The organism is Thermoplasmatales archaeon (assembly GCA_014361245.1).
GTDB lineage: Archaea > Thermoplasmatota > E2 > UBA202 > JdFR-43 > JACIWB01.
Genome location: JACIWB010000009.1, coordinates 1 through 40,520, shown reverse-complemented (window position 1 = coordinate 40,520; position 40,520 = coordinate 1). Strand labels below are relative to the sequence as shown.

At 34.6% G+C, this 40,520-nt stretch carries 21 protein-coding genes and 3 tRNA genes; 4 read left to right on the top strand and 20 right to left on the bottom strand.

Features of this window, described 5'->3' with window-relative positions; genetic code table 11:
• From H5T45_02690 to H5T45_02640, 11 genes are all read right to left on the bottom strand, one after another.
• Window positions 1-6,005: hypothetical protein (locus H5T45_02690; protein ID MBC7128621.1), on the bottom strand; the 6,005-nt coding region annotated here is incomplete at its 3' end.
• A gap of 75 nt (window positions 6,006-6,080) precedes the next feature.
• Window positions 6,081-10,016, bottom strand: coding sequence for a tandem-95 repeat protein (locus H5T45_02685; protein ID MBC7128620.1), 3,936 nt, complete (start codon window positions 10,014-10,016; stop codon window positions 6,081-6,083).
• The gene (locus H5T45_02680) at window positions 10,007-10,672 is read right to left on the bottom strand and encodes a PKD domain-containing protein (protein ID MBC7128619.1); all 666 of its coding nucleotides are present in this window, start codon (window positions 10,670-10,672) and stop codon (window positions 10,007-10,009) included. The genes H5T45_02685 and H5T45_02680 overlap by 10 nt, the downstream gene beginning before the upstream one ends.
• Entirely contained in the window at window positions 10,633-15,828 is a 5,196-nt protein-coding gene (locus H5T45_02675; protein MBC7128618.1) for a right-handed parallel beta-helix repeat-containing protein, read from the bottom strand. Before H5T45_02675 ends, H5T45_02680 begins: the two co-directional genes overlap by 40 nt.
• Before the next feature lie 57 nt (window positions 15,829-15,885).
• On the bottom strand, window positions 15,886-16,245 hold the full coding sequence (locus tag H5T45_02670) for a nucleotidyltransferase domain-containing protein (protein ID MBC7128617.1): 360 nt from the start codon (window positions 16,243-16,245) through the stop codon (window positions 15,886-15,888).
• Window positions 16,188-16,592 carry a HEPN domain-containing protein gene (locus H5T45_02665; GenBank protein MBC7128616.1) on the bottom strand — a complete coding sequence of 135 codons (405 nt, stop codon included), beginning with the start codon at window positions 16,590-16,592 and terminating at the stop codon, window positions 16,188-16,190. The genes H5T45_02670 and H5T45_02665 overlap by 58 nt, the downstream gene beginning before the upstream one ends.
• A gap of 28 nt (window positions 16,593-16,620) precedes the next feature.
• Window positions 16,621-18,291 carry a phosphoenolpyruvate carboxykinase (ATP) gene (locus tag H5T45_02660; GenBank protein ID MBC7128615.1) on the bottom strand — a complete coding sequence of 557 codons (1,671 nt, stop codon included), beginning with the start codon at window positions 18,289-18,291 and terminating at the stop codon, window positions 16,621-16,623.
• 104 nt (window positions 18,292-18,395) lie between these two features.
• Window positions 18,396-18,470, bottom strand: a tRNA-Ile gene (locus H5T45_02655).
• A gap of 32 nt (window positions 18,471-18,502) precedes the next feature.
• Window positions 18,503-20,833, bottom strand: coding sequence for a PKD domain-containing protein (locus tag H5T45_02650; GenBank protein MBC7128614.1), 2,331 nt, complete (start codon window positions 20,831-20,833; stop codon window positions 18,503-18,505).
• A gap of 1 nt (window position 20,834) precedes the next feature.
• Window positions 20,835-24,551 carry a PQQ-binding-like beta-propeller repeat protein gene (locus H5T45_02645; GenBank protein ID MBC7128613.1) on the bottom strand — a complete coding sequence of 1,239 codons (3,717 nt, stop codon included), beginning with the start codon at window positions 24,549-24,551 and terminating at the stop codon, window positions 20,835-20,837.
• Between the two features lie 37 nt (window positions 24,552-24,588).
• Window positions 24,589-27,678: a DUF11 domain-containing protein gene (locus H5T45_02640; GenBank protein MBC7128612.1), complete on the bottom strand. Its 3,090-nt coding sequence runs from the start codon at window positions 27,676-27,678 to the stop codon at window positions 24,589-24,591.
• A gap of 372 nt (window positions 27,679-28,050) precedes the next feature.
• Here H5T45_02640 and H5T45_02635 point away from each other — a divergent pair, with 372 nt between their 5' ends.
• Window positions 28,051-29,550 carry a hypothetical protein gene (locus H5T45_02635; GenBank protein ID MBC7128611.1) on the top strand — a complete coding sequence of 500 codons (1,500 nt, stop codon included), beginning with the start codon at window positions 28,051-28,053 and terminating at the stop codon, window positions 29,548-29,550.
• Here H5T45_02635 and H5T45_02630 read toward each other — a convergent pair.
• The 3 genes from H5T45_02630 to H5T45_02620 form a co-directional block, all read right to left on the bottom strand.
• The gene (locus H5T45_02630; protein ID MBC7128610.1) at window positions 29,547-30,935 is read right to left on the bottom strand and encodes a hypothetical protein; all 1,389 of its coding nucleotides are present in this window, start codon (window positions 30,933-30,935) and stop codon (window positions 29,547-29,549) included. The two genes, H5T45_02635 and H5T45_02630, sit on opposite strands and share 4 nt — an antisense overlap.
• Window positions 30,936-31,161: 226 nt before the next feature.
• Window positions 31,162-31,234: transfer RNA gene (locus H5T45_02625), tRNA-Glu, on the bottom strand.
• A complete protein-coding gene (locus H5T45_02620) occupies window positions 31,234-31,431 on the bottom strand; it encodes a hypothetical protein (GenBank protein ID MBC7128609.1) in 198 nt (65 codons plus the stop codon). Before H5T45_02620 ends, H5T45_02625 begins: the two co-directional genes overlap by 1 nt.
• 36 nt (window positions 31,432-31,467) lie before the next feature.
• Here H5T45_02620 and H5T45_02615 point away from each other — a divergent pair.
• Window positions 31,468-31,549: transfer RNA gene (locus tag H5T45_02615), tRNA-Ser, on the top strand.
• Here the strand turns inward: H5T45_02615 and H5T45_02610 are convergent.
• The 3 genes from H5T45_02610 to H5T45_02600 are packed head-to-tail and all read right to left on the bottom strand — an operon-like array spanning window position 31,550 to window position 33,731.
• The gene (locus tag H5T45_02610) at window positions 31,550-32,314 is read right to left on the bottom strand and encodes an ABC transporter permease (protein MBC7128608.1); all 765 of its coding nucleotides are present in this window, start codon (window positions 32,312-32,314) and stop codon (window positions 31,550-31,552) included.
• The gene (locus tag H5T45_02605) at window positions 32,311-33,270 is read right to left on the bottom strand and encodes an ATP-binding cassette domain-containing protein (GenBank protein MBC7128607.1); all 960 of its coding nucleotides are present in this window, start codon (window positions 33,268-33,270) and stop codon (window positions 32,311-32,313) included. The genes H5T45_02610 and H5T45_02605 overlap by 4 nt, the downstream gene beginning before the upstream one ends.
• A gap of 2 nt (window positions 33,271-33,272) precedes the next feature.
• Window positions 33,273-33,731, bottom strand: a complete 459-nt coding sequence (locus H5T45_02600) for a PadR family transcriptional regulator (GenBank protein ID MBC7128606.1) — start codon at window positions 33,729-33,731, stop codon at window positions 33,273-33,275.
• A gap of 136 nt (window positions 33,732-33,867) precedes the next feature.
• Here H5T45_02600 and H5T45_02595 point away from each other — a divergent pair, with 136 nt between their 5' ends.
• Entirely contained in the window at window positions 33,868-35,151 is a 1,284-nt protein-coding gene (locus H5T45_02595; GenBank protein MBC7128605.1) for a hypothetical protein, read from the top strand.
• Window positions 35,152-35,220: 69 nt separating this feature from the next.
• Here the strand turns inward: H5T45_02595 and H5T45_02590 are convergent, their stop codons facing one another.
• Window positions 35,221-35,472 (bottom strand): SemiSWEET transporter, encoded by a 252-nt coding sequence (locus tag H5T45_02590; protein MBC7128604.1) that lies wholly within the window; start codon window positions 35,470-35,472, stop codon window positions 35,221-35,223.
• 75 nt (window positions 35,473-35,547) lie between these two features.
• Between H5T45_02590 and H5T45_02585 the strand changes: the two genes are divergently transcribed.
• Window positions 35,548-36,204 (top strand): hypothetical protein, encoded by a 657-nt coding sequence (locus H5T45_02585; GenBank protein ID MBC7128603.1) that lies wholly within the window; start codon window positions 35,548-35,550, stop codon window positions 36,202-36,204.
• A gap of 161 nt (window positions 36,205-36,365) precedes the next feature.
• On the opposite strand, the gene prf1 is transcribed toward H5T45_02585, so the two are convergent.
• Window positions 36,366-37,565: a peptide chain release factor 1 gene (gene prf1 / locus H5T45_02580; GenBank protein ID MBC7128602.1), complete on the bottom strand. Its 1,200-nt coding sequence runs from the start codon at window positions 37,563-37,565 to the stop codon at window positions 36,366-36,368.
• Between the two features lie 188 nt (window positions 37,566-37,753).
• Window positions 37,754-40,294, bottom strand: coding sequence for a pyruvate, phosphate dikinase (locus H5T45_02575; protein MBC7128601.1), 2,541 nt, complete (start codon window positions 40,292-40,294; stop codon window positions 37,754-37,756).
• Window positions 40,295-40,520: the final 226 nt, after the last annotated feature.

The window sequence follows — 40,520 nt, the reverse complement described above, 5'->3', positions numbered from 1 at the left end:
CCAGCTGATCCACCATAATAAACTTTATACCAGAATGTAAGATTTCCATCTTCTGGAATTGTTATCCTTGGAGTTATCAGCCATGCACATGGCGAGTTATATGTCCATGCCATCGCCGCATATCTTCCAGAATAAGCAACATCGCTATCCTGCCAGAGGAACAGTGGTTCTTCTGATTTTATGCTCCATGTGCTTCCAACACCATTTACAACCGCCCATCCATTTCCAAATGGTGCTTCAAAGCCCTCATACAATGAAGTTGTTGTATTTCCAATTGCTCCATGCTCTGGTAATGTTTCTTCTATTACTGGCTCGGAGGCATCTACATAATATGTCTGATGATGTAATGTGCTGTTATGGCATGCTCTATCTTTTGCAAAGTAATACAAATCATGCTCGCATTCTTCATTGAATACTATACCTTTGCTATCATCATAAACAAACCACCAGTAGTTTGCTATTTCTGGAACATCAGGCTGTAATTCGCTTCCATTTCTTGCAGCGGGATGTCCTTCCTGCGGATAAAAGCTTCCATTCCATTCATATCTGTAATATATGCCCTGTATGCCAGATTGATGTTCGCCAACATCATAAGCACTTAAATTAATTCTTGCTCCCGCCCTCAGATATTGAGTTACATTCTCTACTTCCGCCCACCATCTCCATACTCCCCATCTCATGAATTCAAGATTATCATAGACAGGCACAGTATAAACAAGAGATGAACCAGCGGGAACATTTATTGTATATATCTTATAATTCACATCACTTCCATTTTCAAGAGTTATTCCTTCGTCACCAACAATTTCTTCAATGTGCAGGCGTAGCAATAAATCATGGGTCATATCATTGTTGTATATTGTGAAGTTTATGTATTGTATCTTATCTACATATTGTCCTGGTCTCCATCCATCTGCATAATCCCAATACCATGCATCTCTTACATGGAATGTTCCTTCAAGCCAATTAGTTTCATTTTCAAATGTTTCATCAACTACTATTTCAACAGGCGTATAATATCCATGTTCTGGATGCTCTTTTATTACTACTGGTGTTTGATTATCTACTTCATAAACCTGCATATAAACTGGCGTGTGATGGCATACATTATCCTTTGCCCAGTAATAGAGCCAGTGCACACATTCTTCATAGAAATGTATTCCTACATTTTCATCATATTCATACCATAGCCAGTAGCCATTGAAGTATTCATCAATTTCTTCCCAATCATAATATTGAGTTATATTTACAATTTTTTCTCCATGCGGGGCATCTGTTTCATTCATTGGATGATGGTTGAAATAAGCTTCATCATCATCCCATCCAATTTCATATGCATAGTATATTCCCTCTATTCCACTTGCACATGGATTTGGCATGTATGCCATTATCTGGAATTTCCAGTCATATCCTTCTTTCTCTTCACCGCTAATCCATGCTTTTCCTCTTGTATATAAATCAAGCTGATTGAAATACCACGATGCGGCGCTCGCGGGCGAGCCGTGGGCTTCGATGTAATAGGTTGCATTTGGAGTTACACTTATTCCTGGCTCGAATTCAAATATTACCCAGTCCTCGCCTATGCCAGTTAAATGCGTTGTTGCATTCGCCAGAACATTGAAGCTCGAATCATGAATATAAACTGTTACATCAACATCCTCTATCCATTTGAGATATAAGGCGGTTGCATTTAAATAACTTGCATTTGGTTTGAATGTCTGTGCATCCCATGGCCATGGAGTTGCATCAAGAGCTTGCAAGGTATCGAGATTATTTCCTTCTGTCTGGAATTGATCTACAAATACAAGGTAGTCGGGCATATCCTTTGCGGTTAAATTGATTCTATCACATGCCCTTATATATGAAACTGGCTTGAGTTTAATATCTCCATCAGTATAATATTCAATATACCACTCTGATTCTTTTCCTGTCTTTGTATTATTTAATATTATCATGCCGGTTTCTGCATCATAATAAGTCAAAACATAATAGTTGCTGAATTCTGGATATAATTCATGCCATAATGAGCCCTCGCTGAATGGGTCTTCTCCTCCAACATATTCAATATACATGTATTCATCATTTGTTTCATTGTAGATATATGCGGTATATGCAGTATAATCATCAAAATCATTTTCCACACTCCATTCTGATTCTGCTCCTGTCTGGTTTTTCAATATTACTGTTGTATCGTAATAAACAAGTTCATAGATGTTGCAATAATTCGGATATACTTCATGCCATAATGAGCCCTCGCTGAATGGCTCTTCTCCTCCATAATATACCAGATACATGTAACCATTTGTCTCATTATACAGATACAATGTATATGCTATTGGCTCATATTGATATAAACGATACACATCATATTTCTCATCATACATCACTGCATACCACCAGTTTCCATCTTTCACGAACTCATTTATCCACTGATATTTTCTTCCATATTCTGGATAGAGTTCTTCATAATAATAAGAGTCTATTGGATGCAGATATATTGATTCCTCATCTTTATAGCACCATGGATGCTCCTTGCTTACTTCTGGCTCAAATTCATCTACATAAATTTCCTCTACTTTCACATCACTTACTATTGAATTATCAAGCCAGTCGCTCGCATTATAGAAATAATATATCTTGTGATAGCATTCCTCAAAGAAATGCAGAGCAATTGAAGAATTGTTTGGAATAATCTCCCACCATAGCTCACCACTTATATTCACAACCTCTCCATATTGATTATCGTTCATATTCACTGGATGCTTCTCTATATAAGGAGTTGTGAAGTTTGTATATTCATATCTGAAATAGAATACGAAATCACGCCATCTCACGCCACATTCTGGCTTATCAGTTAAGTTAAGATAAAATTCCTTGCATGCTCTTACAAACATCTTTCCAGTTTGCTCATCATAATAGAAGCCATGCTCATCTGGATATTCAACTTCAAGCTCTGGCGGGCTATTATCAACATAATGAGTTTGATTTACAATGCGAACATTTCCAACATAATCTTCCGCTCTCATCTGCAATATATGCTTGCATTCTTCATGGAAGCTTATATCTGTAAAGGTAACGGTGCTGTTCTTTGCAACATACCAGTATGCCCCATCCACATATGTAATATTATAATTTCCACAATATGTATCGTCATTGCTTATTGGATGCCATGTTTCTGTTTCATCTACATATATTCTATACATCAAGCTTTGTAATCCTACTCCACCCATGCATCCCTCATCCCATGAAGATAGGTCAAGAATTGCCTCACTTGTAAGATATGTGCAATTGAGATAATCATACGGATAAATTGGATAATATTCAATCCTGAATGTGAAGTCCCATGAATAGTTTGTCTCCCCATCTACTATTGCAAATCCATCTGGATATGGACCAGGCGATGGATAATTGTTTTGCGCCTCCCATTTCACGTCTGTGCCATTATAAATAAGTTTAATCCAGTAAGTAGCGTTATGCTCTACATACAATCTCTCCAGCAGGTGGAACTGGAGCCATCTGGACTGATTTCCACTTAAAGCTATGTATTCTGATTCCGCAAGTTTTGCTCCTGGCGTGCCATTATTATCATTATAAATTTCTATGTATGTGAGATTATATCCATCAAATGTTCCATTTACATAGACACTCACCGCATCTATATAGCTCCATGGGGCTTTGAAGCTCTGACAATCAGGTATATTTGTATATGAACTAGTATTCATCTGTGTTTGCTGTGCTTTAACAACTTTCTCCGCATTCTTTAATATTGATGGAGGTGTGCAATCAACCATATCCTTTTCTTTAAATGAATAATTGTTGCCAACATAGTCAATTGCCCATATCTCTGGCTCATGGAAGCATTCTGTATAGTTTTCCGGCAGGTCGCAGAATCTGAATAGATATGAAATCTTTCCATATTCTGGATTTAAGTCCTCTACAACAATTGTTATATTTTCAACATGCCATTTTAGCTGTGAAGCATCAAGATTTATATAATCGCAATAATCAAGAGTTCCATTTCCATTGTCATTCCATTCAATAAGAGTATATTCATTGCCATTGCTATACCATGTTGAATCCAATGGATTTGCCAGCAGTTCATCAAGCTCTGTTGTTGTAGTATTTAAAATGAGAGTTTCATTATCAGTTTCATTATAAAGTTGCATTGTTATTTCAGCAAGATTATCCTCAACAACAATCTGCTCAACAAGGGTGAATAGTTGCTGTTGCCCTTCTGGAACCCTTGTTTCATTCCAGTAAATGTTCATTCCAAATTTCCATACGCCGACGCCTCCTCCACATCCTCCATCGGTTATATTAAACCAGAAAGGAGTTGAGCAATTTACCCACAGCCATCCATTGGCATCTAAATATTTCGGCTCTCCAATTGTTTTATTTATTGTCGGTGGCGTAGCATCAACCGCTATATCAACTGAATACTGTTGAGATATATGGCCGAGATAATCAACCATCTGCCATTTTATTTCATGGAAGCATTCTTCATCGAAATGAATTTCAACTTTAATGAAGCCAACTCTCTTATCAGTATCATTCACATCATTATCATGCACACTTACTTGCTTAATCTGTGTATAGTTATTTGGCTCATTTTGATTCCACCATACTGAATAATTGAGCCATTCAACACCCGCCCTACATTCTTCCGGCAAATCATATGCTTCTATTATCATTGGTGTGCATATCTTAATTGCTGTGTAATTATGCCCAGCATAATTTAAAACTGAATTTGGCTCTCCAAAGTAGTAGTTGCTCACTGGAGCGCTGTTATCTACATAATGAGTTTGATTATGGACTGGCTCACTATTGCTTCCATTTTCCGCATAGAATTCAATGTAATGCATGCATTCTTCAGGAAGATTAAATGGCTCATCATATTCAATCCAATCTCCATTATTTATTCTATAATATATTGCATTGTAATCTCCTTCAGCCTCAAGAGTGAATAAAGTATTGCTTGTTACATAACTCTTTTCAATTCCATAATACCATGAATGGCTTGATGATTTGCTCCTGTGCTCACTTATATGCCAGTAGCCAGTATATGTCCAGTTTCCAACACCATTCTCAACATCATCGCTGAATGGAATATTTCCTCCAAATTCAGTTATCCTTATATCATCTATATACCATCCTTCCCAGTAGTTATAAAGCTCATTACCTGTATCAAATCCAAATATTATTACAATTTCATTTGGAACAAATTCGGATATATCAAATGTTTCATATACCCATGAAGGAGTTGTATTGAAGCCAGATGAACCATAATAATTAAATTCTGTTCCTCCAACTGGATCTTCTGCTGGATTTAAAGTAGCGGATGGATTTCCTCCTGGCTTTGTAAGCAAACTCCAGTTATATCCTCCATCAGTTGATATATATACATTCATTAAATCATATTCTGCTGGAGCTGCTCCTTCAATCTGCCACCATGTCCAGAAAGATAGCGAAGCGGTATCCGCGGTAACATTTATTTTCGGAGAAACAAGATAGCCATAATTCTGCAAGCCATCATCATAATCATATTTTATAAATTCTGGCTCACCAACTGTTTTTGTTGTAACAGGTATTCCAAGAGTTATGTTCAGCCACATATATCCCTGGCTATCAATTTCGCTTGCATCAATATATCTGAAAGCCTTTCCCTCCCTTCCATTATAAGTAGCGGTTGCAAGCAAGCCATCGCCATCAAACCATTCCATCCATGGCGGAGATGATGGTCCTCCTCCAAGAGTGATGCTATACATACCGCTCTCATCTGTTATATTTTCTCCCCATGCACCGGTATTTTCATCTCTTATCTTTACAGTAGCCCCCTGCAATGGTGTACCATCTTCAGCATATACATATCCAGTTATAACACATGGATCAGTCCTTGCTTTTGTTTCAAGTATCATCATACTGCCTATTCCAAGCAAAAGGATTGCTATTGCAGCCACTATACCCTTTCTCAACACCAAACTACCTATCACATTTTTTTCTTTCATTTTTATCCCCCTAATAGATTGCATCGTTAGGAGAAATATATTCGCTATTTATATAAATTTCTATTTTTTTAGCCCTCATCTCTTATGCCAGAATTCAAAAATAAGCCTTGTATCATTTAAATCAACAGTTGCATCACCATTTATATCAAATTTTGCTTCATTTCCATCAAAATTTTTTGCAATTATAACCAAATCCTGAACATTTACCAAACCATCATTGTTGAAATCCGGATTGAAAATTCTTACAGAAGCTTTTGTTTCACTCCCTTCAAAATTATCAACATTATCTATTCCAACAGTTGAAATATTATAAAATCCAATTTCACTGAAAATACAGGTATAGGGCATGCTGTAATCAATGCTTTCAAGCTTCCAATCGCTCCATGTAAAATTATCATAGCTATATTGATAATAAAATTCAACGCATTTTAAACCGCTTTCATTATCATATGCATTGCATTCAATAAGCAAAGGTGAAACAACAAAAAATTCCGATAAGATAAAAGTTTCTGGAGCTGAAACATCTACCTTAACTGTTGCATTTCTTACTGGCAAACCATCACCATAAAATTCTATATAGCTTGTTCCACTGAAATTAATGGTGAAATTTCCAGAATATAAATAAAAGCCCTCCTGCGGATGCCATCCTTCATGATATATTCTGTAATATATATTTCCTTCTCTCTTCATTGAAATATTAATCGGTGTAAAAGGTGAAATCCATTCACCATATTTTGGCATTCCAAATCTTATAAAAATTGAAGCATTGAAGAAGCACTCCGCATCATATGTGCCATGATAATATGGTGGCAATTCTTTATTTTCAAGGCAATCATATGCAATGCTTATGAAGCGATAAAATGCAACCCCTTCTGGAGCATCGAAGCTGATTGTTTGATTTGATACATTATATCTCTGCTCATAGGGTATAAAAAATGTTGTATATAATCGCCATTCACTCCATGTTATATTATTCTCGCTGTATGAATAATATGCCTCTACCCTGCATACTCCCGCTCCATCGTCTTCAATATCAACAATGCTGATATTGAATGGAATTTCTTCCTGCTCATATAGAATTATTTCATCTACACGCGAAGATGGTGGGCTGTCATCAACATAATATGTTTCATTTTCATATGCGGTATTTCCCAGATTATCAATTGCCCTTATTTCAAGATAATGAATTCCCTCTCCCTGCAATTTAAAATTTTCTTCTTGCTTCCATTCACTCCAATTTTCATAAAATATGCGATATTCTAAAAATGCTATTCCGCTTCCTTCATCAATTGCGGATAAATTGAATTGAGTTGTTGATCTGACATATTCATTATATTTTGGTTCTCCTATTTCAAGAATTATATCTGGCGGGGTATTATCTACTTTTACTGTTATGCTCTTTGTTGTTTCAGTATTTCCAAGATTATCAACGCTATAATAATAAATTGTATGCACTCCTGTTGTAGTAACTGTAAATGGAGCGGTATATTCAATTGCTGGCAAGGCATCAATGTAATAGTATATCTTATCTACTCCACATGCACAATCTGGAGCATCTGTTGCGGTTAATGTAATTTGTGTGGAAGTAGTAATCCAGTGATATGTTCCATCATAATAGTGTAGTGTTCCAAATGTCAATGTTGTTTCTGGTGGGGTATTATCTACATAAACAGTTTGATTATGCACATCTTCGATTGTTCCCGCTTTATCTTCAGAATAATACTCAATGTAATGCAAACACTCGTCTGCTAAAGTAAATGATTCTGTATATGTAGTCCAGTCACTCCATGAACCATCATACCATATCCTGTAATATGTTGCTTTTACCCCGCTTTCTCCATCTGTTGCGGTTAATGTAATTTGTGTTGCTGAAGTAATCCAGTGATATGTTCCATCATAATAGTGTGGTGTTCCAAATGTTAATGTTGTTAATGGAGGGATTAAATCACCTACCTGAATTACAATCTCTTTTACAATGCTTGAGGTGGCGCCATCGCCATCCCTGACAATCAGGGTAACATTGTAAATTCCTGCCCCGCTATAAACATGCGTGACATTTTCTTCATAAGCAAAATTTCCATCCCCTAAATTCCATGTCCAATTTACAATGTAGCCATCTATATCATATGAAGTGCTGTTGAAATAAATTAATTGCCCTATGATTGGATTCAATGGCTCATAGGTGAAATTTGCAAAAGGAGCATCATTTGTGCTGTTTATTGTTATTGTTACTGTTGCAATGTTGCTATCTGCTCCATCATTATCCTTTGCTTTATATTTGAATGAATCCGAACCATAATAATTCAATGAAGGTGTATATGTTACTGTTCCATTTGAATGAACATTTACGCTTCCATGAGATGGGGATTGAGTTATTGTTATACTGGTTAAATTTATATTTCCATCTATATCATAATCATTTGCGGATAAATTTATCAAAACTGGTGTATCTTCATCTGTGCTTGCATAATCATCATTTGCAACTGGAGCATCATTTACGCTGTTTATTGTAATATAAACAGTTGCGATATTTGAATAAGCGATTCCATCATATGCTTTATATGTAAATGAATCTGTTCCATGATAATTTGAATTTGGAGTATATGTGAATGAGCTATTTGAATTCAAAACAACAGTTCCATGATTTGGATTGCTTACAAGAATTGCAGTTAAATTATCTCCATCTATATCATTATCATTTTCTAATACTCCCGGAGTATTTACAGTTAAAGCGATATCTTCGTCTGTTGAATAGCTGTCATCATTTGCAACTGGTGGAGTATTTATAGCTTGTGTTGTAAATCTCCATATATCTGATGAATTTTCAGCAATGCTATCATTTGCAACTACATACCATTCATATGTTGTATTATATTGAAGATTATACCAGATTAATGAAGTATTGCTATCATTTGCAACATCTGTATTTATTCCTAAAAATTGCCATGTTGAATTTCCTAACTTGCGACCATAAAATTTAACGCTCATGCTATTGCTATCTATATCAATTAAATGAACTGCTAATGTTGCATTTATGTTTATATTAACTGAATTATTTTCAGGGCTGATTAAATATGCGGTTGGCTTATCATTTACTGGCGAGATATTTATATAAACATTTGCAGTATTGCTCCAGGTATTTCCATTATCCATAAATCTGTATTTAAAGGAATCATTTCCATAATAATTTTCTTCTGGAGTATATGTTACTGTTCCATTTGAATTTACTGTTATATTTCCATGTGAGGCATTTTGAATTATTCTTAAACTGCTTTCATTTATTGTTCCATCTATATCATAGTCATTTGAGAGAACTGAAATAATTATGGAATTATCTTCTTCCATGCTTGCATAATCATCATTTGCAACAGGTGCATCATTTATGCTGTTTATTGTAATATAAACTGTTGCAATGTTTGAATAACCAAATCCATCATATGCTTTATATGTAAATGAATCTGTTCCATAATAATTTGAATTTGGAGTATATAAAAATGAGCCATTTGAATTGAATGTTAAACTTCCATGAGTTGGATTGCTTACTGATACAGCGGTTAAAGTATCTCCATCTGCATCATAATCATTTCCAAGTATGCCAGGTGCATTTATAATTAAAACAATATCTTCATTTGTAGTGTAGCTGTCATTGTTTGCAACTGGCGGGGTATTATCTCTCAATGAAATATTTACAACAGAATAGCCTTCGTTGGTTAAAACTATTGTTGCGCTCACATAATATTCATCATAAAAAACTTCTATAAGAACATAGTCGCCTACACTCCATCCATGCTCGAAATTTCCTAAATTAATTCCGTAAAGCCCTTCTCCCTCCTGATCTGCGATTCCGCTTTCATTTGTTGCAAGTTCGGTTACAATAACTGTCGCATTGCTGACTGGCAAACCATATAAATAAACATAAATCAAAATAGTGTAAGGTGTGCTAGGTTGGGCAAAAATTAGGTTTGCTATGAGAATGAATGAAATAAAAAGAGCAATTTTTTTCATTTCCATTTTCTTATCACAATAAATATTGCAAAAATTAAGGCAATGAATTCAAATCCAGGGGTTCTTTCCTTTTTCTCTGAGACAATTATTTCTTTTGAAATGCTTTTGCTGAAGCCACCGCAGGAAACTGTTAGATTTACATTATATTTTCCTTCTTTTTCATATGCATGCTTTGGATTTTTTTCATAGCTTATGTTTCCATCTCCAAACTGCCATGTATAATTTAAAATTGTTCCAATTGAATTATCTATAAAGGAAATATTTTCTCCTGCTTTTGGCTGAGAAGGAGTATAAACAAAGTTTGGATTTAAATCAACATCAAGAGATAAATCCACCTGTAATGGAGCATCGGATGAAATTGTTATTTCTTTATACCCATATAGGCATGAATAATTTCCTTTTCCTCTCGCCTTTAAAATTATTTTATCACCTATTTTCCAGCTGTAGGGAGGATTTCCAAAAGTTAAAACATATGCACCATTCTCGCTGACAGCAAATAATTTTTCTCCACTTTCATTATTAACCGCTTCAATTTCTATGCCATTGATAAAATTTCCTTCATAATAAACATATCCATATATAACCAATGGATTGGATGCAAAAACAAAAGAAGGAAAGAGGGTTAGAGAGGCAATGATAAGAAGCTTCTTCCGCCATCCCATGCTATTACACCGCCTTTGTTTCTGAATACAAATACTCCATCACCAATGTAGATATTGAAATCTACCTCTCCTACCTCTCTGATATATCCAGTTTTCCATTCCTGGTTAGATGCATCCCATCTATCTACTTTTGTGCAGTTTGGTATATTATCTGCGAGAATGCCTGCATATGTATCTTCAATATTTGCCCATCCTATTAAATTATAGCCAATATACAGCGAGATGTTTATCTCTTTTTCTTCTATTAAGCAGCCTTCAATTGAAAATTCTTTTGACTCATCAAGTGTTGTAAATATCCAGTAGCCCTCTCCAGGGGTTATGGCAAAGTTTTCTCCTGAAATTCCTATAACCCTTGAAATGTATTTCTGCTCTTTTGCATCGAATTTAACAATAACTGTAACACCGCAATCCTGGCTATTTAAGAAATTGCCCAGCTCTTCCGCATTTGTTATGAATTCATTTTTAACTGGAATTGTTATCATGTTCCAATTTGGATATAATGTATAGGTATGGGTGTATTTCACGCATAGCATTGCTTCAGGTGCTGTATTTTCATCCGGCAATTCTTCATGATGCCCGAGGAAGTCATATGCAACAGTATAGAACTGATAGTAGCCCGCTCCCTCTGGAGCGTTAAATTCCCAGCTCCATGGCTCATTATATATTGTTTCATATTCTATCCATTCAGTCCATCTCGACATATTTGAGGAATTATATCTTGAAAATCTGTAGTAAAGAGTAATGTATGCTATTCCAACTCCACAATCACCATCCGGTAAATCATAAGCGGTTGCGGTTATTGTAACTGGATTTTCTTCATTCACGAGTTGACAGTATGGATCTATTTCATCAACATCTGCAAAAGGTGCGCTGTTATCAACATAAACAGTTTGATTATCATATGCAGTGTTGCCAAGGTCATCTATTGCGGTTATATTTATCCAGTGCTCGCATTCTTCTGGAATTGTAAAGCTAAGGGTTGCGGTTCCACTTTCAACCTCTGTTTCATAATATGTCCATTCCTCAGTTTCGAATGAATAAATTGATACATTTAAATAAACTGAACCAACTGGGCATAAGCCAGCATCTGTTGCATTTACATAAATTGTTGTTTGGGAGGTTATATGCTGATTGTATTTTGCTCCTTCAAATTCTTTTGTTATGGTTGGCGGGGTATTATCTACTTTTACTGTTATGCTCTTTGCTGTTTCAGTATTTCCAAGATAGTCAACTGCATAATATTCAATTGTATGAGTGCATTCACTTGGAATTGTAAATGGAGCGGTATATTCAATCCATGAGCCACCATTTATGCGATAATATATCTTATATACTCCACATGCACAATCTGGAGCATCTGTTGCAGTCAATGTAATTTGTGTTGCTGAAGTTATCCATTCATCTGTTCCATCAGTATAATATGGTGTTCCAAATGTTAATGTTGTTGTTGGTGGGGTATTATCAACATAGTGTGTCTGATTATGCGTGGTTTCAACATTTCCCGCATTGTCTATGCTGAAGAATTCAATAATATGCTCGCATTCTTCATGGAAATGAATTGGTCCAAAGTTAATTGAGCCATTAAGGAAATAGATGTAGAAGTATGTTCCATCAATTTCAGTTATATTGCTATTTCCACAATAAACATCATTGCCATTTAAAGGATGCCATTGCCCATTGAAATATATTCTATAATATGTGCCATTTACTCCACTTTCTTCATCTGTTGCATTCAGCCATATAGGTGTTGAATAATTTACCCATTCATCATATTCTGGTTCTCCTATTTCTTTCGTTGTTACTGGTGGAACTGTTTCAATTAATGGAGCAAATATGCTGAATGATGTTATATTTGCCCAGACATAATTTTCTGCGGTATTTACTCCCTTGCTCTCATACCATTCTCCCCTGAGCCAGCCTCCCGCCATACTGTATTTCCACATTTCATAACAGTTTTCATATGTTTCATCTTCATAATAAATTGATAGGTTTATCCAACTGTCACCATTTGCTTCAATATATTTGCCTATATTCCTCCAGTCATCAGGATCAGATGGCGGAGAATCAACTCCTTTAAGGCTGAAGCTTCCACTATAGCTGAGAACCGATGCATTTGTTGGATAAGATGAAAATTGACAGAAGAAAATTTCATTATCATTTCCAGAGACATATATATCAGCATCTCCATTTCCAGAGAAATTGCAATAAGAGATATTGTTGTTGTTTGATATCGATTCTAGATATACTCCATAATAGGTGTTGTTGTAAATATTACAATTATTCAAAATATTGTAATGGGAAGCATCGAGACAGGTCCCATTATTGTTTTCATAAGCATCGCAATCTGTTATATTGTTATAGTGGGATGAATGGATATAGATTCCATAATCATTGCTCGAAATGTTGCATTCCAAGATTTTGTTGGTATTGGAATCGTATCCTAAATAAATACCAGCATTAGCAGGATGCCCGGATATATTGCAGTTTGCTATGGTATTATTCTCTGAGCCATAAAGATATATTCCATCTTGATTATTTTCTTTTATTGTGCTATTGGTAATTTCATTTCTATGTGAGAAGTGAAGATATGTCCCATTGTAGTTGTTTCCACTTATTGTGCTATTGTTTATCTTATTATAATCAGACTCATACATCTCAATTCCATCTCCAGTATTTTCTGAAATATTATTTGTATCAAAAATATTATAATCTCCATCATACAGCACAACGCCCGCCACGCCCCCGCAATTGTTGATGATTTCATTTAAACTAAATGTATTGTTATGGCTTTGTTCTAAAATTACACCATACCATGGATTATTATGAATAATGTTGCCTATTGCGGTATTATTTTCAGATTTGAATAAATTCAAACCCGCATTACCTGATGAGTTTATTTGATTATTAAAGTGTATGGTATTTGAGGTAATGTTGTTCCAGTGAGAAGAAGTTATATAAATTCCATTGTAAGTATTGTTATGAACATTACAGCCAGTTATATTGTTATTTGAGGAAGAAGAAATTTTTATGCCATACCAAGTATTATTATAAGCATTACAGCCTGTTAAAGTGTTATGATTTGAAGAAGAGCCAATTTCAATGCCATAAGAATTGTTATAAACATTGCAATCTGTTATATTGTTAGAAATTGAGGAAATACGGAGGTAGATACCATTGGAATTGTTATAAACATAGTTTGAAATTATGTTATTATTTGAAGAATAATCCAGGTAGATACCGTTGGAATTGTTATAAACATAGTTTGAAGTTATGTTATTATGAGTTGAGTACGAATATAGACAGATGCCATCCCCAGAATTGTTATAAACATCGTTTGAAATTATGTTATTGTAAAATGAGATAGAACCAGTTATATTGATACCATTGGAATTGTTATAAACATCGTTTGAAATTATATGGTTTGAAGAAGATGCCACAAAGATTCCATCCCCAGAATTGTTATAAACATCGTTTGAAATTATGTTATTATTTGAAGAATAAAAGAGATGGATACCGTGGAAATTGTTATAAACATTGCAATCTGTTATGTTGTTATCTGAGGAATGATAGAGATAAATGCCGTATCCTTGTATACCAGTATTATTATAAACAGTGCAATTTGTTATATTGTTGGAGTTTGAATAATATAAATATATCCCCGCTACAGTGTTATTATAAGCGGTGCAATCTGTGACATTGATATATAGGGAATTATTGAGCACCATACCACAAAGTGTATCATTTACTTGTGTATTGTTTACCCAGCTATTGCTAACATTATGAAGATTAATCCCATAACTTTCGTTTGTTAGGCATTTATATGCTGTGCAATTGTTTATTGTAACATTTTGAATTATAAATGATTCATTATGTACATAAATTCCAATTGAGCCATTATATATTGTAAAATTTTCAACAAGTGTGTTATTTGCTTCAATGCTTATTCCAACTCCTCCATGAGCATCTATTACTGGGTCTCCAACTAAAATTATTTCTTTATTTATTACAATATTTTCATAATATGTTCCTTCATTAACTTTTATTGTATCTCCATTGCTTGCCGCATCTATTGCGGGCTGAATTGCCTCATAGTGGTCATGGCTTACATCCCAATCAATCAGATAATATACTATATCTGCATCCCCTATTGCATGATTATCTCCCTCTGTCTGGTAAATTAAATATAAGTTATTTCCTTCAACATATGTTATTGGCTGTAAATCCCACCATTGATTGCTTCCATAGCATGCACATGTAACAACTTTTTCATCACTCCATGAAGTAGTATTTATCGGATCTGTTGATGTTTTACCACCTAACCATTGTCTATTATTTCCTCCAGTCCAATCATAAGGGGCATAAAACATATAGAATGTGCCATCCAATTTTGCAATAGTTGGATCCCAAGCATCATATGCTCCTATTCCAGGATCTGCAATTGATCCAGCTGTTGTCCAGGTATTTCCATCAGATGAGGAAGAAATATTTATATGATGCTGGGCAGTCCAAACAACATAGAAGTTATTTCCATCATATATTGCTTCTGGTATATAAGCAGAAGTAGCTATTGTTGCATTATGATGCCAAGTGCCATCATAGCTTGCAACCTGCAATCCAGCTGCGTTAGGATAGAAAAGATATATCATATTATTTGCAATTATTGCATCTACCTCGCCAGCTGTGGATGCACCGCTTAACTCGCTTCCAAGAGCATTCGGACCGCTCCATGTTCCAGAAGAATATTTATAATAATATATTCCGCTTCCTGAACCACCATCTGCATGGAAAACCCATATTTCATCGTTATAATAGACCGCGGATACAATTCTTCCTCTCGGTAGGGGATTTGAATTTGGTATAGTTTGAGGAGTTGCTGTTAGCAAACCATCAATTGAAGATGCGGTTCTATACTTTATTGAATATTTGCAATATTCAGAGCCCACACCATCAGCATGATTTTTAACTGTATCATTGTGCGTATAGAAAAGCCAGTAATCAGAGCCTATTTTTAAAATATCCGCTGACCAGTCCGCTCCTTCATCATCAGTTAATGCCTTTGGCTGGCTCACATCTATTGTTGCTCCTTTTACAGCACAGCTCAAAGCTATCACTAACCCAAACAAAATCAGCCCGTATATCCAGTATTTTCCTTTCATTTTTATCCCCCTTTGGGTAAAAAATAAATCAATAAAAAATATATAAATTTAACCTTTTTAAATCTTGCTTGTTTTTTCATAAATTATTTTTCCTTCTTCAAGAATATTTAAAATAAAAGGATTTTTTTCTTCCTTCATTTTTTCAAATTCTTCTTTTGTATAGCCAATTGCTTCAACTGGTAGGCTATAATCATTTAAATCCATCAAAATTTTTATTCTATCAAGAAAATTTTCTTTCCATTCCGCAATAACAACTATATCAATATCTGAGCCTTCATTAAAATCACCTCTCGCAAAGGAACCAAACAAAATTATTTTTTCTGGCTTTAAAATTTTAATAATCTTTTCCTTATATTTTTCTATTCCTTCAAGTATTTCTTTACTTCTTTTAATATCGACTCTGCATAACTTATGCATTTTTCCGCCACCTCCTTGTTATAAAATTCAAATGGAGCTCCTGAAGGATAAAAATTTGGATAACGAGACGCTATATAGTGGCGATCCAGTTCCTTTCCAAAATCAAAAAATTTTTCGAAATTTTCTTCAATTTCTGATATTTCTTTAAGCAAATCAATAATTGAATGAGTTATTATTGCTCTATAACCCTTAGAATATAAAAAACCTTTCAATGCCTTCTCTGCGGATTGCTGGGAGAAAAATACGCTTGCATAATAATTTTCATCTTTTAAGCAATCCCTGCTTGTTTTTAAATCCATTTCCGCCTGCAGGAGCCACCTCATTCCTTCTTTTATATTTTTATCCATCATTTTTATATTCATTCATTTAATAAATCTATCGATAATTTTCTTCATAAAATTCCTTTATTTTTTCTTCATCAGGCTGAAAATTATTCCAAAAATTTATTACTCCTTTTAGCTCTTTTTCTTTTTCCTGTCCTTCAAAAATTTCTTTCAGAAAATTGCTCCTCTCCTCAATATCCCTCCTGTAAAAATCAGCAATTTCTTTTGAGCTATAAAAGCGAAGCAAATTGAACCTTTCAGAAAAATTATCAATATATTCATCAATTTCCCTCGGCTCAGGAAGCAGATACCCAAAAACTGGATTGCGAACCCATCTCCTTACCTTTCCTTCAACAACAAGAGATATCAGCCTTTTTGTCTCCTCTACTTTTATTTTCTCTCCCTCGCAAATCTTTTTTCCTTCAACATCGCACTGCCCAACATATCCAGTATTCACAACAAAAAATACAAGCCTATCAAGCCCGATATCAGAATAAGCTTTCAGCTTGAGCCATGCCTGGCTTGCCTGCTCGCCCGCCATGAAATCAGTTGCTGCATACCTTCTTACCCTCTTTCCCGCTCCTCCTTCAATTGCTGAAGTTATTACTGTTTCGCATGCACTGTCAAAAGCAACCGCCATTTCTGGTTCAATAACCCTCAGGATTGGTTCAAGAATATCATATCTCCTGAAGCTAAGCCCCTCCGCCCTGAGATATTTTTCTTTTTTCCAGTTCTTATTAAGAATACTGAATTTAAAAATAAATCTTCCATTTGTTGTCTTGCTCTTTTCATATGATTTGCACTTTAACTTCCCCGCCTTTCCTTTTGGAACAAGAGCTTCATGCTCCCCAACTTTTTCAAGAACAAATTCAACCCCTTCGCAATCAATATTCAAAGCAATAACAACTTCGCCATTTAGAGATGAAACAAGCCCCCGCCATTCCGGCGAGCTTTCATCTATTCCCTCAGATTTTGCAAAACTCGCCGCCTCAAGCCCCACAAGCTTTATTTTTTCAATCTTTCCATTTTTACAAATTGGCAATCCAACAAGAGCATCATCCTGCTCAATATCATTGCCAATTGTAAGGGTTGTTTTTCCTGTCCCGCTAAGCCCTTTTATAATTGTTCCATCATAACATCCCGCATGATATGAAATCATTCCCTGCATTTCCGCTCTATTCCATACCATTGTTAGATTTGGCTTCTTGAACGCTCCCCCAAAATAATCAATTCCAATATTAACAACTTTCCTTATATCCTTATTTGCTTCAGTTAAATCAAATAGAGAGATTGGCTCCTTATAATTCTTGCTTATTTCCTTTGCTTCTGGCAACCCTTCCGGTATAATAAAATTAAAGCAGTTTGCATTTCCTTCAAAAGGAAAGAGCATCTGTTTTCCCATCCAGGCAACATATCCAGAATGAGGATTTTCAATGCTAACAAAAACTTTTACACCGGTCTTCCATTCATCCCCATAACAACCATCAATTTCTATAACATCCGCATTTTTAATATATTTTTCAACAATCCTGAAAATTTCCTTTCCTTCCTCTTCATCAAACCTTTTCTGCCCCTTCCCGAGCCTTTCCGCCATGTAAAAAACTCTGTCTGGCAGGCGCCCCTTCTGGCGGGATGCAAAAAGATACTGCCCATCTGAAGTTAGGGCATAATATGGCTTGAGGAATTCTTTGAAGAAATCATCACTTGGATTTTTTATATGCATATTCGTAATTATTTTTTCATATACAATATTTTCCAGAATTTTTATTTTTCTTCAGGGCATCTCTCCCATTTTTACTTCTAAATCAAGCTGTGCAAGGGAAAAAGTGGGCCCGCGGAGATTTGAACTCCGGACCTCCCGGTTATCAGCCGGGCGCTCCAACCTGGCTAAGCTACGGGCCCTTATTTTGTATGCATTTCCCTTATATTAATTTTTAAAGTTTTTTACCGCAATTTATGCAATTTTTTACTCTTTTGGCACAGCTTTTATGATACAATGCTCCACAATCGCATCTTATAATATTAGCCTCCTCCTTAAATAAGCCAAGGCAAACAGAGCATTTTTCAATCCTTTCCTCCTCGATAACAACTTTTTTCTTTCTTAATAATAGATAGGAAAGGGCAACAATTGCAATAAATGGAATAATTGCTAAATAGATAAGATTAATGCCAGCATATTTTATTGAAAATTCAAGCTCGTTATTTCCTTCATTTTTTTCCTCTATTTCATTTTCTGGATCGACAAAAATCTTTATTTTGCTTATTCCTTGAGCATAAATCTCTTTTTCATATTTTTCAGATATATTGAAGCTAAAGAATTGCTCCTTTCCATCAAGAAAAACAGAGCATTTTACATTTTCAGAATATCCTCCATCATTATTTATATTCAAAAATATGGTTATTTTTTCCCCTTTTTTAGGCTTCTCCGGCAAATATCTCGCTTCAACATAAAAATCTGGAATAACCACATCCACCGTATAATTTTTCTCATAATAATAAAATCCATCAGAAACATTCAGCTTCACTCTATATTTTCCATCTCTTGCAAATGAATGGCTCACATTTTTCCCATAGGCAATGCTTCCGTCCCCAAATTGCCAGGTATAATTTATTGCTTCCACAAGCGAATAAAAATTCACCCTTACACCAGGCGCAGGTCTTATTGGAATAAATTCAAAATCAACCGAAATATTTGCTCTAACAAATATTGAAATATTTGATGTTGAAATCGCTCCTTTATCATCCCTAACAGTTAATTTTGCGGTATAATTTCCAGAAATAGCATAGATATGCGATTTTGTCGAAGGCAATGAATTGCCACTATATTCAGCTATTCCATCATTATCTACATCAAGCTCCCATGCTATTATGCTTCCATCGCTATCACTTCCATTCATTATGAAATTAACATAGAGAGGAGCATATCCATAACTGACATTTGCATTCAATGAGCAAGCAGGGGGTAAATTTGCTGGAGGTGGAGGAGTTGGAGGAGTATATGCCATGGTTGTAAATTGCCATATATCTGATGAATTCTCATATTCTCCATCTTTTGCTACTATTCGCCAGTAGTAAGTAGTTGAATAGCTTAATGTTCCTGGATTATAATTTGTATTTGAAACAGTTTCTTTATATGGAGGATTTGAAAAAGTTCCAAAATAAATATCATAAGTTAAAATATCTCCATCAACATCGCTACATTGCCAGGATAAAATTGTATTTATACCAACATTTGTTGTTCCATTAGATGGGCTAATCAAAGATGGTTTATCTGGTGGCGAGTTTATAGAAAAATTTCCATCTGAAGTATTTTTATTACCGCTTTTATCTATCGCAACTATTGTATAGTTATATATTCCAGATGGAAGAGATGAATTAAAAAAATAATTCTCATTTTTCTCCATTGAATAATTTATTCCATTTAAGATTAAAAAAACTTCCTGAATACCAAAGTCGTCTGATATATCACATGATATATTAACACTGCCATTTATTTTATAAATTTTTAAATTTTTTATCTCTGGTGGCGAGTTATCTCTAACACAAAAAGAGAAGTTTTCATATCTTAAATTTCCCGCTTCATCTTTTGCCTTTAACATGAAAGTATAATTTCCAGCATCAAGCTCAAAAAATGTTTCATTCGAATTATTCCATTCACTCCATTCTCCTCCATCAAGGGAGTATGAATAAAATATTTTTTCTTCCGGAGAATAATTATCTTTTGCCCCCCATATCAATGATATGTTTCTACTGAAAAATTCATTTGGAGAATAAAATGTTATATTCGGTGGAGTTGCATCAACAAAAATGCTTCCATTGATTACCTCTATAATTGTTTTATTTCCTTCCTCATCCGATATTACAGCATCCACTATATCAAGCCAGGAATTACCTTCGCCTTTAGCTAAAAATACAATTCTCGCAAATATTCCCTCGCTATTGGTTGAATTAGAAGAAAATGCAACAATGTTATAAATACTGCCATTCTGATTATCTATTCTTGTAAAATTTTCATATATATCATTTGCCCAGTATTCAAAAATTCCTCCGTTTATAATATCTTCAGCAATTAAAACATCTTTATTGAACGAAAAATTGCACTGCGCCCCCGCAATTGCTTCGCATGGCGTTATATTGATATAAACTTCAAATTCTTCATTTGGTTGAATGATTCGGGGAGCATCCACCTTTATCAGATTATAAGCGATGCATCCAGAAGATATTGTAATAGAGAAGATGATTGGAAGCGCAGTTAGAAATTTCATATTAACCAATCCAGTGCTTTATTATCTCTATAATATCATCAACATCAACGATACCATCCTTATTTACATCCGCTCTTTCATCCCATTGCGGATGGCTTGGCGTCTGCATCCAGTGAGTGAGGACAAAGAAAATATCTTCCGCATTTACCCTTCCATCTGAATTAACATCCCATGGTCTATATACCTTGCAATATGCTTTTGGAATTGTGCTTGCATTTGGCAATGGCTCATGCAATCCAAGTAAATCATAAGCAACTGAATAGAATTGATAATAGCCACTCTGATTTGCATTGAAAATCCATGTAAAGTTGCTCGTTTTTTCTCCATATAAAAGCCAGTTTGTCCAAGTTGAATTATCTACGCTATATCTATAATACAAAGCAACCTTTCCTATCCCAACACCTATATCACTTGCATTAACTCTTATTTCTATACTTGAAGAATATGTTAGATAAGGAATTGGCTCAATAATTGAATAAGGATTGAAGCAATCAACAAAAACATCATTCCATCTTATTTGTTCAACATTTCCAACATTATCAATGCTGTAAAATTCAATTTCATATTTTCCACATGGAGAATAGCCATACAAGATGCCGAGTTGCGAGAGATTTATCGGGCGATATGGATATGAGCCATTATATTCTCTCCAGTCAAAAAGCAATTTCCATCCATCCTCAAATTTAAATATTCTATAAAATGTTTTATTGACTCCAGAACCATTATCAATTGCTACTAAATCTATGGTTGTATTTGAAAGAATGTAATGCACAACATAGTTTCCATAACTTGAAACATTAAAAACAGTGCCATTAAATCTTTTGTAAGTATAGGGTGGCTCTGAAACAACAGGTGTGTATGCATAAGCCTCTCCATACGCATTTTCCGAGCATGTTACATTTACATAATTTACGATAATTGAACCACCGCTTACATTACTCGCAACCCTCACCTTCAACAAAATTTCATAGGATGCAGAGGGCACAAGAGTTGGTATAAACCATGTATCAAAGCCAGAGGAGGGCATAGGAAATGCATATACTAGCGTTACCCTGCTATCATATAATTCTCTTACAACTACATTTGTCGCACTCACCAGCCCGTTATTCTTTACTCTTATTCTATATGAAATATTTGCCCCCGCCTCAGCAAAATCAGTTAGGCTCTCTTTTGTTATAACAAGTGAGGGAGATGCAACTGTTGTATTTTCCCATGTTTGATTAAATGCTCCTTGCAAGCATGTTACATTTACATAGTTATGCAGTATTGTTCCATTTGGCAACGGGCTTTTAACCTGAACTCTTATGTTTATTATTTTGCTTTCTCCTACGCTTATTGTTCCCAAATTCCATACATTATTTCCAGAGCTTGCTGGAGGATTTGATGAAATGAAAATAACATTGCTATCATATGTTTCAGTAACAATTACATTGCTTGCGTTCTCACTTCCTGTATTTGTTACATTTATTGTGTAATTCAAATAGCTTCCTGGATTTACTGGATCAATGCTATCATGCTTTGTTATTGTAAGCAATGGCATACCTGTTATAACATTGTGCTTTTGAGTATGCTTTGTCTCCTTATTATCAACATTATCCACTGAGAACCATCTTATCTCATTTATTCCACCATTTGTTAGATTTATCAAAACAGATATTTCTCCAAAATTCGGGTTTTTATCATACGGAGTATTATCATAAATTGTCGCATTTTTTACCATCGTATCCACTATCCCATCCCAGTTGCTATCATGCCATATTTCATAATAAAGATATTTAACTCCAGATTTACAATTTCCCGCATCAGTTGCATTCAGCCATATATCAGTTTCTTTTGTTATATTATAAATATCTTCACTTAGAACTGTTTTGTTTGTAACAGGAGGCAAAACATCTACTCTTAAAATATTAACATTCTTAACCCCTCTTTCCAAGCACCAAAAGGTATCATTGCTCGCATTTTCTCTCCCCCAGTCATAAAATAGCACATTAAGCAGACCATCTCCATCCACATCCGCAACCGCTGGAGAAGTTCTTATTCTCCCGTTTGTCAAAAATTTATCAACAAGTTTTCCATTGCAGTCAATCTCATACAGATATTTATCCTCGGATGTAACAAATATATCAAGCCTCCCAGAGCCCCCATACAACCCGCTCCTCCTCTCATTTCCCCTGAACATCCGCCATTCCATAGCAAATGCGCCCGCATCCGGCAAGGCGAGGGCGGGAGATGAATAAATTGCTCCTCCTGTTGTAAAATTCCACAGCATTGTCCCATTCCTTGCTAAGCAATAAAGTTTGCCATCATTCGAGCCAAATATTATTTCATAAAAACCATCTGCGTTTATGTCTCCGACAGCTGCTGATGAATAAATTGCTCCTCCTGTTGTAAAATTCCATTCCTGCAAGCCATTTGAGCCATTCCATTGCAGGCAATAAAATTTTCCATCTGTAGAGCCGATTAAAATTTCCATATAGCCATCTACATCAATGTCCGCAATGGCGGGAGATGAATAAATTTCTCCTCCTGTTGTAAAATTCCATTCCTGCAAGCCATTTGAGCCATTTAATATATAAACTTTTCCATCAGCAGAGCCAAAGATTACTTCATTTTTTCCATCATTATCTACATCTCCAATTGAAGGAGTTGATATAATATTTCCAGAAGTATTGAAAACCCATAGAACATCCCAATCAGTTCCTTCATAACCAATGTGATTTGGATAACCTGGGAAATAGGGAGAAGTGCCATCTCCATTAAGAGGCAAGGTAAATCCTTCATCAATTCCATCGCTGTTATCTCCATCAAAGCACCACAAATTTTTAAATGGATTGTTTCCTATTACAATTTCCAATCCACCAACACTTTCATTTAACTCACCTATTGCTGGAGAAGAATGCCATACATAATTTCCACCTGTTGCATTTGCGGTTACATGAGGGAATGTCCATTTAAATGTTCCATTATAATTGATTACTTCAAGAAGCCACCCGCTTGTTGTGCCTCCAACAATATCTAACTTTCCGTCGCCATCCAAATCAAAAATAGCAGGCGAGCTCCTTGATTCATCTGTTTTTGTATCAAGAGCCCATAATATGCTTCCATTGTAACTAAAACATCTCCATATTCCTCTCGCAGTAGCATTTATTTCTGGATAAAAATTAGTTATTTCATCGCTTCCACATACTATTTCAAGCTTTTTATCTCCTGATAAATTTGCAATTGCAGGAGATGAGCCAAACACACATCCATTTGGTGCATGAACAACATTAAACCCTAAGGCATAGTTCCATTCTTTATATAAGTAAGCGCCATGCTTTTCAACATTTCCCGCCCAATCAGCAGAGTAAAATTCGAGTTTATGCAGGCATTCACTATTTATTATTACTTTTACAGATATTTTTTTGAGAGTGCTGTCCATATCCTGAGGTGAGTTATCATTTACTGTCCTGTTTTCTATCATTACATCTATTATTCCATCATTGTTTATGTCCGCCCATATTTCATAGTATAAATATTTTACTCCTGTTCCAGCATCTGTTGAATTGAGCCATATAATTGTTGAATTGCTTATCCATTCAATTCCATCCATTTCATATATTGCTCCCTGAAAACTTTTTATTGTTACTGGAGGGATATTATCAATCGCCCCCCCTCTGTATAAAATTATGCAGATTAACAATATTATAAACAAATATGCAAATTTCTTTAATTTCATTAAGGTAAATTATTTACAAGCTTTTAAATTTATTCATTTATGGGTTATTAAATCTAATTTTTGGGTTTAATATAAAGAGATACATCTCCTTAACCGCAATATTTCCTGCTAAATCAGCTGAAACTATTTTCATTTTGTGAATGCCATACATTTTTTCATTTAATGTATAATTTATCTCTGTTTTTCCTTGCGCAACGATGCGCCCATCAATATAAAGATAAGTGGCTTCAATACCAGATGTTTTTATGTCTTCTATAGCTATATTTATGGTGATTTTACCTATTACTATTGCTTTATTGCCAACAAGAGGTATTATTTTATGATCTCCTATATATAGCCATGCTTTTGGCTTTTCAATTTTTATCTCTGGAGCAAACATATCAATATTTATGCTGATTTTCTTTATTTCCTCAACGAAGCCCGCTTTATCAATACTGTAGAAGAATAAACTGTGTTTGCCATCCTGAAGAATAAAAGCACCATTATATTCAATCCACTCCTTCCCATCTATTTTATAAAAAGTTTTTGCAATTCCGCTTCCATTATCAGATGCCTCTAATTCAACTTTAACTGGTGTTTTATACCATCCATTGTCCCCATCTGGTAAAGGAGGATCAAGAACACATTTTGTTATTGGTTCGCAACCTCCTACTTGCACTTTAAATTCCTCAAAATATCTGTTATTTAATTTATCCCATACATTCACATATATCTTGTGCAATCCTTCGCTTAGTCTGAAGGAAGATGTATATTTAATCCAACTTCCATCATCTATTTTATACTCTATTCTATCAACTCCACTTCCTGTATCATAAGCATAAAATGATATAACCGCAGTAGAAGGAATATAGTATCTATCTTCAGATTTTTCATACAAGCCACTGAAATGTATTTCAAATGATGGAGGAGTAAAATCAACACTGTAAGAGGCAAAATTGTGAGGAGTTTCTTCTTTACCAGAGGCATCAATTGCCCAATATTCTATGGTAAAGTTTCTTTCTTCAGTAAAGAACAAGAAAAAAATCACTGTTGTATTCCATTCTCCCTCTCTTATCTCTCTGCTGTTATTTCCATCATATATCACATAGAAAATCTTCCATGGGCTTGCATCATCAGCAGCATAAATATTAACTGTGCACATTTTTGGCACAAATTGAGCGGGGTCTTCTTTTACAACAATCCATGACCATGGTGGATAAATATCTATCCTTAAATTAGTCGGGTCATTTTCCTCCGATGTGCTCGGGTCATCTGTTGGCTGGGTGGCGTCATTTATGCCATCCCCATCGCTATCATAAAAAACCACACCTTGATTTGAAATGATTGAGCAAGTTGCGTTGAGATTAACCCTAACCATGAAACTTATTTTTATTGACCCATTTGCAGGAATAATTCCATTCCATATTATTTTATTGTTTATTGCATCGTATCCAATTCCATCTGATATATCATCATCGTTTGGAATATCATTTATTTCAAGTGAGCCAGTAACATAGGTGGTGCATGCTGGAATCTCATCCTCAAATTCATTTCCAGGATTATCATTTGATGACGCATTACCAGTATTATTAATCCATGCGGTATACCTTATCACATCACCAGGCTCAAGAGGCAAGCCATCTATATCTTCCGCTATTTTCGGGTCATAAATATTAGGCGCACCTTCTATAACATCAATACTTGCAGTATCGCTGTCTGTTACTTCATATCCTAATTCATCTTCTCCTCTTGCATTTACAACATTTGTAAAATCTTCTGTATAGCTACTATTCCAGTAAAATGTTCTGCTTTCTCCTATTCCAAGAGTTCCAACATTTATATTATTTCCACTATCATTTACCCATACATTGTATAAAATACAATCTCCAGTGTTTGTTACAACAATCTTCCAGTATGCAATGCTTCCAGAATTAATTGTTATGCTTTCTTGCCATGTTGAATTATCATTGCTTACATATTTCTCAACATCTATGCCTGGATTTATTACATTAACATATGCACTTGCCTCATCATATACTTCTTTTCCTAAGCTATCTTCCGCAGTTACATTTACTTTATTCCATGTATCAATGCTTATTGATGTTGTATTTACATATATCCATGTTTCTCCTGGTTCAAAAATATTATCTCCATCGTCTCCAGAGCTATATGAAAAACAAAGGCTCTGATTATCAATTATGCTTGTTATTGTTAAATTAACATCTCCAGTATTTGTTATGTTTAGATAATATGTTACAGATTCGCCACTATGAATTATATCTGGATATGCTTCTTTTGTTATGCTTATGCCTGGATTAATTGGAAGAGAAACAACTGTTGTATTCTCCCATGTTTGATTATATATTCCTGTTAAATTTGATAAATTTCCATAAGTTACATTTACATAGTTATGCAGTATTGTTCCATTTGGCAGAGATGAATTAACAACTACGCTTATATTTACGCTCCATGAAGAATTAACAGATAAATTGAATATCCATGTGTTATTTCCTTGCGTTGGCGCTGGGTTTGATGAGTTAAAGGTTACATTTGAATCATATGTTTCTATCACTGTTACATTTGTAAGATTTATCCCTACTGTGTTATTAACCCAGATAGTATAATTTAATATCCCTCCCGCATAAACAGGGTCAGGATTATCATTCTTTTCTATACTCAAATAGACATATGGCGGGAAAAATGGTCCAAATGGAATATCTGCTGAATCGGGGCCATCAGTTGTTGGCATTTGCTCAAGGTTAGGATTTTCTTGGTCTGTTGCCCAGGCGAGTAAATAAAAAGGATAAGGGTTTCCTATAGCATCCCAACTTAAATACAAAAGCACACAGTTTCCAATTATTTCATACCCAGCAATGCTACTATTTGTTATCAGCCCTCCGCTATAATTTCCTTCCCACTCACTAAACATTCCGTCTCCATCCGTATCATTGAGAAGATAAACATCTCCAATTCCATCATTATTTGTATCCTCAACAAAAAACATATACTCTCCTCCTATTATATTTCCTCCCTGAATGCTTCCATCCCCATTTAAATCTATAAACCATTTATACCTTGCGTCTTTTTCTATAGTAAAATTGGGCTGGGCATAACAGCACAGCCTTAGATATAAATACTCATCATCCATCGCTATATAAGCATATTCAACATCTCTGCGATTATCCTGTGCTCCATTCTCATTAGGATCTGTATCAATCCATGTTCATGAACTCGGCCAGCCAGATGGCGGCTGGCTCAATATTTCAAAAATTAATCCAAAAACACCATAACCAACAACAAGCCCCGCTACCCCGATTAACAACAATTTCTTCATCTTAACACCTTTTATTACGTCTCGAACCTAAATATATTACAAATTTATAAATTTTTTTTTTAAAATTTTTTAAAAAAAATAACGAATTTTTCACTTTTGCATTTTCTATGGAAGAGATATTTTTCAGGCTTTTAAATAATAAATTTTCACCAATAAAATATTTATACCAGCCTGATTTTTCCAAGCATGAAAAAGATAGTTACGCTAATTTTGTCTGCGATGTTTTTATTACCTTTGAATATTTCCCTATACAAGGAAAAAATAGGCAATATTTCAGAAGATTTTGACCCGCTTGTTGATATAGAAGTAACTGTTGAAATAGACTATATTCGCTCACTTGAAACAAAATATCTTGGAAGAACAATAGATAAAATAGATGAATTCAGCGACCCTGACTTTTATGTAAAGGTTTTCATAAATGGCGAGGAATTTACAAGCCCTGTCTGGAAAAATCAAAAATATGTATATGAAAAATGGTCAGCAAAAGCGAATGTTCCAGATGATGTAGAATTTGTTAATATAGTGATTCAGCTCTGGGATGATGACATTGTTGATAAGCTGTGCGATATAAGCGATAATATAGATGATTACCCATACAGCATGGATATAAATTTAACATACAGCATAAAATCCGGCCACTGGTTTGGCGACGATTTCAACCCCCCACCAAGCTACTGGAACAAAGATTTGAGTGGCTACGGGCGCCTGAATGGGTGCGATGATAACAGCATTTATCAGAATAACAAGGATTGCGAGATTGGCTTCTCAATTTATCAGAATGATTATGATGGGGATAGTATTCCTTACTGGATTGAGGTAAATGTGTTTCATACTGACCCGACAAAAGATAATAGAGGAGAGGATATGGATAATGATGGCATACCAATTGAATGGGAATATAAATGGGGGCATTATTTCCGCTATAACTGGTGGAATGGAAGCATTGAAGATAGATGGGAATACAGCCCTCTTGTATGGAATGACCACAAAAATCTTGACCCAGATGAGGATGGATTGGATAATTATGAAGAATATTTAACAAGCCAGTGGGGCTCCGATCCTTTCAGAAAGGATTTATTTATCGAAATTGACCAGATGGAAGCTGGAAATGGAACAAAGGAAAGTGTTCTTCCAGATGGTGCAAAGGAAATGCTAAGAACCGCTTATGATAAGCATAACATAGTTTATCATCTTGATGATGGATGCATGGGGGGAGGGGAAAAACTGCCTTTTAAGCTATCTGTAACTGGAAAAGATTTAGATAATTATTATACCAAATATTTCTTGCACGATAATCAAAGCTTATGGAGGAAAGGTGTATTTCATTATGCGGTTATTGTTTATGATGCTGGATTTAATGGCTATGCGGTAAAAAGAGATATGTGGCAGATTTCAACAAAATATATAGAGGAAAAATGCAGGCAATTATTTTTTGTAGATAGGGATATAGTATATGCAAGTGTTTTCATGCATGAAACAGGTCATTCTCTTGCCATATGGAATCCTGGAGTGGATAATGATGATACAATTTATCCCTGGAAGTGGGCTTACTGGAAATATACTCCATATAAAAGTTGCATGAACTATCGCTATACTTACATCCTTGTTGATTATTCAGATGGAAGCCATGGAATGAATGATTTCGATGACTGGGGAACTTTAAGCTTAACACATTTTCAAGATTAAAATTTATAATAAAATAAAACTTCCTCAAATTCATCTGAAAGCGAAATTATTTCTTCAATGCTCTCTCCTTTCAAATAAACATTAAAAAATGCAAGAGTGAATTTATTTACAATATTAACTATTCTTTTTCCTTCTATTCTTCCAAATCCCGGTATAATATATTTAGGAATATTAGGAGCAAAATGAGGAAGCAAAACAGGCAAATCAGTGTAATCATAATGAGCAGAGCCATTTACAATAGCGGTAAAAGCAATGCTTGAATTTTCCCATAAACCCTGCAAAAACTCATCATTTTCAAATCTGCCCTCAACAAAAAACATAAAAAATGGCTTCTCCACCTTGCTGTTTCTGAAATAGCCATCCATTGCAAGCCCCGCCTTTATTCGCTCATCCGCGCACATAGCAAGGGCGGCGCCTCCTCCAAATGAATGCCCGTATATTCCTATGTTTTCTCCATCTATATTTTCAGGGAATTCTTTAAGCAGATAATCTATTACATAATTTATGTCACCGATTACTTCATTAAAAGCAGTTTCCAGCCACCAGTTTCTATAACTCTCATTGTAAGATGATAAATCCGTGAATTCTATTTTTCTTCCATCTGGAAATACAGTTATGCCCGCTATATGCGGATGGCATATGCCAGCGACCACAAAACCATGGCTTACAATCTCTTCAATCATTGAAGTATACATTGAGGGATATCCTCTATAGCCATGCGAAAATATTATAAGGGGAAAAACTCCATCAGCAATTTTAGCATCAAGAAATGAGTGGGTTTTTACATATTCATAACTATTTTCTGGAATCCAGAAAAGATAGGATTGCTTTAAAAGCCATTTAAATGTTTCTTTTCCCATGTATTCATATTCCATTCCTTCACTTTCCTCAGTTGGATACCATAAATAAAGCATCATTTCCCTTCTATCACCTTCTATTTCCGTAAGCTTTTCCTCTCTTTCATAATCTACAAGATGAATTTCTCTAACTCCTATGCTATAATTTCCTCTTGGCTTTGGTAAAAATGAAGCATAATATCCTCCTTCTACAGTAATAAATCCATTTAATGTAATAAAAAATGCCTGAAAATTCTTTTCATCTCTTTTTAAAATTCCAAAAAATGGCTTACACAAAATAAGGCTTTTATAAAAAAATCCTTCAAATTTAATTTCCTTCTTTCCTTTAAATATTCCTGAAATATTTCCGCTGAAATCATTTCTTCCTAACCATATATATCCTTCAACATTTCCCAAAGTATTATTATTCATCTTTGCTATACCGGTGAAATACCCATCCGCCCAATCTGAAATTATTTCATCATTTCCACTAATTGGCGGGATAAAAAGAGGGATTAGCATTAAGGCAACAAATTTCTCTAGCTTCATGCCCTTAATTTAAAAAACATTTATAATGCTTGCTGAAAACCTTCTCTAAATTTTAATATTTTTTCAATCGCTTTCTTATTTTTTATATTTATGCTCCGCCTTTCTTGCTATTTCAAATAAGCAATTTCTGCTAACAAATTTGCCAAAATGCGTGCATAGTTCAGAAAATCCATGATTTTAAAGCTAACATAGGATTTATAAAATTTTATTTTTAGTCAGAGTTTAATGCTCCCGCCGGGATTTGAACCCGGGTCTTCGGCTCGAGAGGCCGATATGATTGGCCGCTACACCACGGGAGCTATCCACCAGTAGCAACATTTATTATTTTTATTTTTTTCCCTCTAATCTTTTCAGTATAAGGCAAAGGCTTCCCATCAACAATTATAAGAGAAGAATCTGGTATCATTCCGAGTATAGATAGCAGCTCCTCACCAGTTGCATCCTTGCTTATCTCAACCTTCCTTTTCCCTTCTCTTGTCTCAACCTCAACTTCCATAGTAAGGTTAATAAAAATCACAAATATTAAAATTATGCTGGGATAGCCTAGCGGAAAGGCGGCGGCCTCGAGAGCCGCTTGGCGCAAGCCATCGCAGGTTCGAATCCTGCTCCCAGCGCTATTCAATTGTTGCTTTTTCAAAGAGGAGCATTGCTGTAGTGAGAAAAACAAGTGCTATTATCGATAGAACAGAGAAATCAAGGAGAAGAGAGAATTTTGAAATTCCTAAAAGGAGGTTGCGGGATGCATCAACTGCATAAGTTAAGGGATTTACATGGGCAACATATTGCATCCATTTAGGCATTGTATCAATAGGATAAATTGCCCCGCTTAAAAAAATCAATGGCATCATTACAACCATCATTATCATCTGAAAACCTTCCATGCTCGCCATTTTTAGAGATAAACTAACTCCAAGTGATGAAATTGCAATTGAAAGAATGAAGCCAACAAGCAATACTGGAGCAAATCCACTGATTTTAAGGGATTTTGCAAGTGGAAAAGTGAATAAAAGGATTATAAAACCCTGAATTAAGGAAATAAAAGCATCTCCAACTATTCTACCACCAATTATGCTTTTTCTTGAGGCAGGAGCAACAAGTGTTTCTTTCAAAAATCCAAATTGTTTATCCCATATAACAGTTACGCCACTGATAAATGATGCAGTAAATAAGCCCATAGTCATAAGACCTGGGGCAAGAAATGAGATGTAATCAATTCCCCCAAAAATCTGCTTTGCCATAGGCGAATCAAAAACCTTGCTCCATCCAAGCCCGAAGAAAACAAGCCATATCAGAGGATTTATTATTGCACCTATAACTCTTGATTTGCCACGCCAGAATCTTTTTATCTGCCTGTAAACCATGCTAAGGAAAGCTCTCATCTAAATCTCCTCCTTATAATTTGCGATGAATTTTCTTTATCCCTCATCTCCTTTCCAGTAAGGTGAATAAAAACATCATTGAGGGTTGGTTTGTGATATGTTATATTATTTATTCTTATCCCTTTCTTCTGAGCTATTTCAAAAATTTTTGGAATTGCTGAACTTGCATTATTAACACTTATCTTAATTCTTCCATCCTCCAAAATTTTGCAATCCTTTGCAAAATCTTCATCAAAACATTCTGGATTTTCTGCATTTATGTAAATAATGTCCTCTCCTAACATGCTTTTCAGATTTTCTGGTGTATCATGAGCGATTATTTTCCCCTTATCTATTATCGCTATTCTATCCGATAATTGCTCAGCTTCATCCATATAATGGGTTGTGAGAAATATTGTTATATCCTTCTCCCCTCTTAGCTTCTCTATATATTCCCATATCCTAGCCCTTGTCTGGGGGTCCAGCCCAATTGTCGGCTCATCCAAAAAGAGAATTTCTGGTTCATGAATTAAAGCTTTTGCTACCTCCAGCCGCCTCGCCATGCCCCCGCTGAATGTCTTAACCACCTTATTTTTAAAATTTTCAAGTTCAACAAATTTTAGCAACTCATCTATCTTATTTTTCAATTGAGGGCCATGATATCCATATATTCCGCCATGAATGTATAGATTCTCATATGCAGTTAAATTTGTGTCAAGGCTTGGGTCCTGAAAAACTATCCCTATCTTTTTCCTCACTTCTTTTGCTTCTTTTACAACATCATGCCCCGCAACAAAGGCAGAGCCCGAATTAGGCTTTAAAATGGTGACAAGAATATGAATTGTTGTTGTTTTTCCTGCCCCATTCGGGCCAAGAAACGAGAAAATTTCTCCTTTATTTACTTTAAATGAAACATTATTTACTGCAACAATTTCTCCAAATCTCTTCGTTAAATTCTCAACAACTATTGCATGCATTTTTACTCACCGAATTCAACTATATATCTAATCTCTTTTGATGCATTTTTTAAAATTTTTGATATCCTTTTTTTCTGCTTTTCATTTAAAATATCAAATTTAATAAATGCAGTCCTTAATGCATCTCTCAACTGCCCCGCCCCCATTTTCTCGAATTCCCTTATTTTATTCATATGTTCAGTTATTTCCTTCAATTTTTCTTTCCTTCTATTTAGATATCTCAAACCTTTAATTGTTAATTTGTAAAATTTTTTATTCTGTTTATCTTTTTCAGATTTTATTAAACCATCTTCTTCAAGCTCAGCAAGCATTGGATAAATAACTCCAGTGCTTGTTTTTTTTCCTCTTTCCTCCGATATTTTTTTCATAAGAGCGTACCCATGCATTTTTCTTTCTTTTATACAATTCAAAAGCATGAGTTTTATTGCTTCTTTTATTTTTAAATCTTTATCTTCAAACATATCACAAGATATATCAAATAACATATATAAATTTTTCTACCCATACTTTATGGTGATGTAGCGTAGTTACTGAAAAAATTTGGTAAAGTATTTTTATAGAATTTTCTTATAGGTAAATTAGTTGGGAGGGGAAAAAATGCAACACCCTAAGAAGAAAAAATTGTGTAAGCTTTCTCCTAATATCTTAGTAAAGGCTATACAAACATTTTTAGAAAAAGAATATGACGGGAAAAAATACGATGAAGCAGAAAGATGCCCCCACTGCAAATCAAAGAATTTTTATCTACACAGTTTTAGAAAAAAGACATTTTGTATTTTAATAAAAGAAAATGGATTTAAAGAAATAGATGTTAAAATAGGAGTATTTAGATGCAAAAACTGCAATAAATTCTTTGTTGCATCAAATACACCTTTCTATCAAGGATGTAAATATGGAAAGCCTATAGTTGACCTATGTTTATGGATGACAGCTTCAATGCCATATAATAGAGTTGAAAATGTATTGACGCAATTTGGAATACAAGTAGATAGAGATACAGTAAAAAGATATTGCCAGAAATTTGGAAAGAGGGCAAAGGAAATAGCGGGTATAGGGGCATTTGGAGAAGATATAGGAGTAAATATACTGAAAATTTTGTTTAATGTGAAGAATGTTGAAGAATTAAGAAAAAGATATCCAGATGAAAAATATGATGCAGTTGCAGATGAAACGTATCCTCCTATAAGAGGGGCAAAGAAAAAGATGAAAGAGGAAAATAGGATAAAGAAATGGGAGGGAAATAAAAAAATAAAAAATTATCCAGATGGATTTTGTGTTGCAACATCTTATTTACCTCATCTACAATCTTTTTCATCAATGATTTGCTGTCCCTCCTCTTTTAATTGGTTGGTGGCAAGGATTCTTTTCTTGCCATTAGAAAGAGTTACCTCTATTTGTACAGATGGAAATCCTTCCTATAAAAATGCTAATCCTATATTATGTATAGTCCATCGTTTTAGGAAAATAATCCAGAGTAAGGAAATAAAAGAATTAGAAAAAGAAATTCATCCAAACGAATTTCATGAAATGTTACATTATATATTTGAAGAATTTAAGGGAGAAATAACCGAAACAATGAAGAAAATTTATCCAGATTTGGTAGAAGATGATGAATTTATTGGGGCTTTATCTACAAATGCTATAGAAGGAGGAAACTGGAGAATAAAATGGAATTTAAGAACCTCATATTCAAATTTAGATGGATTAATAGGAAAGATTTTGCTCATTCTTTTAATGGATAGTGTATATGTATTTAGGAACGGTAAGCCAACAGAAAGCTTTGCTCATTTACATAGCAATTTCAAATTCTCAAATATAATGGATGGAAATCTTATGCTGAATGACATAGAAAAACCATCAATTATTCAATTTTCGGTGTGATAAATTCCCATTAAATCAATAGAAAATGAAAGAATAGAAGATCATTAAATTTTCAATGATAATGCTACATCACCCATACTTTATTTTGAAAAATAGAATTGTAAGAGACAAAATAAGTGTAATTGAATTCGCCAAAATTATTGGGAAATCTTTTATCAAAACACCATAAACAAGCCAAAGAAATATACCAGTGCAGAATAAAACATACATCGCAAGAGAAATGTCCTCCGCCCTGCGCAGCCTAAATGTTTTTATAACCTGAGGGATGAATGAGATTGTTGTAAGGGTTGCAGCAAATAATCCAATTATTGCTGAATTCATGGAAATGTAGTTTTTAGCGATTAAATATCTTTCTGAAAATTTAGAAAAAATAAAAAATATTGATGTCATAGCTTTGTGAATGAAATAGAAACTGAGATTGAAAAATTTGATTGGCTTATAGATGAAGAAACAGCGAGATTGCTTTTAATGGAGAAAAATAAATTGATAGAGAGGAAAAAGATAAAGGAAGCGGAAGGAAATGTTGCAATAGATGCAAAAATTGAAAGCAAGGGAAAAATTTATGAAAAAAAAGCCATCGCAGTTATAGGAGATGAGAGTGGGCATTGTGTTCTAAAGCTTTGGGATGAAAATAAAAAAATTTTAAATTATTTGAATGAAGGAGATTGTGTAAGAATTGCAAATGGAATTGCAAGAACAGGTATATATGGGCTTGAAATAAATGTTGGAAAATTTGGTAGTATAAGCAAAATAGATAAAAAAATTGAGACAAAAATTAAATTCGAGGAGGGAGATGGAATTTTCTGCCTCAAAGGAAAAATTGAAAAAAAATTTCCGACGAACTTATTTATTGATGAAAATTATGAAAAATTTTCAAGAAAAATTATTGTTGATGGAAAGGAAATTTATTTATTTGATGAAAGAGCAAAAGATGTGAGCAAAATAAATGAGGGAAGTGATGTTATTTTATTATGGATTTATAAAAGAAATGGAAAAATATGTGCAACAAGTTTCAGCAAAATTATTCAGAAACAACATTCTGAGAGCCATTAATATATGAATTGTAACAAGTCTCACATAGATAGGAAAATAAAGACTCTATAAAATAGGAATGTTCATTGCATATTGGTTTATAGCAATGATTGCAGAAATTGCTTGTTTTTGCCCCGCATATGTAGCAACCCATAAAATAATATAGAAAGCTAATATTTAACTTATTCTACCTTGTATCTTAATATACCAGCTATTCCATTAAATGCTCTATACAATATTTCCCCTTCCTCACTTTCCCTGCTTATTATTTCCATTTCAGTAGATGACTTTTCAGCAAGTTCTGCGTATTCTTCAATTATATCCTTTTTTTCAATTATTTCCATGTTACCATTGCATTTTGGACATTGAAAATTCAATTTTTCAACAATTCCTTCAAAATCATATCCACAACTTGTACAATGCGCCTTAACCTTATATCTTTCAAGTTCTGATGAAATCAAAAGCACATTGAGCATGCCAGCCATAAGAGCATTTTTCACTTCTTCTTCGCCATATATTGCCAAGCCACTGCTCTTCCTTATTTCTTCAAGAAATCTTTGCATAATTTTTCTATCTTTAACAATATCAAGCTCCTCTATATCATTTGATGCAGAACTTATAAGCTCTCTCAATCCATATTCATCAGTATAACCAGTATCATATAGCCCAATTATTTTTTCCTTTATTCTATAGTCAAGATAATTTCCATTAACAAACTCTCTTTTAGTTGGGCCAGGCCCTCCAACCATCACGCCTTTAACATTTTTTTCAAGAAAAAGTTGAGATGCTTTTTCTCCAGCTTTAACAAACCACTCATGTGCCGCTATTTCAGTTAGCCTTTCAAATCTGCGCTGGCTCTGCCCCCCTTTGCCGTGCTTGCCTGGCACACGGGATGTCATATAAGCTGCAGCTTCGATTCTACTACCCTGTAAAAAACCGATTGTGCATTCTCTTCTATCGATTAAAAGCAGGCCATAAACATCTTTTTCTTCTATAATTTCTTCAAGTGGTTTCAGATAAAACTGGGAGTTGCATCTATAAAGATATGTATTTATGGGAACGGGCGGCTCAATAACTTCAGCAAAAAGTTTTGGTGGCTCACCAACCATACCAACAAAAAAAATTAAACCATTTGGGGGAGGAGATTTAAAATATTTTAACCTTGCCATTATTCCTTCAATTGCTGAAAGAACATTTTTACGTGTCTGCTTTGATTTTATATTTGTTGATTCTGAATATTCATTCCTTAAATAAGCCATTACATCGCTTATCTGGCGGGAAGGGGGAATATAAAGGGAAATAAGCTCTGTATGCTGTCCTCTAATTGCTCTTAGCTCTTCTATTTTCTTTTTAAGTACGAATTTATCTTTTTTACCAAGCATTATTGCAAAAGAAGATTGTTTTTAAATATTTTTGTATCCTATTTTCTCATTTTCCTTTCCTCAGAGCACTGCCTAGAATTGTTAATATTAAGCCATCAAGAAGAAATATTACTTGGCAATTTTTCCTTCTCCATAACCTCCAACTTAATAAAAAAATAAAGTAGATTATATAAATTTTTTAGAAATTTTTAGCTCAATACCGCCTTTGCAGCTGATATTCTCGCTGTTATCAAGCGATAGGGAGAACAGCTTATTGAATCAAGTCCTATTGATTGGCAGAATTTTATTGATTTTTCCTCCCCTCCATGCTCCCCGCATATCCCTACTTCTATTTTTTCATTTACCCTTCTTGCCTTTTCAATAGCAATTTTCATAAGCTCTCCAACTCCTTTAGAATCAAGAATTGCAAAAGGATCCTCACTGATTATTCCTCTTTCAACATAATCTCTCAAAAATTTTTCTTCCGCATCATCCCTACTAAATCCAAAAGTTGTTTGTGTCAAATCATTTGTTCCAAAGGAAATGAAATCAACTTCTTTTGCAATTTCATCAGCAACAAGGCAGGCTCGGGGCAATTCTATCATTGTTCCTATCTTATAATTAATTCTTACATTTTTTTCTTTAAAAATTTTTTCAATTTCATCAACTATAATTCTCTTAGCAATTCTTATTTCATTTGCATCGCTTACTACAGGTATTTCAATGTAAGGAAGAATTCTTTTTTTCTTTACTTTTATAGCCGCTTCAATTATTGCTCTTGTCTGCATTGCATATATTTCTGGCTTCATTATTCCAAGTCTTACCCCTCTAAACCCAAGCATTGGATTTGCCTCTCTTAAATTTCTAACAGTTTCAAATATTTCTTCTTCCTCCTCACTCATTTCCCCTTTTATTTTTTTCTCTAAAAGTTCCTCATATTTAGGCAGAAATTCATGCAGTGGGGCATCAAGCAAGCGAATAACTATTGGCTTTTCTCCAACTATCTCAAAAATTTCAATAAAATCTTTTCTCTGCATTTCAAGAAGTTTATTAAGCGAATTTTTATCTCCAAATATTGCCTTTCTTACGATTTCAAGCCTAGCTGGATTTAGAAACATGTGCTCTGTTCTGCATAGTCCTATTCCTTCCGCCCCAAATTCCATTGCTTTTTTTGCATCATCTGGCAGATCAGCATTTGCATAAACCTTCATTTTTCTGATTTTATCAGCCCAGGAAAGAATTGCCTTCATCTCTTCTGGAAATTCAGCATCAGCAAGTTCAGCAATTCCTTCATAAACCTCTCCAATGCTCGCATCCATTGATATAAAATCCCCTTCTCTTAGAATTTTTCCATCTGCAACTATTTCTTTTTTCTCCTCGTTTATTTCTATGTTACAACCAACAATGCATGGAATACCTAGCCCCCTGCTCACAACAGCTGCATGAGAAGTAAGCCCCCCTCTTATTGTTATAACTCCCTGCGACCTCACAACCCCATGTATATCATCCGGGCTTGTTTCTTCCCTAATCAAAATAATTTTTTCATGCAAACCTTTTTCATACGCCTCATCCGCAGACAAGCATATCCGCCCCACAGCCGCACCAGGCGAGGCAGGCAGGCCACTTGCTATTTTGCGATTTGCTTTTTTTATTCTTTTATGGAGAAGTTGAGACAGTGAGCCCGTGTCTATTCTTAGCAATGCTTCTTCTTTTACTATAATTCCTTCATTCACCATATCAAAAGCTATTTTTATGTCCGCTTTTGCTGTTCTCTTTCCTTTTCTTGTTTGAAGAATATATAAATTTCCCCTTTCCACAGTGAATTCTATATCCTGCATATCTCTATAATGCGTTTCAATTTTCTTGGCAACACTGCGTATTTCCTCATATAAAGAGGGATTTATTTCTCTTAATTTCTCAATTGGCAATGGTGTTCTTTTTCCGCTGACTATGTCCTCACCCTGCGCATTTATAAGAAATTCTCCATAAATTTTATTGTTTCCATCAGATGGATTTCTTGTAAAAATAACCCCTGTATATGAGTCGTTGCCCATGTTTCCAAAAACCATTGCCTGAACCACAACCGCTGTGCCAAGGTTATGAGGTATATTCTTAATTTTTCTGTAGCTTATTGCCCTTTCATTATTCCAGGAATTGAAAACTGCGGAAATAGCGATAAAAAGTTGATCATATGGATTTGGCACCCTAAAAATTTTCTTATATTCTTCAACAATTTCTCTTAAAGCTTCAGTAGAGAGATTGCTCTCATCAACACCTTCCTCTCTTTTTTTCTTCTCAAGTACTTCATCAAACTTTTTCCCATCTATACCAAGGGCTACTTTTCCAAAAATTGCAAGAAATCTCCTGTAAGCATCATATGCGAATCTCTTATCATGCATTTTCTCAACAATTTCATCTGTAATCCCAAGGTTTATTATTGTATCCATCATCCCCGGCATTGAAACAGGAGCACCAGAACGAATAGACAGAAGCAATGGCTCCTCTCCTCCAAACTTTTTTCCTGTCATTTTTTCAATTTTTTTCAAAGCATCGAGAATTTCTTTTTTTATATCCTCCTCTATTTTACCTTCTTCAAAATATCTCCTGCATGCATCAGTTGAAATTATAAATCCAGGAGGAACAGGAGTTCCTATCCTGACTAACTCACATAAATGGGCTCCTTTATTTCCAAGAATTTTTGCCATCTCCTTATTTCCTTCTTCGAATAGATAAACATATCTCATTTTCATCCCTATACAAAATAACTTAAATAATTTTCGTTTTAGATGAGGTTGTCGAACAAATCAATTACATTTAACATATTCATAAAGAAAATTAAAATTATAGGGATAAAAAATAGTCATATATGTCTGGAGGTTATGGCAAATTGCCATTCCAATTACATGTTTCCTTCTCATATCTTCTTTTTTAAATCTGGAAAATAGTAATCTTTTTGTTTCTAGTCCTCCAAAAATT

Excerpts from the sequence above, each read along its gene's own strand:
- H5T45_02685 (MBC7128620.1), bottom strand. The coding sequence starts at position 10,016 with ATGGAAATGAAAAAAATTGCTCTTTTTATTTCATTCATTCTCATAGCA.
- H5T45_02680 (MBC7128619.1), bottom strand. The coding sequence starts at position 10,672 with ATGGGATGGCGGAAGAAGCTTCTTATCATTGCCTCTCTAACCCTCTTT.
- H5T45_02675 (MBC7128618.1), bottom strand. The coding sequence starts at position 15,828 with ATGAAAGGAAAATACTGGATATACGGGCTGATTTTGTTTGGGTTAGTG.
- H5T45_02670 (MBC7128617.1), bottom strand. The coding sequence starts at position 16,245 with ATGCATAAGTTATGCAGAGTCGATATTAAAAGAAGTAAAGAAATACTT.
- H5T45_02665 (MBC7128616.1), bottom strand. The coding sequence starts at position 16,592 with ATGGATAAAAATATAAAAGAAGGAATGAGGTGGCTCCTGCAGGCGGAA.
- H5T45_02660 (MBC7128615.1), bottom strand. The coding sequence starts at position 18,291 with ATGCATATAAAAAATCCAAGTGATGATTTCTTCAAAGAATTCCTCAAG.
- H5T45_02650 (MBC7128614.1), bottom strand. The coding sequence starts at position 20,833 with ATGAAATTTCTAACTGCGCTTCCAATCATCTTCTCTATTACAATATCT.
- H5T45_02645 (MBC7128613.1), bottom strand. The coding sequence starts at position 24,551 with ATGAAATTAAAGAAATTTGCATATTTGTTTATAATATTGTTAATCTGC.
- H5T45_02640 (MBC7128612.1), bottom strand. The coding sequence starts at position 27,678 with ATGGATGATGAGTATTTATATCTAAGGCTGTGCTGTTATGCCCAGCCC.
- H5T45_02635 (MBC7128611.1), top strand. The coding sequence starts at position 28,051 with ATGAAAAAGATAGTTACGCTAATTTTGTCTGCGATGTTTTTATTACCT.
- H5T45_02630 (MBC7128610.1), bottom strand. The coding sequence starts at position 30,935 with ATGAAGCTAGAGAAATTTGTTGCCTTAATGCTAATCCCTCTTTTTATC.
- H5T45_02620 (MBC7128609.1), bottom strand. The coding sequence starts at position 31,431 with ATGGAAGTTGAGGTTGAGACAAGAGAAGGGAAAAGGAAGGTTGAGATA.
- H5T45_02610 (MBC7128608.1), bottom strand. The coding sequence starts at position 32,314 with ATGAGAGCTTTCCTTAGCATGGTTTACAGGCAGATAAAAAGATTCTGG.
- H5T45_02605 (MBC7128607.1), bottom strand. The coding sequence starts at position 33,270 with ATGCATGCAATAGTTGTTGAGAATTTAACGAAGAGATTTGGAGAAATT.
- H5T45_02600 (MBC7128606.1), bottom strand. The coding sequence starts at position 33,731 with ATGTTTGAAGATAAAGATTTAAAAATAAAAGAAGCAATAAAACTCATG.
- H5T45_02595 (MBC7128605.1), top strand. The coding sequence starts at position 33,868 with ATGCAACACCCTAAGAAGAAAAAATTGTGTAAGCTTTCTCCTAATATC.
- H5T45_02590 (MBC7128604.1), bottom strand. The coding sequence starts at position 35,472 with ATGAATTCAGCAATAATTGGATTATTTGCTGCAACCCTTACAACAATC.
- prf1 (MBC7128602.1), bottom strand. The coding sequence starts at position 37,565 with ATGCTTGGTAAAAAAGATAAATTCGTACTTAAAAAGAAAATAGAAGAG.
- H5T45_02575 (MBC7128601.1), bottom strand. The coding sequence starts at position 40,294 with ATGAAAATGAGATATGTTTATCTATTCGAAGAAGGAAATAAGGAGATG.